Here is a 52,589-nt window from a genome sequence, read left to right as displayed (position 1 = left end):
AATTGCTTTTTTAAGACATATGCCTACAATCTGTTCAGGACTTAAATCTTCAAGCAAATATTTTTTTATAGTTGCTTTTATTTCAGTAGTAAGATAAACTTTTTTAGGTTTATTTATTTGACGCTTATCGTATTTTCGCTGCGCTAATTCAGAACTGTATTTACCACTGCGTAAATCGCAATTGCGTTTTAATTCACGTGTTATAACAGATTTGTCCTTATTTATAAGAATTGCTATTTCACTTTTATTGTAGTTTTGATCTAATAATACACCGATTGTGTATCTTTGTTCGCTGGTTAAGTGGCTCATTATTTACAACTTTGGTCAGGAGCAAATAAAGAACATTTATTCCATTCGAGAGAGAGGGCTTTTTAAAAGTCCTTTCTTTTGAAAAAATGTCTTTATCTCCCCCCTAAAAGTTGCATTAATTAGTTGAATCTAGTCATAATTACAAAAATACAGCATTCAATTCGTACATTTGCCTCATGTCAGATAATTTACTTTCAAACATAAATAACCCAACCGATTTACGTCTGCTTGATGAAACCCAACTTCCTCAAGTCGCTCAAGAGTTACGTAATTTTATTATCGATATTGTGGCTGTAAAAGAAGGACATCTTGGCGCAAGCCTAGGAGTTATCGAATTGACTATTGCATTGCATTACGTTTTTGACACACCAAACGATTTATTGATTTGGGATGTAGGCCATCAGGCTTACGGACATAAAATACTCACCGGCCGAAGAGAAAGTTTTCATACCAATAGGCGACTCGGCGGTATTTCCGGTTTCCCAAAAAGAAGTGAAAGTGTTTACGATGCCTTTGGCGTAGGCCACTCCTCTACTTCCATTTCGGCAGCTTTAGGAATGGCAATTGCTTCTAATTTGAAAGGTGATTTCAGCAAACAACATATTGCTGTAATTGGCGACGCTTCCATAGCTTCAGGAATGGCTTTTGAAGGCTTAAATCATGCCGGAGTTACTGATGCAAACCTACTGGTGATTCTAAATGATAACGCCATCGGAATTGACCCAAGTGTGGGCGCTTTAAAACAATACCTCACTGCGGTAAAAGAAGGAAAAAATCCGAGGCAAAATAATATGATTAAATCATTGAATTTTGATTATTCAGGTCCCATAGACGGTCATGATATTTTTGCCGTTATCAAAGAACTGAAACGCTTAAAAAAAGTAAAAGGACCAAAATTTCTCCACATTATTACCACCAAAGGAAAAGGGCTGCAACAAGCCGAAGAAGACCAGGTAAAATACCATGCTCCCGGAAAATTTGATGCTTTAACTGGAGAAATTCACATTAAATCAGAAGAAAATTTACCGCCGAAATATCAGGATGTTTTTGGCTTGACGGTTTTGGATTTAGCCAGAAAAAATGAGAAAATAATCGGAATTACACCTGCAATGCCGTCCGGAAGTTCATTAAAATTTATGATGGACGCATTTCCTAAACGTGCTTTCGATGTGGGAATTGCTGAACAACATGCGGTTACATTGGCCGCCGGAATGGCAACTCAAGGAATGACTGTTTATTGCAATATCTACTCGACTTTTTTACAAAGAGCATACGACCAGATAATCCACGATGTGGCTTTGCAAAATCTTCCGGTAATTTTTTGTCTAGACAGAGCCGGTTTAGTGGGAGAAGATGGAGCAACGCACCACGGTGTCTTCGATTTGGCTTATCTGCGTTGCATTCCTAATATGATTATTCATGCCCCAATAAATGAAATTGCATTACAAAATATTTTATATACCGCACAATTGGGATTAGATCGTCCCATCGCCATTCGATATCCACGTGGTCGCGGAGTAACTGCAGATTGGCAAACGCAACATCTTGGAAAGTATGAGAAAATAGAAATTGGAAAAAGTATTTGCATCAAAGAAGGTTCGAAAGTAGCCGTTTTATCTAATGGGACTATTGGCAATAATGTATCCTTGGCTATGGCCAAAATAAAGCATCCAGAAACCATCGCGCATTATGACTTTTCGTTTGTCAAACCATTAGACGAAAATGCATTACATGCCATTTTTAGTGAATTTACAACCATCATAACAGTAGAAGACGGTATTATAAAAGGCGGTCTTGGAAGTGCGATTCTCGAGTTTGCTTCTGAGAATAACTATACTTTAAAAGTAACGGTTCTGGGTATTCCGGATGAGTTTATTGAACACGGAACGGTCGCCGAATTGCAACAATACTGTAAAATTGACGTTAAAAGTCTTGAATTACTTTTTTCAAGTTGTTAAAATAATTATTTTGCAACCTCAAACACAACTACTCCAAAATGAAATTAATAACCTACACCTTTCTTATACTTACCTGCACTATTTCTATTAATTGTTTTTCCCAAGAAGTAACAAACACCACTCTTTCCGATGGACTCACACCTGTAACAACACTAACAACCGCAGGAAAATCATTGCATGTCCCACTAAAAATACAAACCAAAACACACTACCTTCCTTTAACTTATTGGAGTAAAAAAAACAGTTTAGGCTTTGACATTTCTGAAGTGGCTTTCGTCAACTGGAGTGCTGGGGGGACAAGTTCCATTTCAGGATTATTAAAAGGTAAATTTCATAGAGTTTATACCCGTAGCAATTATATTTGGGCAAATGAGCTTTTAATTCGATATGGTTTGAACAAACAAGAACGCACCGAAGTAAGAAAAACAGATGATGCAATACAATTAAACTCTACATTTGGCTACCGTCAAGACACTTTATCCAACTGGTACCATTCTGCAAAATTCAATTTTAACACGCAGTTTACTAATGGATACGCCTATCCAAATACTAAAAAAGCGATATCAAAACCTTTTGCACCTGCTTATATTTTTATCGGAATTGGTGCCGAAAATGTAAACAAAGAGAAGAAAAGAATTTTTTACATCTCCCCATTTACATTTAAAACAACTTTAGTTTTAGATCAAACATTAGCCAATCAAGGTGCCTTTGGAGTTCCTAAAGCTACCTACGATCTGGATGGAAATTTGCTTACTGAAGGAGAAAAATCGAAGATGGAATTAGGGATATTAGCCTCTGGTCATATTAAAAAAGAAATTTTTAAGAATATCCATTTAGAAAACCGCTTAAGCTTGTATTCAGATTATGTAAATCGTTTTGGAAATATTGATGTGGATTATGATTTTCAAGTCGAACTTATTGTTAATCAATATGTAAAAGCTAACATTGGAGCACATGTTATTTACGATGATGATATCAAATCAAAAAGAGAAATTTCAGGCGTACAAGTAACCGAAGGTCCAAAAACTCAAGTAAGGCAAGCTGTAGGTGTTGGAATTGAGTATATTTTTTAAAAATTAATTCTTTTTTCGCCCATTAATAGTTTCAAATAATTCCAGTGCATTCCCGTCGGTCAGCAAAGAGATAAAATGACAAATATGAAGTAATCGTCCGTATAAGTCTTCTTTTTCAAGATGATGTTTCTCAGGCAACATTTTCAGAATTAAAGAATCGTAATTAGACGCATTCCCGTTGTATTTATTATTAAAAGCCGTAATGAATTTATCTAATAAGGTTTGAATAATTTGATAGCCAACAATCTCTTTTTCGATGACTTCACGGCTTTGGTAAATATTATCCACACTAATCTTGATAATATCGTCCATTTGTGCTTTGTACTTACTTTTATCCATGATCGAAAAAGGAAATTTACCTTCCAGAATTAATAATTCATTTTCGATAAATACTTTTACGGCATCACTGATTAAACTACCAATAGCTAAGGCACGTAAATAACTGATCCGATCTTCTTTGGTGGTTAGCGTTTTATATTTGGAAGTGTCTATGCTGTCTTTTACCAATTTTATCAAATATTCTAAAGCAAAATCTTCGGAAACTAATCCTAAGTTTATTCCGTCTTCAAAATCAATAATCGTATAACAAATATCATCAGCTGCTTCCACTAAATAAGCCAAAGGATGTCGTTCGAAACCAATATTATCTCCCGATTTATTTGGAATCAATCCCATCTCATTAGCCACATCTTGAAAAAAAGCTTTGTCTGTTTGAAAGAAACCGTATTTTTTATCGGCAATATCTTTCGTTGGTTTTTTTGGCAAACTTTCTTTTGGGTATTTCGTAAATGCACCCAATGTTGCATATGAAAGTCGAATTCCTCCTTCTACTCCTGGTCTTGAACTGTTTAAAACTGAAAATCCATTAGCATTTCCTTCAAAATCAATTAAATCCTGCCATTCTTTAGCAGTAAGTTGATTTTTATATTTTTGTCCGTTTCCAATGGAGAAATATTCTCCAATCGCTTTTTCGCCAGAATGTCCAAAAGGTGGATTTCCAATATCGTGCGCCAAAGATGCGGCGGCAACAATAGCCCCAAAATCATTCATGTGATAGCCATGAACTTCTTTCAGATGCGGATATTTTTCTATGATTTTTTTTCCAACCAATCGTCCTAAAGAACGCCCCACAACCGAAACTTCTAAACTATGTGTCAATCTAGTGTGAACAAAATCAGTTTTTGATAACGGAATAACCTGCGTTTTATCCTGTAAACTTCTAAAGGCTGCCGAGAAAATAATACGATCGTAATCCACCTCAAAACCAAGTCGCGTTTCATCTTGTTCTATACGTAATCTTTTGCCTTTGTCTCCCTGACGTTTTAGTGATAAAAGTTGTTCCCAGTTCATTATGATTTATAGTTTCAGATTAACGGATTTTAATTTCAAATTTAAAAAAACCAAAAATACATTTTATTTTAAGATTTCACCCTGCAATTAAAGTTCTCTCCAACCAAAAACTCCAATAAATTACTTTCGCATTATCAAATAGCCAATGCCGTACTGTGTTTGATTTCTCCCATTACAAAAACGCTTTGTGTATTCCCAATATTCTCGATAGTGGATAATTTATTCATCACAAAATCCTGATAACTGGACATATCCTCGACCAGAATTTTCAACATAAAGTCATAATCGCCTGCAATGTTGTAACATTCTATAATTTCCGGAAGGGCAACAATATCTTTTACAAAATTACTACCTACGTTTCTGGCGTGTTCTTTGAGCCGAACATTACAAAAAACAGTCATCCCAAGATTCAATTTTTTCTTGTTCAACAAGGCCACATATTTCATAATATAGCCGTCCCGTTCCAGTTTTTTTATACGTTCATAAACAGGTGTTACCGTAAGAAATAATTTACTGGCTAACTCTTTAGTATTGATGTTCGAGTTTTCCTGTAAATGCTTTAAGATTTGCAAATCAATGTTATCTATATTTTCCATAGTATTTTTTACTGTTAAAAATCATTTTTAAAGTTTCATTCCGAACTAAAACCTATCATCTATCATTATAATACTTTTATTCACTGAAACAATTCGCTAATTTAAGTTTTAATATCCAATACAATAACTTTGTTCCGTAAAAAATACTTTTTTAAAAATGAAAACAAACAATCTAGGTTATCCAAGAATTGGTAGCAACAGAGAATTAAAAAAAGCCTGTGAATCGTATTGGGCAGGAAAAATCTCCTCAGAAGAACTTTTAACTGTAGGCGCAACTATCCGCAAAGAAAACTGGCAATTACAAGCAGAAGCCGGAATTGATTTAATCCCTTCTAATGACTTTTCGTTTTACGACCAAGTACTGGATTTATCACTTACTTTAGGAGTTATTCCAAAGCGTTATCAAGAATTAGCCAAAACAAACTCCAATATCGATCTGTATTTCGCCATGGCCAGAGGTTCGCAAAAAGACGGACAAGATGTCATTGCCATGGAAATGACAAAATGGTTTGATACTAACTACCATTATATTGTTCCAGAATTCACTCACGATCAAGAATTCAAATTATTCTCCGAAAAAATAATCGACGAGTTTAAAGAAGCCAATGCTTTAGGAATCGTTACAAAACCAGTTATAATAGGACCCGTTACTTATTTACTTCTTGGAAAAGAAAAAGAAGAAGGTTTCCATAGAATTGACCTGATCGAAAAATTACTTCCGGTATATTTTGAAATCCTTCAAAAACTGGAAAATGAAAATGTGGAATGGATCCAATTTGACGAACCATTTTTAGCTTTGAATCTAACTGATAAAGAAAGAAATGCAATAACTTATGTTTATAATGAAATCAACAAGCGTTTCCCTAAAATCAAATTAATTCTTGCGAACTATTTTGATTGTTTCGGAGAAAATCTTGAAACCGTTCTTGCTTTGCCTGTTGATACTTTGCATTTAGATTTAGTGCGTTGTCATTCCCAATTAGATGACATCTTAGAATCAGGAAAACTATCCAGTACGGTAAATCTTTCTCTTGGCGTTGTTGATGGCAGAAATATTTGGAAAAATGATTTCAAAAAATCGTTAGCCCTTATTCAGAAAGCCACGGACGCACTTGGCGAAAACAGAATCCTAATTGCGCCATCGTGCTCCCTGATTCATTCGCCTTGTGATTTAGATTTAGAAACCAATGATACTACGCTGACTCCCGAAATCAAACAATGGCTGGCTTTCGCCAAACAAAAAATAGAAGAAATAGTACTGCTACAAAATTTCGCTTCAGGTGAGATAACGCTCGTTGATTCTGTCCTATTTCAAGAAAACACAACCGCCAACGAAAACAGAAAAACATCAAAGTTAATCCATAATGATGCGGTGAAAAATCGGGTTACCAGCATTGCAACTGGTGATGATCAAAGAGAAAATCCATTTTCAGTCCGTAGAAAAAAGCAAATAGACGTATTGAATCTTCCGTTATTCCCAACTACCACTATTGGTTCATTTCCGCAAACTACCGAAGTCCGAAGCTGGAGAGCGAAGTTCAAAAAAGGCGAATTAAGCCAACAACAATATGATGATTTACTTCAAAAAGAAACCGAAGAAACGATTCGCTTTCAGGAAGAAACAGGCATTGATGTACTGGTTCACGGAGAATTTGAACGCAACGATATGGTGGAATATTTTGGAGAGCAACTCGACGGATTTACGTTTACCAAAAACGGCTGGGTACAAAGTTACGGTAGCCGCTGCGTGAAACCTCCCGTTATTTATGGTGATGTATCACGTCCCAATCCAATGACTGTGAAATGTTCGGCCTTTGCACAATCGCTTACGCCAAAATGGGTAAAAGGAATGCTAACCGGTCCCGTGACTATTTTGCAATGGTCTTTTGTCCGTAACGATCAGCCGCGCTCGGAAACTTGTAACCAAATTGCATTGGCGATTAGAGATGAAGTAGTCGATTTAGAAAAGGCAGGAATTAAGATTATTCAAATTGACGAACCCGCCATTCGAGAAGGATTGCCTTTACGCAAAGAAGAATGGGCAACCTATTTGGATTGGGCAGTAAAAGCGTTTAGAATTTCGGCCAGTGGTGTAAAAGATGATACCCAAATTCATACCCACATGTGTTACAGTGAATTCAACGACATTATTCAAAGTATTGCCGATATGGATGCCGATGTGATCACTATAGAATGTTCGCGTTCGCAAATGGAATTACTGAATGCTTTTTCCGATTTTAATTATCCAAACGAAATAGGACCTGGCGTATATGATATTCACTCGCCCCGTGTTCCTTCTAGTTCCGAAATGGTAAAATTATTAGAGAAAGCCTCGGCAGTGATTCCTGTAGATCAGCTTTGGGTAAATCCGGACTGTGGCTTAAAAACCCGCCACTGGGAAGAAACCAAAAAAGCACTAATCGAAATGGTAGCTGCAGCTCAAGAAATGAGAATTGCTGTCGCAAACATTGCAATCGTTTAACAACCTGACTTCAGGTAAGCACTAAAATAAAAACCTAGTAGATGGTCGATTTACTAGGTTTTTATTTAAAAAACAATCGGGTTCTATTTAAACAAATTATCCAAAAGAGAAAACATCAGTCGATTATTTTCTTTTATAAATGTAGTATTACTTACGATCTCATCATAGGTTTGAACATACGTGTCTTTTACTAATTCTGATTGCTCATGAAAAGCCATTTTTTTCATAGCCTCATCCGTTACTTCCAAATGGAATTGAAGTCCCAATACTTGATCATTATATAAAAAAGCCTGATTTGCACAGGCTTCTGATTCCATTAAACGAATGGCATTTTCAGGAATTGAAAACGTTTCTCCGTGCCAGTGAAAAACAGAAAATGATTTTGGATAACCATTCAGTATCGCAACATTTGAATCTAAAATTGAAACAGGAAACCAACCAATTTCTTTTTGTTCATTATCCGTAATATTTCCTCCCAACACATTTGAAATTAATTGCGCTCCCAGACAGATTCCGATTATTTTTTTTCGCTGCTCGATTGCGGATTTGATGAATACTTTTTCGTCTTTTAGCCAAGGGAATATGGCTTCGTCATGAATACTCATGGGACCGCCCAAGATAATCAGAGCGTCTATCGTATCAAGATCCGGAAATTTAGGATTGTGGTATAATGTCGTATACGAAAGGGAATGCCCGTGCTCTTGAATCCAATTCTCTATACAACCCAGACCTTCAAAAGGAACGTGCTGTAAGCAATGGATATTTAATTTTTTACTCATTCTGTCTTGTGCAGGTTTTCTACAAAATTAATGAATCATTACCTTCAGAAATAGAATTATACTCCAATTTCATCCGATGGAACAAACATTTTCATTTTCTCGACAAACTCGTGTTTTTTTACCACATAAGTTGCGGATAAAGTATCATGTAAACCCCTTTCTGTTTTACCAAGAAATGAAAAAGGGTCCAAAGGATTAAGACGGGATACTGCTCGTATCATAAAGTTTTTGGTATTGGGTTTGGAACCATCAACTCGTACTACAATAGTTTTGGTGAAATACTTAGCGAAGGTTCTGGAGAAGTACATTTCCGTAAATACATAGTAAAAAAATAGGATTACAAGCCCAAAAAACAAATTTTCAATCAAACTTAGTGATTTAACCCAGTTCGATGCCCCATAAATGTTTGTTGTATCTCCAATTATATTAATGGTAGCAACAATACTTATTGCTATAATATAAATAATCAATACATCGACAAGGAGATTAAGAAGACGCTGGCTTTTGGAAGCTAATAAATCATCTGTAACAGTAAATTTTTTATTTTCCATTTTAATGTTTTTGATTATGATAAAGAGGGATTTAAGGTTAATTACCATTCCAAATATAGTGAATTATTTACAAATGTTAATGTTAAATCTTGGTGTTTTAACCCCGATTAAAGTGGAAATCCTTTTTATTCGCCTTTCTTCGGCGAATAAAAAGATTGCAACGGAAAGCGGGAGATAGCTCCAAAAAAAAAGCAGTTATCATTACAATAACTGCCTTTTTGTTTTAAAACCATTTAGTTGATGTCAACAAAATGGTTTCAAAATGATTTTGCTTCGTTCCTCGCTGACCTACGACCCACACATTTCACAATCGTCCGGCCCTGCATTTTTAGATAATTCAAGCATAGCTCTATATTCATCCGAAGTCATTCCTACTGCTTCAGCGACTGCAGGAACAACGATTGATTGCTCCTTAATTTCGATTGGCTCCGCTTTTTTATCATTGTTTAATGTAAATTTAATCGCATCCACCGCAGCTTTTGTTCTTAAATAGTACATTCCCGTTTTCAATCCAGATTGCCAAGCGTAAAAATGCATTGATGTCAATTTTGAATAATTCGCATTTTGCATAAACAAGTTCAACGATTGTGATTGATCCACAAAATAACCACGCTGACGGGACATATCGATAATATCTTTCATAGACATTTCCCAAACTGTTTTGTACAATTCTTTCAAGTCTTGCGGAATATTTAGATCTTGAACCGAACCGTTATTTCGCATTAATTCTTGTTTCAATGTTTCATTCCACAAACCACGCTCCACTAAATCGTGCAACAAGTGTTTGTTTACCACAATAAATTCTCCCGAAAGTACTCTTCTGGTGTAAATATTAGAAGTATAGGGTTCGAATGCTTCGTTGTTCCCCAAAATTTGTGACGTTGAAGCTGTTGGCATTGGCGCGACTAACAACGAGTTTCTCACTCCGTGTTCCATTACCTCTTTTCGTAATGAAGCCCAGTCCCAACGACCAGATAATTCCTCATCTTTCATTCCCCACAAATTGTATTGGAATTCTCCTTGAGAAATTGGCGAACCTTCAAAAGTGGAATAAGGACCTTCTTCTTTCGCCATTTCCATCGATGCGGTTACCGCAGCAAAGTATAATGTTTCAAAAATTTCCTGATTCAGTTTTTTAGCCTCATCACTTGTAAACGGCAAACGCAACATAATAAAAGCATCGGCTAATCCTTGTACTCCAAGACCAATTGGTCGGTGGCGTTTATTCGAATTTTCTCCTTCAATTACTGGATAATAATTTCTGTCGATTACTTTATTCAAGTTTCTGGTTACCCGTTTTGTAACGGTATACATCAATTCATGGTCAAACTTCCCATTGCCAACAAACATCGGCAAGGAAAGAGAAGCCAGGTTACAAACTGCAATTTCATCTTTGGATGTAAATTCCATAATCTCGGTACACAAATTCGAAGAACGAATCGTACCCAGATTTTTCTGGTTTGATTTTCTATTAACTGCATCTTTATACAACATGTAAGGCGTTCCAGTCTCGATTTGCGATTCCAGAATTTTCTCCCACAGTTCATGTGCTTTGATGGTTTTCCTACCTTTTCCACGTTTCTCGTAATCAATGTACATGGCTTCAAATTCTTCGCCATAGACATCGTACAATCCCGGACATTCATTAGGACACATCAACGTCCAATAACTGTCTTCCTGTACTCTTTTCATGAACAAATCCGAAGTCCACATCGCAAAAAATAAATCTCTGGCACGCATTTCCTCTTTTCCGGTGTTCTTTTTCAAGTCCAAAAATTCAAAAATATCCGCATGCCAGGTTTCGATGTATATTGCAAAACTTCCCTTGCGTTTTCCACCGCCTTGATCTACATAACGAGCTGTATCATTAAAAACACGTAACATCGGAACAATTCCGTTTGAGGTTCCGTTAGTTCCACGAATGTAAGAACCCGTCGCTCTTACATTATGAATAGAAAGCCCAACACCACCTGCTGATTGCGAAATTTTAGCCGTTTGTTTCAACGTGTCATAAATCCCGTCAATACTATCGTCTTGCATCGCCAGAAGGAAACAAGAAGACATTTGAGGTTTTGGAGTTCCGGCATTGAATAATGTAGGCGTTGCATGCGTAAAGAATTTTTTCGACATTAAGTCGTATGTCTCAATCACTGAATCTAAATCATCTAAGTGAATCCCAACCGAAACACGCATCAACATATGTTGCGGACGCTCCACGATTTTACCGTTTATTTTTAGTAAATAAGAACGTTCCAAGGTTTTAAACCCAAAATAATCATAATTAAAATCTCTATTGTATATCACATGGGAATCTAAAAATTCCGCATTTTTCATAATCACCTGATGTACTTCTTCAGATAATAATGGTGCATCTTGTCCATTTCGCGGATTTACAAAATGAAACATATCGTTCATTGTTTCCGAAAATGATTTTTTAGTATTGGAATGCAAATTCGAAATTGCAATTCTCGCTGCCAATTGTGCATAATCAGGATGCGCAATAGTCATTGAAGCTGCAGTTTCGGCTGCTAAATTATCTAATTCTGACGTAGAAACTCCATCATAAAGCCCTTCAATTACTCGCATTGCTACTTTCACGGCATCAACCAAATCATTTAAACCATAACATAGTTTTTTAATTCTATCTGTGATTTTGTCGAACATTACCGGCTCTTTGTGCCCGTCTCTTTTTACTACGTACATACTTTTGTTTGTTTTTTAAAACAGAAAATCCCTTCGCTGTTTTTCGTTATTTGTAATTTAAGCTGAACTTGTTTCAGCATCTTTTTATGGAGCTATTTCCAGCTATCCATTGCAATCTTTTTATTTTTTAAAGAAAAAAATAAAAAGGATTTCCATTACTATCTGGGCTATTGCAAGAGTAGCACAAAAAATATTTAATGGATCGATAAGAATTCAAATTTTAAAAATCAGCGTCAAAAGATATTTTTTGAGCATCACCATCCGTGTTCATAACACCCGCTTTTTGGTATTCGGCTACTTTCTTTTCAAAGAAGTTTGTTTTTCCTTGAAGCGAAATCATATCCATAAAATCAAATGGGTTTGTAGTATTATATTCTCTGTCGCAACCTAATTCCACTAATAATCTGTCAGCAACAAATTCTAAATATTGTGTCATCAATACGGCATTCATTCCTATCAAACTTACGGGAAGCGACTCAGTGATAAATTCTCTCTCTATATTTAAAGCATCAACAATAATACTTCTGATTCTTTCTTTTGGCACTTTATTCACCAAGTGGTGATTGTGTAAATGCACTGCAAAATCACAGTGTACGCCTTCATCACGAGAAATCAATTCGTTAGAAAACGTCAATCCTGGCATTAATCCGCGTTTTTTCAACCAATAAATAGAACAAAATGCTCCCGAAAAGAAGATTCCTTCCACTGCTGCAAAAGCAATCAATCTCTCCGCAAATGAATCCGATTCAATCCATTTTAAAGCCCAATCCGCTTTTTTCTTAATTGCAGGAAAAACTTCTAAAGCATTGAACAAGTCATCTTTCTCTGCTTCATCTTTTACATACGTATCAATTAATAAGGAATAGGTTTCGCTATGAATGTTTTCCATCATAATTTGAAAACCGTAAAAGAATTTTGCTTCCGCATATTGTACTTCGTTCACAAAATTTTCAGCTAGATTCTCATTTACGATTCCATCTGAAGCAGCAAAAAATGCCAAAATATGCTTGACAAAATAACGCTCATCATCAGAAAGTTTGTTATTCCAGTCATTTAAATCTTGTGACAAATCAATTTCTTCAGCAGTCCAGAAACTGGCTTCCATACTTTTATAAAATTCCCAAATATCATGGTGTTTGATTGGAAAAATTACGAAACGATTTTTATTCTCTTGTAAAATTGGTTCAACTTGTGCCATTATAGTAGTTTGTTTTTTTTGAGATTTTAACGGAATAAATACCGTTTTGAGAGTTACAAAGATTGTAAAATATTGCTAGAATTAAAAGCCAAACTTATTCACAATCGGTTATAGTTTTTAACAAATAGAAAAATAAAGAGAATTTTTATTCAAACTATAAAAAACTGTAAATCAGTTAATTAAAATTTAAAAAACACTGTAAAGTACCGTAGAATATAGGATTTTAAAAATAGAAAACAAGGATTTTTTATTCTATTTTGAATTATTTTTAAGCTCTTCAGCAACTGTTTCGAGCTCTGAATACCAATCCTCTCCAAACCTTCTTACGAGAGCTTCTTTGACAAATTTATAAACCGGAACTTCTAACTCTTGACCTAAAGAACAGGCTGGATCACAAATATCCCATTTATCGTAATTAACGGCAGCAAATTCCGTAAAATCTTTTACACGAACGGGGTACAAGTGGCAGGACACCGGTTTTTTCCAATCGATTATTCCTTGATTGTACGCTTGCTCGATACCGCATAAAGCCGTTTTACCGTCAAAAATTACATACGCGCAATCTTTATTATCTATTAAAGGTGTTTCAAGATCGCCATCAGTTCCTTTTACCCAAGTTCCTTGCGCTTCAATCGCAGCAATTCCTTGCTTGCGTAAAAATGGTTTTACTTTTGGATAAATAGATTCGAGGATTTGAGTTTCCTCCAAACTTAAAGGTGCTCCAGCGTCGCCGTCTACGCAGCAGGCGCCTTTACAAGCAGTCAAATTGCAAACAAAATCTTTTTGGAGTAAGTCTTCAGAGACGATGGTTTTTCCTAGTTGAAACATTATTACGAGGTAGTATGATTATAAAATGCAAATATAATCAAACTAAGACAAAGGGGAATTTTAAAATGTAATTTTAAAACACTACTTGAAGAATTATAATTTGAGTTTTGATGAGACATAATTATATAATTATTCTCGTATTTGTCGATGGTCATACGTTTTAAACCTCCAAAACTGCCGTCTGATTGAAAAGACGGTACTGCTCAAGCAAGTATAATTTTACAAATAGAATTATTTAAATTACCCTTATATTCATTGACTTTGCTATCACATATTAAATTATTAGGACGAGATTCTAAATTAAAAATCAGCCAGCTGTGAGTACCTTTGGAACTTATTGAGGCAATATTTGAATAAGAAGTCTCTTTAGTATCAATTGTAAAATCTCTAATGATTCCATTATCTGAAGTAAATTGAGAAATATTTCCCGAGACATCTATCAACTTTAATCTTCCATCCAAAAAATCATTGACAAATAAATCCCTCTTTTTTTATCAAAAAACAAATCAGCAGCAGAAAAATCAACTTTTAAAAACGGAATGGCGTTTCCATACACACCAATTTTATCAATATTCAATAACGTATTTTTGGGTTTTAAATCGAATAAATTGCCTTTGGAATCAAACGACACCCCCTAATAATTTTCTTTTACAAAAGTTGAAATGGCACCGGAAATAGCTATTTTATATATTCCCCAATCTTTTGATAAAAAAGAATCGCTGAATTATCAAATACTAAATCATGAGGAAAAGAAAGAATTTCATTCATATTTGAAGAATATGAAATTATGAAGGGATTTAGAACATTTTACAAATAAAAATACAGTGATTAAATATCAATATTACTCCTGCAAACATATCACACATTTTAACCAAATCAGCTAAAAAAATATTTGATTTTGGAGTTAAAAACAATAAAATACAGAAATGCTTGATAATGACCATTTTTTAAAAATCCAATAAATAATAAATTTAATTATCGCGAATTCTTAAAAATTGATAAAAATTATTTCTAGAGAAAATCTCTAAAGTGTTACAGTGAAGAAAACTAAAAGCAGATATAAGATTAAAAATATAACTTTGCAAACAAAAAAAGATATGTTAGAATTCGACATTAGAGAAATTATCACAGTGGGTATGGTACTTTTTGCCGTAATTGATATTGTGGGATCCATCCCGATAATTGTTGATTTAAGAACGAAACATGGACACATTGAGTCTGAAAAAGCTTCGATTGTTGCCGGTGTAATTATGATTGTCTTCCTTTTTGCAGGGGAAGAACTTTTAAAATTAATTGGTATCGACGTAAATTCTTTCGCCGTTGCCGGTTCATTTGTCTTATTCTTTTTGGCGTTGGAAATGATTTTAGGAATTCGGATTTATCGGGACGAGGAAGCCAGTTCAGCCTCGATTGTTCCGCTTGCGTTTCCTCTAATAGCCGGCGCGGGAACGATGACTACCTTACTTTCATTACGGTCTCAGTTTTACACAATTAATATTGTCATCGCCATCATATTGAATATCATACTGGTATACATCGTTTTGAAATCCTCTTCTAAAATAGAAAAAATGCTTGGCGAGAATGGACTTGGAGTCATTCGAAAGACTTTTGGAGTTGTACTGCTTGCTATTGCTGTTAAATTATTCGCTGCGAATGTTAAAGGTTTGTTTGTCTAAATTAAATTTACATAAATTTACCCTCCAATTCAATGCTACTAAATAAATTAGATTTTTTGGGAGTTTTATTTTCAGTTTAAAAAACCAATCTCAACTATCTGTTTCTTTTAAAACAAAAACAATAACGTATTATGAAAATTTTCACTAACATTTTGGTATTTTTAGCAATAGCTCTAATCCTTTTTAATGTTACTTTGCTGGATTTTAGAAATCCCTTTCAAGGAGAAAGTGTCGTTGCTTTTATTGGAATCGCGGCTTCGTTTTGTGCTGTAATGATTCTATTAATCTTTAGAATTTCAAAAAGAATTGAAGAAAAAACCAACGAAAAGTAATCCTTTATTTTGATGGACTTATTTTAGGTGCTGGTGTTTCAGAAATGCCGTGTTCGCTTATTTTAGCTTCTGCTAAAAAGACATCTCTTCTAGCCGATCAAAAAATCGGCGTTTTTACCCATCAAAAAATATCTAGATTTCAAGAAGCGCTGTTGAATGCTGTCTACGGAGAATATCTCGTGCAACATTAGGCGCTGATTTATTGAAGGAAAGCACGACACATTTTTAAGAAACGTATTCGAAGATTACACAAATCCAAATGAAAAGTACTGAAAATCGAAGGCAGTTTTCACGAATTTACAGTGACCACAAACAAAACTACCTACAAAACCAGTATAATTGTGGTAGAAATTAGTTCAGCTAACATTTTCTCCATTGAAATTTTGATGCGGTATATAGAACGGCATTAAAAATCACTTTTCGAAAAACAAAGAATACAACTCAAAACCATTGACCATGAAGTTGTTGAAGGCATTTATGTGACAGAAACTTAAGCAGATTGGAGAATTCAACTGCTCATTGCTGCCGGAAGTGGAGCAGCTGTTGCAACGGACATTCTTACTTTATGGAGTGGCGCGACCCAAACTCATGCTTACAACAGTATCAGTTGAAAAAGTTGAATTAAACTTTTAATTATCCCTGAACGCTAAAATATTAATTATTTTAATAATAGAATCTTCATTCAATTCAACTTTCTTTAAAATAGATTTAATTTTTTCAAAATCTTTTTGTTTTAGACAAGTTTCAAATTCATTCGTGAGTCCTATAACGTACAAACGTTCATTGACTGTCATTCCAGAAAACTTAAATTGCATATTGTAGAAAATATTTATTATTTCTGATTTAAAACCTTTTTAACCATCGCATCTTCTTTCAAAACAATTTGATAATAATAGTTTTCCCCGTACAATTGTCGGGCAAATTCAGCGGCCAAATATCTTTTTACCAAAGCCTTGCTTTTTCCAAAATTCAAATCCAAACCGTTTCCGAAAATAAATTTTTGAAACGTATTGAAATAGAAATCCGTCGCACTCATTTTAGTTTTAAATTGGTCGAAAGACAAACCTTTAAAAGTGCTTCTATGTTTATCTAATTGTTCAAAAACAAAATTACCCACGATTCCGGATTGTAATAAATAAGCGGCACTTTCATTTCCGTGCTCCACTTCCAGCGGTACAAAAACGTCAGGCACAATTCCGCCGCCGCCGTAAACAATTTTACCTTTTTTAGTTCTGAATTTTATAGTGTCCGAAACTTTTATGCTGTCTTTTTCATACAATTCCCCATTTCCAAAACGGGCTTCAGATTCTTTAAAATACGCTTCATTTCCTTTTGAATATGGTTTTTGAATCGAACGACCGGTTGGCGTGTAATATCTGGCAATAGTCAATCGAACGGCTGAACCATCAGCAAAATTCATTTCTCGTTGTACCAATCCTTTTCCAAAAGAACGGCGTCCTACAATGGTTCCTCTATCATTATCCTGAACTGCACCGGCAAGAATTTCACTGGCCGAGGCCGTGTTTTCATTGATTAAAATAAAAACATTACTTTTTTCAAAATTGCCTTTTGCAGTCGCAAATGTTTTATCAATATTTCCGTTTTTGTTTTTGGTGAACACAATCAGTTGCTTATCCGTCAACAGTTCATCGGCAATCGCAATGGCCTCTTCCATGTAACCTCCACCGTTATCTCGAACGTCAATAATAAGTGAATTTGCACCTTGCTGTTTCAGTTTTGTTAAACCTAACATAAACTCACTGTAGGTCGTTTCCGAAAACCTATTTATTTTAATGTAGCCTGTTTTATTACTCAAAAGCAGCGCCACATCCACACTTTTCAGAGGAATAATATCGCGCTTAATTTTCACTTTTAGTCTTTTGTCTTCCGATTTTCTGTAAATGGTAAGTTCAATATTTGATCCAACCGTTCCTTTCAATTTAGAATACAAACTGTCACTTGGCAATTTTCGCCCAAACAATTTTGTTTTATCGGCATATAAAATTCGATCACCTGCTTTAATTCCAGCTTTTGCCGAAGGGCCGTTCTCCACTGGTTTTATAACGGCAACAGAATCTTTATACATGTAAAAATTTACGCCAATTCCCACGAAATTCCCCTTCATACTTTCCATCACTTCCTGCTGGTCGCTGGGCGGAATATAAACGGAATGTGGGTCTAATTTTGCCAAAATATTATCAACGGTAAGGTTTACAATAGAATCTGTGTTGACATCATCTACATATTCATTATCAATAAAATCGATGAGTTTATTCAGTTTATTTTTCGAATTATTTTTGACTAAATAATCCGCTGTATTAGGGAAATTCAATAGCCCGCCCAGAACAATACCCAAAGCGAGTGTTGCAAAAATAAGAATGGGCAAATATTTAGTATTAAAGTTCATTTATTCTTCTAAAATTGAAATATGTTCTACTTCAACTCCTGCTTTTATCAAAAATTGAATTCCAGAATCATCGCGGTAACCTTTATGGTAAACCACCCTTTTTATTCCCGACTGATGAATCAACTTGCTGCATTCCTTGCAAGGCGAAAGCGTAATATATAAAGTCGCGCCTTCACAAGATTGCGTGGAACGGGCTACTTTCAGAATCGCATTTGCTTCAGCGTGTAAAACATCCCAACGTGTCAAGCCTTCTTCATCTTCACAGCAGTTTTCAAAACCAGTAGGTGTTCCGTTGTATCCGTCGGAAATTATCATTCTATCCCGCACAATAATCGCACCAACTTGTTTGCGTTTACAGTAGGACAAAAGACTCCATTCTTTGGCAATTCTGAGATACGCTTTATCGTATTTATTCAATTTTTTTTCGCTCATTTTATCTTTTCCAGATTTCACTTTCAACAATCATAGGGATAACTACTCCTATTATAAAGGCCGACATTACCAATGTCCAATCGCGTTTCGAAAATCTAAAAACGGTTTGAACTATGTACGATAAAATCAAAACCACAAAAACCACTACGATCTGAGCCGCTTCTATTCCTAACGCAAACTCGGACAATGGCAATATTTTAGAGGTAGCATCACCGCCCAGAATCGATTTGAAATAATTTGAAAATCCCAAACCATGGATTATCCCAAAGAAAAGTGTGATAAAAAACACCACATTTATACTTTCTTTCTTGCTTGATTTTCCTGCCGTAAAAAGATTAAACAACGCCGTTATTAGTATCGTAATTGGAATCAGCAACTCGACCACATTTACTTTTATAGCAATTATTTCAAAAACCGAAAGCATCAAAGCCATTGTGTGACCAATGGTAAAAAGGGTAACCAAAAGCACAACTCGTTTCCAATCCTTAAAGGAGAAAGGAACTGCTAGCGCTATTAAAAATAAAACATGGTCATAAGCATGAATATCTAAAACGTGTTTTAATCCTATTTGAAAGTAAATCCAAAATTCTGACATCGGTAATTAATTAGGTTGATAAAGGGGTTGTAAACTTACGATTAATTTTGAAAATGATTGATTTGATTATTTAAATAAATGCACTTCAAAAGACATCGGATGCAAAGAAAAAATATAAAAAAAATAAAAATTATTAATTTAAAAATAGATTTATCTTTGTAAGATATAAAACCAATAATTATGTCATTTTCAGATTTATTTGATAGCGAATTCAAGCAGAGAAATAAAGGCCATTTTGCATCAATTGTCCGTGTAGCACTTACTGACGAGGAATTTTCGCCAGAAGAAAAAGCATTTTTAGACAAACTGGCAGTTCGATTAGAAATTTCTCCTGCAGAATATGAAGAGATTCTAGAGAATCCTCTAAAATATCCAATCAATCCTCCTTATTTGTACGAACAAAGAATAGAGCGCTTGTATGATTTAGCCCGAATCGTTCACGTTGACCATCATTTAGGCGATAAACAAGAGCTGATGCTGAGAAAAATTGGTGTTGGTTTAGGGTTTAACACTGAAAATGTGAATTACATCGTAGATAAAGCACTGATTTTAGTGGATAAAGAAGTTGATTTCGACACTTTTCTCTTCGAAATGAAAAACATGAACAAGTAATTACAAATCATACGAAAAAAGCTCCCAGAAATCTGGGAGCTTTTTTTATAAACCTGAATTTCAGTATTTGCTTAATTTAGCTTCGTGCATAAATTCTTCCGCTTTTTCTACCATGTTGTAGCTTCCGCAAAAGAACGGCACCCTTTCATGTAATTCTGTCGGTTCAATTTCCATGATTCTGCTAAATCCATTAGAAGCTTTTCCTCCGGCTTGTTCCGCAATAAAAGCTAATGGATTGCATTCATACAGCAATCGTAATTTTCCTTTTGGCGCTTTGGAACTCGTAGGATATAAATAAATCCCACCTTTAATCATATTTCTGTGAATATCGGAAACCAAACTACCAATATATCTTGAAGTATATGGTCGGTCTCCTTCCTCTAATTGGCAATATTTGATGTAATCTTTTACTCCTTGCGGAAAATGAACATAATTCCCTTCGTTGATGGAATAAATATGACCATCTGTTGGGAATTTCATTTTTGGATGCGATAAATAAAAGGTTCCAATGGCCGGATTCAACGTAAATCCATTGACTCCGTGTCCTGTTGTATAAACTAACATCGTTGACGTCCCGTAAATTACATATCCTGCAGCAACCTGATTAATTCCCGGCTGTAAAAAATCTTCAAGGGTAACTGGAGTTCCTATTGGAGTAATTCTTCTGTAAACCGAAAATATAGTTCCAACCGAAACATTTACATCAATATTTGATGAACCGTCAAGCGGATCCATTAGCACTACATACTTATTATTATGGCTGTTATCACTTCCTTCTACGGTGATGAAATCATCATTTTCTTCAGAGGCAATACCACAAACTATTTCGCGATTGATCAACGTTTGTATAAAAACTTCATTGGCATAAACATCAAGTTTTTGCTGATCTTCACCTTGTATGTTCTGTTCCCCGGCTGCCCCTACAATGTCAACTAATCCAGCTTTGTTCACTTTATAATTGACGACTTTGGCAGCCAATCGGATGGAATTAATGATTCGGGATAATTCGCCTGACGAATATTGAAAAGCGTTTTGATTTTCAATAATAAATTCTCCTAGTGTTTTGTTGCGTTCTTCCATTACGAAATCGATGTAGTTAATTTGAAGTCACAAATATCGTTTTTTTTGTGAAAATGATTTGAATAAAATTTAGTTAGTTTGCCAGTATTGTATATTTGCTGAATAAACCACAAAATTATTATGTAAAAATTCAATTTTTTTGCATTTTTGAACCATTAAAATAAAAATTTATGAATATTCGAAAAGGAACTCAGCAAGACATGCAAGCCGTTTTAGGCCTTATTCAAGAATTAGCTGCATTTGAAAAAGAGCCAGATGCTGTTCTTGTAACTGTTGACGATTTAATTCGGGATGGTTTTGGTCCTGTTCCTTTATTTCATGTTTTTGTTGCCGAAGTGGATGATGATAAAAGTGATAGCGAACCGGCGAAGCAAATAGTTGGTATCGCATTATGGTATTACCGCTTTTCAACTTGGAAAGGAAAAACAATTCATTTAGAGGATTTAGTGGTAAAAGACAAAATGCGTGGAACCGGACTTGGATACGCGTTGTATTCTGAAGTTATAAAACAAGCGAAAAAAGATCAGGTCCGAAGAGTGGAATGGAATGTGTTAGACTGGAATACACCGGCAATCGAATTCTATGAAAAATCAGGTGCAAAAGTGCTTCGAGATTGGTTTGTGGTACAAATGGACGAAATAGGAATCAATCATTTCGTGGAAGATAAATTAAAATAAAGCATAAAGAACAATTTTTGTTTAAAACTATGAGAATATTCAAATTTGGAGGAGCTTCTGTAAAAGATGCCGCAGGAATTAAAAACGTATATGAAGTTTTACAAAAAGTGGGATACGAAGATGTATTGTTGGTCGTTTCTGCAATGGGAAAAACGACGAATGCATTGGAAATTGTCATAAAAAACTATTTCGACAAATCGGCTGAATTAAATTCATCTGTCCAAGAAGTAAAAAAATACCACAATCAAATTTTGATGGATTTATTTGAGGAAGACAAAAATGACGTTTTTGCCGCTGTAAATACACAATTTACTGATTTAGAATATTTCTTAACGCACAATAAATCTCCCAATTATAATTTTGTTTACGACCAAATTGTAAGTTACGGAGAATTAATTTCGACTACTATCCTGAGTCATTTCATGAATTTCATGGGCATAAAGACGCAATGGTTGGACGTTCGTAATTTCATAAAAACAGACGCAAATTATAGAGATGCCGAAGTGGATTGGGAATTGACACAAAAAAATATTACCAAAAACGTTAAACGAAAAATACTGAACATCACACAAGGTTTCTTGGGTTCAGATGAGAATAATTTCACTACAACTTTGGGTCGTGAAGGGTCCGATTATACTGCTGCGATTTTTGCATATTGCTTAAATGCCGAAAGCGTCACTATCTGGAAAGATGTTCCGGGGGTAATGAATGCCGACCCAAGATATTTTGAAAATGCCAGCTTATTAAATCAAATTTCCTATCGCGAAGCCATTGAATTAGCTTTTTACGGCGCAACGGTTATTCACCCAAAAACGTTGCAGCCTTTACAGAAAAAAGAAATTCCTTTATATGTAAAATCCTTTATAAACCCATTATTAAAAGGAACAAGTGTTGCTAAAGGAGTCGATTTAGAACCGTATCTGCCTTGTTTTATTGTCAAAAGAAACCAACTTTTGATTTCGCTTTCCTCAATAGATTTCTCTTTCATTATGGAAGAAAATATTAGTGAGATTTTTGCATTGTTTCACCAATTCAAAATTAAAGTAAACTTAATTCAGAATTCTGCAATTAGTTTCTCAGTATGTGTGGAAGATAAATTTGACACTTTTAAAGCATTAAATGCAATTTTATCTAAAAAATTCAAAGTTGAATTTAATGAAAATGTCACTTTATATACCATTAGACATTTCGATGACAAAGCAACTCAAACTGTTGAAGAAAACAAAATTGTTTTGTTGAAACAAGTCAGTCGTGAAACCATGCAAGTCGTGACAAAAGAAGTTTAAAAACTGTTTAATACTATTGAAAAATGGGAATCGAAATTAAATTTTGATTCCCATTTTTTGTTGCTCAAAGTATATTAACAAAAGCTTAAAGCGAGAATATCGTTATTTATATATCGACTCATTTTCTGATTGACACATGTTCTAATTATCGAATTATAAATACTACTTTTGATACTTTCGAGTTATAGTATTTATGTTGAAAAAATTACTTTTTTGGATTGTGATAAGCTGTTTTTCCGGGCTCCATGCGCAGGAAATAAATTCGTTGTACAAAACCAAAAAAATCCTTCCCTCACGCGATACGATTTACTTAGAAAAAGGAAGCATTAATTCCAGTTTTTTCAAATTGCTTGACGCCAATGGCAAGCGAATCGACAGCACATTATTTAAAATAAATTTCGAAAAAGGTACGCTCTTTTTAAAGGAAAACAGCAATTTTAGCTCCGATTCGCTTACAGTACAGTATCTTAAATTTCCGGCAATATTAACTCAAGAATACCATATTTACGACTCCAGCCGAGTTGTCAGTAATGAAGCAGGAACTGGAAATTTATACAAAATTGAAGAAAAAAAAACAAACAAAAATGTGCCTTTTGACGGATTGAACACTTCCGGAAGCATTACGCGTGGCTTGACGATTGGGAACAATCAAAATGCGGTTTTGAACTCTAATTTAGATTTACAAATCACAGGTAAAATTTCCGAAAAAGTAAGTTTAAGAGCCTCCATTCAAGACAGTAATATTCCGTTGCAGGACGGCGGCTATTCTCAAAAACTGGATCAGTTTGACAATGTTTTCATGGAATTGTTCAGCGAGGACTGGAATATTAGAGCGGGTGATATCTTTCTGGAAAACAAGAAAACCCAATTCCTGAATTTCAACAAAAAAGTACAGGGACTGGCAACCAATTTCAACTTTGGAACCGAAGAAAACAAAACAAATGTATTTGCATCAGCGGCTTTAGTTCGAGGACAATATGCCAAAAGTGATATTGTGGGACAAGAAGGCAATCAAGGTCCTTACAAATTAAAAGGGCAAAATGGCGAATTGTATGTTGTCGTGGTTTCAGGTTCAGAGCGGGTTTATGTCAATGGAATTTTACTGAAACGAGGCGAAAACAATGATTATACGGTAGATTACAATGCCGGTGAAATTGTATTTACACCACTTTTTACCATCACTTCCGAAATGCGAATTGCTATAGAATACCAATATTCCGATCGAAATTACACGCGTTTTGTAACTTACGCCGGAGCCACGCATGACAACAAGAAATGGAGTTTTGGAGGCTATTTATATTCGGAAAACGACTTGAAAAACCAACCGTTACAACAAAATTTGTCACAGGAGCAAGCCCAAATATTGGTGAATTCCGGAGACAATCAAAGTTTGATGACTGCGCCTTCCGCCTATTCTGACACTTACTCCGAAAACAAAGTACTGTATCGAAAAACGCTCGTTAATGCCGTAGAAATTTTCGAATATTCAAATGACGCACAACAAGAATTATTCAACGTCAGATTCACTATGGTAGGAACCAATAACGGGAATTATATTTTGACTAATGCAGCAACAATCACCCGAGTTTACAAATACAATGCTCCTGTAAACGGGATTCCGCAAGGAAATTACGAACCCATAATTCAACTTATTGCGCCAACGAAGGTACAAGTCGCCACCTTTTTAGGAAAATTTAAACCCACTGAAAAAACTGCTGTAGATTTTGAAATTGGCATCAGCAACAATGATAAAAATTTATTTTCGACCATTGATGATGCGAACAACAAAGGTTTGGCTGGAAAAATAAATGCAAAACAACGACTTTTTTCAAAAAAATGGCAAATGGATGCTTTCACTAATTATCAATTTGTGCAAAACAATTTCAGGTCTGTGGAACGGCTTTATAATATCGAATTTGACAGGGACTGGAATTTAGGAAATGCAGGCATTGGAAATCAAAGTTTATTAGTTTCCGGGTTGCAATTGGATTTAAATCCAAAACCAAAATCCACCAATAAAGGATTAGTACTGTATCAATTTGAAAAACTAGATTTCTCCGAAAATTTTTCGGGCAGCAGGCATGTTTTAAATGGTTTGTTTCGAATTAAAAATTGGACTTTTCAAAACCAAGGCAGTTTTTTAAAAAGCGATGGAACTATTTTATCCTCGAAATTTTTAAGAAACCAGTCTCAAATGCGTTTTCATTTCGATAAAAATTGGGTTGGTTCCAGCTTGCGATTAGAGGATAATCAAGAAAAAGACAAAGTCACAAATCAGTTTTCGGCTTTAAGCCAAAAATTTACAGAGTACGGTTTTTTCACTGGAAGAGGTGACAGCACCAAGGTTTTTGTGGAATTGGGTTATCTCAGAAGAACCAATGATAGCTTACAGAACAACTTGATTCAGCGCGTAAATTCCTCCCAGACTTTTATGCTGAAATCAAAATTAATACAAACCAATAAAAGTGATTTGTCCCTTTATGCCAATTACAGAATCTTGGAATTTGTGGACGCTACACGAAAAAAAGAACCAACATTGAATTCCAGAATCGTGTACACGGACCGTTTTTTCAATCAATTAATCCAAAGCACAACGGTTTACGAGACGAATTCAGGAACCATTCCGCAACAGGAATTTACCTATCTGGAAGTACCGGCCGGACAGGGCGTTTACACTTGGAATGATTACAACGACAATGGAATTCAGGAATTACAGGAGTTTGAAGTCGCTCCGTTTATCGATCAGGCGAAATTTATCCGGGTGTTTTTACCCAATCGGATTTATATAAAAACACATCAAAATAAGTTCTCCCAATCCATGACCTTAAACCCAAATCAATGGCAAAATGAGAAAGGAATAAAAAAATTACTTTCTTATTTCTACAATCAAACCGCTTTTTTAATCGACCGAAAAACGAGAAGTGACGGAGCTAATTTTGAATTAAATCCGTTTAGCGGTTCCAATGAAAATGTGCTGGGACTAAATTCCAGTTTAAGAAACAGTTTGTTTTACAATCGAGGGAAACAAAACCATTCTACAACGTATTCTTATTTAGAAAATAAAACGAAAAACTTATTGTCCATAGGTTCGCAGGAAGCTAGCAACAGTTCCCATCAATTGCAGTACAACCATTTATACCAGAAAAGGTGGCTGTTTGGTTTTTTTGCCAAAACGATAGAAACCGCCATTCAATCGGAGAATTTCCCAGAGAAAAACTTCGACATCAACGGTTATCAATTGGCTCCAAAAATCAGTTATTTGTTTTCCAAGAGTACCAGTTGGGATATCTTTTATGAATTACAAAAGAAAGAAAATCAAAGTGGCGTTGCGGAAACGCTGTTGCAAAATCGCTTTGGGACCGCCTTTTCTTATGCAGGAACTAAAAAATTCACAATGAACGGAGAAGTTTCTTTTTACCAAAATAAATTTGATGGAAATGAATTCTCTTCAGTAGGATTTCAAATGCTGGAAGGATTACAAACGGGTCAAAACTTGACGTGGAGATTGCTTTTGCAAAAAAATATCACACAATTTTTAGATGTAAACGTTAATTACCAAGGTCGAAAAAGCGAAACAAGCCAAGCCATTCATACTGGAAACGTGCAATTAAGAGCTTATTTTTAATGAAATAATTTAATGGTTTGGTAATCCCTTAGAAATATGCGCAGCGGGTTGATTGCCTAACTTTCAAAGTAAAAACAACGAACTTATTTATCGCACATGGATTTGAAATCGGAACAAAAAACTATTTTAGTTGCACCTTTAAATTGGGGTTTAGGTCACGCAACACGATGCATTCCAATCATTAAAGCGTTATTAGAAAACAACTATATCCCAATAATTGCATCCGATGGGATAGCATTGGCATTGTTAGAAAAGGAATTCCCCAACATACAAACACTGGAACTTCCCTCATACCAAATAGAATATGCAAAAAAAGGACAAAATTTCAAATGGAAATTATTAAAAAATAGTTTGAGAACCCTAAAAGCTGTTCGCCAAGAAAAAAAAATAACTGAAAACTGGATTGAAAAATACGCCATTGACGGCATTATTTCGGATAACAGGATGGGTGTTTTCGATAGGAAAGTTCCCTCGGTGTATATCACACACCAATTGAATGTATTGACAGGGAATACAACTTGGATTACAAGCAAATTCCATCAATATGTTATGAATAAATACACCGAATGCTGGGTTCCGGATCATCCCGGCAATCTAAATCTGACGGGGAAACTGGGTCATATTGACAACGTGAATCCCAAAATCAAACATATTGGACCGGTAAGCAGACTGCAAAAGAAACTGTTGCCCAAAAAGTACGACTTGCTTGTGATTCTTTCGGGACCGGAACCTCAACGGGGATTATTAGAAACCCATTTAAAAAAAGAAATCGTTCGGTTTGAAGGAAATGTGATTTTTATCGAAGGAAATGTTGAATCTGAGCAGAAAATTGTTGTAAAAGGAAATGTAACCTATTATAATTTCATGAATTCAACAGCGCTGGAACAAGCTTTTAATGAAAGTGAAATGGTGCTTTGTCGTTCCGGTTACACCACAATAATGGATCTTGCAATCTTAAGAAAGAAGGCTTTTTTTATCCCCACACCCGGGCAATACGAACAGGAATATTTGGCTAAAAAATTAAAGAAAGAAGGCCTAGCTCCTTATTCGAATCAAAATGATTTCAGGATGGATAACATTCAGGAAATTCAAAATTATAAAGGGTTGCCACGATTAGATTCTAAAATAGATTGGACAAATTTATTTCAGGTTTTTGAGAAATAGCAAATTTTTTTAGGCATAAAAAAAACCAATTCTGATGAATTGGTTTTTAAAATAGTAAATCTTTATTAACTATATTTTCTTAATTGTTTCTTACTTTTTCAAGAGTAAAAGAAAATTCAGACCCGACTCCAAAAGTACTGTCTACATAAATTTTCTCCTCATGGGCTTCGATTATGTGCTTTACAATAGATAATCCCAAGCCAGAACCTCCCTCTGTTCTAGCACCACTTTTATCTACTCTGTAAAAACGTTCAAAAAGTCTGGAAATATTTTTTTTCTCTATTCCTTCGCCGTTGTCGGTTACTCGAACGATTACTTTTTCATCTGTTAAGTCTTCAATACTGACTTCGGTTGATCCCTTTAATTTTCCGTATTTAATAGAATTCACAATCAAATTCATGACCACTTGCTGGATTTTTTCCTGATCGCCCAGAACCATAATAGGTTTGTTGTATTTCATATCAAACATCAACAAAATATCTTTTTTGGAAGCTTTCATTTCAAGCAAATCAAACACATTTTGAACGAGTTTAACGATATCAAATTTAGCTACTTCCAAGTTCAATTCGCCAATTTCGAGTTTGGAAATCATATCTAAATCCTGAACAATGTAAATGAGTCTTTCCACACCTTTTTCGGCTCGTTCTAAGTATTTTTTTCGAATTGTTTTGTCGTTCATGGCGCCGTCAAGCAAAGTTGACAGATAGCCTTGAACCATAAAAAGCGGAGTTTTGAGTTCGTGAGAAACATTGCCCAAAAACTCTCTTCTGTATTCTTCACGGACTTTTAATGTTTCTATTTCCAGTTTTTTATCCGTGGCAAACTTTTTGACTTCACGGGTAAGTGTGGCCATATCAGTAGTTATAGGCTGATTCCTAAACGTACTTGATTCCAGGAGAGAAACATCGTCGTATATTTTTTTTACCTTTTTATAAATGAAACGTTCCACCCGATATTGAATTACGACAAAGGAAAATGTAGCAATTGACAAGGCAAAAAGAAGGGAAAACTGATAAGAAATAGTAAAAAACAAATAGGTGAGATAACTAACTAATCCTGTAGAAAAAAGAGTAATATATAAAGCCGACTTGACGGCAAAACGATATGTTTTTTTAAAATTTATTGTCATTTATACTTCAAACTTATATCCCACTCCTTTGATTGTTTTGAAGAAATCTTCGCCTATTTTTTCACGTAATTTTCTGATGTGAACGTCAATTGTTCTTCCGCCCACCACTACTTCATTACCCCAAACTTTATCCAAAATTTCGTCTCGTTTGAATACTTTTCCAGGTTTTGAAGCCAAAAGATAAAACAACTCAAATTCTTTTCTGGGTAATGCAATTTCAATATTATCTTTTACAATTTTGTATTCTTCCCTGTTGATTTCGATTCCGCCTACGTTCAGTGTTTCGCTATTTTGCTCTTTTTCCTTTAATCGGCGCAACAAAGCTTTTACTTTACTGACTAATAATTTAGGTTTGATAGGTTTGGTAATGTAATCATCTGCACCAGCATCAAAACCAGCAACTTGCGAGTAATCTTCGCTTCTGGCTGTCAGGAAAGTGATGAGAACATTGCTAAGTTCCGGAATTTTTCGAATGTTTTCACAAGCCTCCATTCCATCCATTTCCGGCATCATAACATCCATTATAATAAGGTCTGGAATTTCCTTTTTTGCCATGGCTACAGCCTCTTTGCCGTTTGCCGCTGTAAAGATTTGATATCCTTCCTGAGAGAGGTTGTACCCTACAATTTCTAAGATATCCGGTTCGTCGTCTACTAATAGAATCTTGGTGTGTTTTTTCTTCATAAAGCGCCAAAAATTGTTTTTGAATTGTAAATGTAATAATAAATGGGGTATTGAAAAGCTGTTAACCGTAATTTAATATTGGGTTCATTTTAGAGCACAAAACAAAACATAACCATAACAAGCCAGTAACTTACATTTTACATTTCGGGCGTTACTTTGCAAAAAAATTAAACAAATGAAACTCAAGTTACTATTTTTCACGTTATTACTTACAGGCATTTCTTTTTCACAAAATAAAGGAACAGTTACTGGAATGTTAACAGACAAAGATGCTAATAATCAATCCTTACCATTTGCTAACGTTGTTATTAAAGGTACAACAAAAGGAACCAACACAGATATTGATGGGAAATATTCCATTGCTGCAGCACCGGGAAACTATATTATTCAATTTAGTTTTGTAGGTTATGAATCCGTAGAAGTTCCCGTAACTATTGTTGCAAATGAAATTGTAACTATAAATCAAGCATTAGGTTCCGGAAGCTACAAACTAGAAGATGTGGTAATTAAAGCAACTGCACCAAATCGAGAAAAGGAAACTGCCTTATTGTTAGACCAAAAAAATGCTGTGGAGATAAAGCAAACAATTGGTGCACAAGAACTCTCTAGAAAAGGGATCAGCGATGTAGCAACAGCAGTAACTAAAACCACTGGAATAACTAAACAAGAAGGTTCCGGTAATATATTTGTAAGAGGCTTAGGGGATCGTTACAACTCAACAACCATGAACGGCTTACCAATTCCATCAAATGATCCAGAAAAGAAAAATATTAATTTAGAAATTTTCTCTACAGATATTTTAGAATACGTTTCCATAGACAAGGTATACAATAGTAAATTATACGGTGATTTCGCAGGAGGAAATGTAGATATAGTTTCTAAAGATTACAAAGGAAAAGGATTTGTAAAAGTTGATATTGGTTCAAAAGTAAACACTAACTCTATCAATGACAATAACTTTTCATTACAAAAAGGAGCCAGCAGCTCCGGATTTAGCAATGCGCTCATACCTGCAAATCCTTTGACTCAATACAATTTCGGAACCTTGCAACTAGACAATAAGGCTCCATTTGGAAGTTCAGTCGGAATTTCTGGAGGAAAATCATTTAATGTTGGCTCAGAAAGCAAACTTAATGTTTTTGCAAATGTATCTTTTGGTAACGATTACACTTCTAGAAGTAATGGTTCAGCAAAAGGAAACGTAAACGGGAGCGGTGTAGTAAATAAGAATTTTGAAGATTACACTTTAATTAGTTACAATACCAATTTTACCAGCATGGCTAATATTGGATATAAAATTAACAATAATAATAAAATTAACTTCAATTCAGTTTTCATCAATACCTCTTCGTTGAGCAAAGAGGAGTACACTGGATATATCGTTGATATTGCAAACAATGGGAACGGTTTAATCCGTCGTAATAAATATGAAAAAAACAGTTTATTCATCAATCAACTATTAGGTGAAAACAAAATAGGAGAGCGTTCAAAATTAAATTGGGGAGCTTCTTATAATATAATCAAAGGTGACATGCCGGACAGAACTCAAAACATTTTTAGAAAAGAACCAAACGGATTTGTTTTATCTAGTATTTCTGCTCCGGACAATCACAGATATTTCCAGAAATTAACAGAAAATGAAGCTGCCGTAAACCTTTCTTTTGATTATAAATTCAACAAAACAGAAGATGACAACTACAAAGGTAAATTTACTTTTGGCTACAACGGTCGATTTAAAACTAGGAACTTCGAAGCATCACAATTTAATTTCAAAGCAAATCAAAACTTTAGTAGCACAATTGTAGATCCAAACAATTTAGATTTATTTTACAACCAAGCAAATTTTAGCAATGGCTATTTTGACATCACTACATTTAGAGGTGGTTTTCAAGTTCCAAATGCCCTAGATCCGCAAACATACAATGGCAATCAATATATTAATGGTGGTTTCTTGAACACCGAATATAAATTTAAAAAACTAACTACTGTTGTAGGTTTGAGAGGAGAATATATCTTCCAAAAAGTAGACTGGAACACACAATTAGATCCTGATGGTGGATTTAATGAATTAGAAAAAATTGCTTTTTTACCAAGCGTAACGATGAAATATGAACTAAATGAAAAACAAAATTTACGTTTTGGATTTAGTAAAACCTACACACTACCACAATTTAAAGAAAGAGCACTATTTGTATACGAAGATGTCACTGAGGTTAAGGTGGGAAATCCAAACTTGTATGCATCTGACGATTATAATTTTGACTTAAAATGGGAAATGTTTCCAAAAAGTGAAGAATTAATATCAGTAACTGCTTTCGGTAAATACATTCTTAACCCTATGAATGAGGTAACTATTGCATCGTCAACAAATGATATTTCATTTATAAATACCGGAGATTTTGGTTATGTTGCCGGTGGAGAGGTAGAATACCGAAAATTGCTTTTTAATTTTGATGAAAATAACACTAAAAAATTATCAGCAGGAATTAATGCGTCTTACTTATACAGCAATCAAGAATTGAACACTGAAAAAGTAATTAAAGAAACGGATTACAATGTAGTTTTTACTAATACAAAAAGTAAGTTTACGGGCGCATCAGATTTATTATTAAATGCGGACATATCTTTATTAAACGAATGGAATGACAAACAAGGTAGTTTAAACACAACTTTAGCATATACGTACTTCTCTGATAGAGTTTATGCAATTGGAACTAATGACAAAGGAGATTTAGTGGACAAATCATTCGGTTCATTAGACTTCATTGCCAAATCAAAATTAAACAAAAGATTAGGAATAGATTTTATAGTAAAAAACCTTTTAGATCCGACCATAGATAGAGTACAAGAAAACAGATCTGGAGACGTGAATGTTTTATCTTATAAAAAAGGTCTTCTTTTTAGTGTAAATTTAAATTACCAATTCTAAGATTTAAGAGCAGCTAACACTGCTCTTTTTTTATAATAAACTATCTTAACGAAAGAAACATTAAATTAACAATAAAGTCAAGTTAATTTAAACAAACAATTACAGTCGCTTAACCTTTATAAAGCAAACTTTCAAGATCTTTGAAAAATCTAAACAAACACAAATTTTATTACAATCATGAAAAAATCAATTTTACAATTATTAGGTATTTTAACTTTATCAGCAACTCTTGCGACAGGTTGTTCAACTGATAATAACAGTACAGATTCTGCTTCATCAACATTTGTCATTAATCCTAACGACTTTAAAGGAACAATTAGTGATGGAGAAGTTGTATTAGTTTCAGGAACAACTTACAAATTATCAGGAAAAATTCAAGTAAATAGCGGCGCTACATTAACTATTCCTGCAGGAACAAAAATTGAGGGTACAGGTGGAACAGCATCTTATATCGCAGTGGCTCAAGGTGGGAAATTAAATGTAAACGGTACTGCTAGTAATCCTGTGGTGATGACAAGCGGTTTAGCAGCTAAAAAAGCTGGAGACTGGGGAGGTTTGGTTATATGCGGTAAAGCACCTATCAACCGTGTAAGTGGTGGAACTAGTACTGCTCAATCAGAAGTTGCAGATTTAACTTATGGTGGTACTGTAGCAAATGACAATTCTGGGTCTATCAGATATTTGAGAATAGAGTACGCTGGAGCTGCTTTTAACAGTGAGAAAGAATTTAACGGAGCATCTTTATTTGGAGTAGGTTCAGGAACCACTTTCGAGTATGTTGAAGCTTACCAAGGTGCTGATGATGGTTTCGAATTTTTTGGAGGAACAGTAAATACGTCTAACTTAATTTCTTTCGGAAACGAGGATGACCAATTTGACTGGACTGAAGGTTGGAATGGAACGAACACAAACTGGTACGGAAAAATATCATTTGGAAAAGGAAATAGAGGAATTGAAGCAGATAATTTTGAATTAGGTTTTGCTAATACTCCAATTTCTAATCCAACAATTACTAACATTACTTTAGTTGGTCCAGGAAGTACAGCTGCTAGTGCAACTTACACTGAAAATCAAGGTATAAAATTGAGAAGAGGTACAAAAGCAATTTTCTCTAACGTAGTTTTAAGCTCATGGGCTACAGGAGTTGATGTAGAAAATGATGAGACTTTAAGTGCAATTGGTACAGGTCTTAAAATTACTGGAATAAACTTTTTAGCAGATGTAACAACTAAAACTAAAGGAAAAAAGACAGCTGTAGCACCTGCTACAAGTGGAGTTAGTGCAGATGCATCATTAATTATAGTTTCTGAATTAAGCACATCAAATGGAGCTGGAAACGGTGTAAATACTCCTTCTTGGTCTACAGGATGGTCTATCGGACTATAATTTTCATATAATTCAATATCAAACATCCTGAGCAATCAGGATGTTTTTTTTTGGTATGCTTTTTGAATTTATATTTGTACATTTACTTCTCAAACTTATCTGATGGCAAAAAACTACTTTTATATTATTATTGTATTGGTTCTTTTATTTTCTCTGAACGGCAGTGCTCAAGAAATTAAACAACAACCAAGAATGCAAGAAACCGCCACTATAGAAGGTTTAAGCTTGTACCCGAATCCTGTGAGTAATGGCAAAGTTTACATTTCTACAAAAAACGAACTTGATAAAGAAATAATTATTTTTGATGTCTTAGGAAAAAAAGTACTTCAAACCGTGATCAGCTCTAGAGAATTAAATGTTTCGAATCTTTCTTCAGGAGTTTACATTATAAAAATCAATGAAAGAGAAGCATCAGCAACCAGAAAATTAATTATCCGATAATTTCAAAAATACAGCACTAAAGCTCCAATTGCAATTGGGGCTTTTTTTGTGTCTTGTTCAAAAGGAATTAATCCTAAGACTCAAGTTTATCCAATTCCGTTATTGGTTTGCCTTTGAATTTTTGATTACTTTTGCAAAAAAAATTCTTGATCACATCACCAGATATATTTACCATTTCAAGTCAAAAACAGTTTGAAAAAATTGCCTTGAAAATGTTTCGTTTCCAATATGAAAACAATAAAGTGTATCAGGAGTTTTGTGATTTTTTAAAAACAGATCCTCAAAAAGTAAAATCTCTTCAACAGATTCCATTTTTACCGATTCAGTTCTTCAAAAGTCACGAAGTGGTTTCTAATACCAATCCCATTCAAGAAACCTTCACCAGCAGCGGAACCACCGGAATAATTACCAGCAAACATCTAGTTACCGATGTCAGCTTGTATAACGAAAGTTATCGTAAAGGATTTTCTGAATTTTATGGCAATATTGAAGATTATGTTGTTTTGGCCTTGCTTCCATCCTATCTGGAACGAGAAGGCTCATCCTTAATTTACATGGTAAAGGATATAATTGCAGAATCAAATCATCCCGAAAGTGGTTTTTACCTGCACAATCATCACGAACTAATTGCTAAACTTATCGCTTTAGACGAGGTCGGCCAAAACGTCATTCTGATTGGGGTGACTTTTGCGTTGTTAGACTTAATCGAGAAACAACAGTTCCAACTGCAGCATACCATTATCATGGAAACGGGCGGTATGAAAGGCAAAAGAAAAGAAATGATTCGGGAAGAACTGCACGAACAATTGTGTAAAGGTTTTGGCGTTTCGGCCATACATTCAGAATATGGAATGACCGAATTACTTTCGCAAGCGTATTCTTTAGGAAACGGAGTGTTTGAATGCCCCTCTTGGATGCAAATCCTCGTTCGTGATACAGAAGATGCTTTGACCTACATCCAAGACGGAAAAACAGGCGGAATCAACGTGATAGATTTGGCTAACATCAATTCCTGTTCGTTTATTGCCACGCAGGATTTGGGCAAAAAAAACCCCAACAACTCTTTCGAGGTACTGGGACGTTTTGATAATTCTGATATTCGTGGTTGTAATTTGATGGTTTTGTAAGAAGGTTTATGGTTAATTTGCTTAGTCGGTTAACTGAAGTTACAATTAAACAATTTACCAGTTAAACGATTAAACCACTCGCACCACAAAATAATTTTTCTTTCCGCTTTGCAATAATACGAACTGATTGTTGATTAAATCATTGCTCAAAAGCACGAATTCTTCAGCTACTTTTTCTTTATTTACTGAAATAGAATTGGCTGTCAAAGCTCGCCTTGCTTCACCATTCGATTTTAGAAATCCTGTTTTTTCGTTTAGAACGTCAACAATATTAATTCCAGTTTCAATTTCATTTCTGCTGATTTCCGCTTGAGGAACTCCATCAAAAACATCTAAGAAAGTGGCTTCGTCCAATTGTTTCAAATCATCCGAAGTAGAATTTCCGAACAAAATATTCGATGCTTTTATTGCATTTTCTAAATCTTCTGCTGAATGTACCATAACCGTAATTTCTTCGGCCAAACGTTTTTGTAACAAACGCAAATGTGGTGCTTCTTTGTGTTTTTCGGTTAAAATTTCGATGTCTTCTTTCGATAAAAAAGTAAAAATCTTGATGTATTTTTCCGCATCGATATCAGATGTATTCAACCAATATTGGTAAAATTTATATGGCGAAGTTCTTGCGGCATCCAACCAAATATTTCCGCCTTCGGATTTTCCAAATTTGGTTCCATCCGCTTTTGTAATCAACGGACAAGTCAACGCATACGCTTTTCCACTGGCGATTCTACGGACTAATTCAGTTCCCGTGGTGATATTTCCCCACTGATCACTTCCTCCCATTTGAAGCGTACAATTCTTTTGTCTGTACAAATGCAAAAAGTCATATCCTTGAACCAATTGATAGGTGAACTCTGTAAAAGACATTCCTTCGGCAGCTTCGGATGACAAACGCTTCTTCACAGAATCTTTTGCCATCATATAATTTACGGTAATATGTTTACCTACATCACGAATAAAATCCAGAAAAGAAAAATTCTTCATCCAGTCGTAATTATTCACTAACTCAGCCGCATTAGCCGCATCGGAGGTAAAATCCAAAAAACGAGCCAATTGCCCTTTTATAGCTTCTTGATTGTGACGCAATGTTGGTTCGTCCAATAAATTTCTTTCATTCGATTTTCCTGATGGATCACCAATCATTCCTGTTGCGCCACCCACTAAAGCTAATGGCTTGTGTCCAGAAAGCTGAAAATGTTTCAACAACATCACGCCAACTAAATGTCCTATATGCAATGAATCGGCAGTTGGATCAATTCCCACATACGCCACACGCATTTGTTCCATCAAATGTTCTTCTGTGCCGGGCATAACATCGTGGAGCATTCCTCTCCAAGTTACTTCTTCAATAAAATTCTTCATCTTTTTTAATCAATTTGCACAAAGATAATAATATCAATGGCAAAAATCAATTTCAATTACAATAACAATTTTTGTAAAAAAATTAATTTTAAAGTGCTAAATTGAAGTTGTGATTGAAAATGTCATCCGATTGAAATTGCTATTGCTATTGCCATTGAAATTGATTTCATTACATTTGTAAATATGATTTTAGTCACAGGAGGAACTGGTTTAGTAGGCGCGCATCTATTGCTTCATTTAATTGATAATGGAGAAAAGGTACGCGCTATATATAGAAGTGTCGCTTCAATGCAGAAAACCAAATCATTGTTCGCTACCTATAAAAAGGAATTCCTATTTGAGCAAATCGAATGGATTCCCGCAGATATTACTAAAGTTCCTTCCTTAGAAATTGCCTTTCAAAATATTGACACCGTGTACCATTGCGCCGCTTTGATTTCTTTTGACCCCAAAGATGAAAATCTATTGCGAAAAACAAACATTGAAGGCACGGCTAATATTGTGAATTTTTGTATCGCTTATCAAATAAAAAAACTGTGTTTTGTAAGTTCCATTGCCACTTTAGGTGACTTACTGCCTCATGAAAAATTCATCACAGAAGAAACGGAATGGAATCCGGAAAAGTACCATAATGATTATGCTATTTCTAAATATGGCGCCGAAATGGAAATCTGGCGCGGACAACAAGAAGGTTTAGATGTTATAATTGTTAATCCTGGTGTCATTCTCGGGCCCGGTTTTAGAGAACAAGGAAGTGGGCAACTTTTTACGAAAGTAAAAAACGGGTTGAAATTTTATACAATGGGCTCAACGGGATTTGTTGCCGTAACTGATGTTATTCGAATGGCGCATCAATTAATGCAAAGCGAAATTAAAAATGAACGCTTTACTTTGATTGCAGAAAATAGTATTTTCCGTGACATTCTCAATTCTATGGCCGATTCATTTGGTGTGCAACGACCTAAAATTCATGCTAAACCCTTTTTTATGGAAATACTCTGGAGGCTGGATTGGTTTGTTTCAAATGTGTTTCAGCAAAAGAGAAAATTATCCCAAGCCACTGTAAGAGCGTCCTATTCGGTAAATAATTATTCTAATGAGAAGATTAAAGACCGATTGGAAACTGATTTCATTACTATTCATCAATACATAAAAGAGATTTCTAAACTGTAAAACTGCAGTTATATTATTTCAATTTCGTTGTATCACCGACTATAGGAGCTGGTTTTTTATTTTTTTGAAGAAGTAGTTTCTTTTTCTTTTTTTCTAAATTCACTAATGAATCGACGCTTTTTTTATTGGCATCCAGTCGTTTTGAAATCTGTTCAAACATCAATTTATAATCATCATAATCCGATGCGTAATACACATTGCTTTTGGCAAACTGAAGGCTGTCAATTTTATATTTTTTATAAATATAGTCTCTTGAATTTATTTTAAAAGTATCCAAAGAAGCTGGATTTTGATATTTTATCGCCTCCAAAACAGCTAAATCATACATCACATCAAGCATCACGTCTTTCTCGATAAGACGTTCTGGTTTTTGCACTACTACGTCTTTACAACTTACTAAAAGAGTCAATATTGCTAAAAATGATACGATTTTTCTCATCTGATAAATTTTATCTTTCGAACAATAAGCGTTTTCCTGCACGAATATCTTTCACTTTAAAAGCGTTGTAGACTAATTGTCCGTTCACAAAAGTATGGGTAATTCTGGATTTAAAAGTAAATCCTTCAAATGGAGACCAACCACATTTAGCCAAAATGTTTTCTTTTTTTACGCTCCAAGGCAAACCTGAATTTACAATTACCAAATCGGCGTAATAGCCTTCTTTAATAAAACCTCGTTTCTCTATTTTGAATATTTTTGCCGGATTGTGGCACATTTTCTCCACAATTTTTTCTACACTTATTTTTCCTTGGTGGTGCGCTTCAAACATAGCCACGACAGCATGTTGCACTAATGGTCCGCCGGAAGGCGCATTCAGGTACGATTGCTTTTTTTCTTCTAAAGTATGTGGCGCGTGATCTGTAGCAATCACATCAATTCGGTCGTCTAGTAATGCTTCCCAAAGCACTTTTCTGTCATTAGCGGTTTTCACAGCAGGATTCCATTTTATAAGGTTGCCCTTCGTAGCATAATCATCATTGGTAAACCACAAATGGTGCACGCATACTTCGGCAGTAATTTTCTTTTCTTCCAATGGAATTTTATTTGTAAACAAATCCATTTCTTTCGCAGTGGAAAGATGAAAAATATGCAAACGGGCGCCTGTTTTCTTAGCCAACGCAACTGCTTTGGAAGAAGAAATATAACATGCTTCCTCGCTTCGGATGAGGTGATGCGCCGTAACGGGAACATCCTCTCCAAACTCTTCTTTGTATTTGGCTAAATTATTTTTGATCGTCGCTTCATCTTCACAATGCACCGCAATAAGCATGGGCGTACTCGAAAATATTTTCTCTAAAGTTGCTTCATTGTCCACCAACATATTTCCGGTTGACGAACCTAAAAATATTTTGATTCCGGCAACATTCTTTGGATTGGTCTTTAAAACTTCTTCCAAATTATCATTGGTAGCGCCCATCATAAACGAATAATTCGCATAGGACTTCTGGGCAGCCAACTCGTATTTTTGCTCTAATATTTCTTGGGTGACTGCATTGGGAATAGTGTTGGGTTGCTCGATGTAGGAAGTAATACCGCCTGCAACTGCCGCTCTGGATTCGGATTCAATATCGCCTTTGTGCGTCAGTCCAGGCTCTCTAAAATGCACCTGGTCATCAATTGCACCCGGAATCAAATAATTTCCTTCGGCATCAATAATCTTACAGTCCGAAAATTTGGCACTGATACTTTCTGAAATTTCAACAATTAAGTCATTCTCAATTAATACATCGCCTTCAAAAATCACTCCTTCATTTACTATTCTGGCATTCTTAATTAAAACCCTGTTCATCGTATCTTTTTCTTATAATGTGTTATATAATCTTTTTAATCTGAGCGCAATAACTCCAAAAACGGCTTCGACAATTATCGAATTACTCATTTTGGACTGCCCTTTTGTTCTGTCGGTAAAAATAATTGGAACCTCCGTAATTTTAAACTTTTTACAGTAGGTTCTGTACTTCATTTCAATTTGAAAGGCGTATCCAACAAATTTTATCTTGTCTAAATTGATCTCTTCTAAAACTTTTCTATTGTAACAGACAAAACCGGCTGTGGCATCATGAATTTTCATTCCCGTTATCATTCGCACATAAACCGATGCGAAATACGACATCAAGACGCGGCTTAAGGGCCAGTTTACCACATTTACTCCCGTCACATAACGGGAACCAATCGCTAAATCGGCATCACCAAAATGACAAGCGCTGTATAATTTTTCTAAATCATTGGGGTTATGGGAAAAATCAGCATCCATTTCAAAAATGTAATCATATTTTTGTCGCAGTGCCCATCTAAATCCATGAACATAAGCGGTTCCCAAACCTGCCTTCTTTTCTCTTTGTTCCAAAAACAATGTATCCTCAAATTCTGATTGAAGTAAAACGACCTTATCAGCAGTATGATCCGGCGAATTATCATCAATAATTAGAACATGAAAAGGTTTGTGTTGCGAGAGCACCGATCGAATAATGCTTTCTATATTTTCAATTTCGTTATAAGTAGGGATTATAACAATGCAATCATTCATATTTTGACTAATTTCCCTGCAAAAGTACCCTTTTTTTGCCATTTCAGCCTTAATAAAATTATAATAAAAAGAATGATAGAAAAATTAGTAATTTTGCAGCGTTATGATCGAAACTATACTTCACCCCCGAATAACTGAGAATAAAGACTGGGCAACCGTACTTTTTGTTCTTTCTTTTGCAATTATTGCGATTACTAAATCTGTTTTCGAAAATCGATTTGGTGATTTTGCAAACCTAATTTTTTCCAACAAATACACCAAAGTTTATAGGGACAGCAGCCATATGAGAAGTGGATTTACTGTCGCCTTATTTTTTGTCCAAGTCATTTCTCTTGCATTTTTCATTCAAATTTCGCTGAGTTATTTTGGTCATGCCTTAAAAACAGATTGGTTGCTCTACATTCAGATATTTACGTTTTTGGTTTTCTTTATTTTATCGAAATATTTGATTGAAAAAATAATTGCCACATCCTTCAATATCGAAGAATTTATGGAACAGTTTAACTTGCAAAAAGTGACTTACAGAACGTATATTGGATTATTCATACTGCCTTTGAATATAATTTTGTTTTATTACGACTCAATTTCAAGAAATATTCCGTTAGGAATCATAGCTATAATACTGATAATAAACATACTAACTTATTTTGTTTCAATAAAAAATTATCAAAATTTAATATTCGGTAAGTTGTTTTATTTTATTTTATATCTTTGCGCTCTCGAAATAGCTCCGTATTATTTTATGTATTATTGGTTTACAAAAGAGAGTGCTTAGAAAACGTTATATATGAAAGTGAAAACAATTTTGGTGTCACAACCCGAGCCCAAGGTGGAAAATTCGCCTTACTTTGAACTTCAGCAAAAGTATAAAGTAAAAATTGATTTCAGACCTTTTATTCATGTAGAAGGAGTTAATGCCAAAGAGATTAGACTTCAAAAAATCGATCTCAATCATTACACCGCTATTATTTTAACCAGTAAAAATGCTGTTGACCATTTTTTCAGAGTAGCTGATGAAATGCGTTATAAAGTTCCGGAAGGATTAAAATATTTTTGTCAGTCAGAAGCCATCGCTTTTTACCTGCAAAAATATGTAGTGTACAGAAAACGTAAAATTTACGTAGGACCAAAAGATTTTGCCGATTTATCTCCATTAATAAAAAAATACAAAGACGAAAAATTCTTGTTGCCTGCTTCAGACCAATTAAATGCCGATGCGCCTATTACGTTAAACGCATTAAAAGTAGATTGGACTCCAGCTGTTTTTTACAAAACGGTGATGAGCGATTTGTCTGATTTAGCTGATGTATATTATGATATATTGGCTTTCTTCAGCCCAACCGGAATAAAATCATTGTTCAAAAACTTCCCAGATTTCGAACAAAACAACACTCGAATTGCCGTTTTTGGAAGCACAACTCAAAAAGAAGCTTTAGATCATGGTTTGAGAGTCGATATTCTTGCACCAACACCAGCAACGCCTTCTATGACAATGGCTTTGGAAAAATACATTATTGAAGCCAATAAAGGAAAGTAAAAAAATACTTTTTAGATACAATTACAAAAGCCATTCGCAATCTGAATGGCTTTTTTTATGGCGCCAAGTGTAAAATCGCGTTGTGGTTCTTTTTCATGTATTAACGATAAGTAGAAATTAGTCCTGCTGTCAGTTTAAGCGCAGTCCATAATAATTTTAGCATTTCGACTGCACTTTATGTGACAAAAAACTTGCAATTAAAACGTTTTAAAAATCAAATTTAATCGTTTTTACCTTAAATTTGATTTCCAATCGAAACTAAATTTTGTATTTTAGTTTAAAATAACAACTCATGAAAATTAATTCCTTAATTGTAGAAATTGACGGCATCGACAAAGAAATTTTACGCGACCTGATGGAAGATGCCCGAAAACCAATTCTTCAAATCGCCAATAAAATAGGAATTTCAGGAGCGGCAATTCATCAACGTTTGCGGAAACTGGAGCAGTCTGGCGTTATTTCGGGATCAAAATTCACCGTAAACAATAAAATTCTGGGTTACAATACGATGGCTTTTGTTGGAATTTATTTGGACAAAGCAGCCCGAAATCCAGAAGCGGTGCGCGAATTAAAGAAAATCCCTGAAGTATTAGAATGCCATTACACCACAGGAAACTGGTCCATTCTGATAAAAATTATTTGTCGAGACAACGAACATTTAATGCATTTACTCAACACCAAAATCCAAGCGATAGAAGGTGTTTCCAGAACAGAAACCTTTATTTCCCTAAATCAGCAAATCGACAGGCAGATTCAATTATAGTTCCGTTTAATCGAACACCTGTTGCGTTGCTTATTGGACAAAAAAAACGTCTTGTTTTTGAACAAGACGTTTTTTTATTTTTAAACGAAAAATCTAATTTCTTCTTCCGCCCATATAAATCGAAACATAATACAACAAGGTTGCAATAGATCCTAAAGCAGCCACAACATACGTTCTTGCAGCCCATTTCAAGGAATCTTTAGCGCCAGCGTGTTCTTGTGGTGTCAACATTCTTTTGTTTTCTAACCAAGCCAATGCTCGATTGCTTGCGTCATATTCTACCGGTAAAGTAACTATGGAGAACAACGTCGTCGCTGCAAAAATGACAATTCCTACCAGTAGTAATTGTGGAAAAGTTTTCATCATCAAGATTCCTCCAAGCAAAATCCATTGCATGTAAGTGGAAGCCACATTTACTACCGGCACTAACTTAGAACGCATCGTCAACCATTGATATCCGACAGCATGTTGCACGGCGTGACCACATTCGTGAGCCGCCACAGCCGCCGCGGCCGCATTTCGTTGGTTGTAAACCGCTTCACTCAAATTCACTGTTTTATCTGCTGGATTGTAATGGTCCGTCAAACGACCCGGTGTCGAGATAACTCTTACATCGCGAATCCCGTTATCGGCAAGCATTTTTTCGGCGATTTCAGCGCCTGACATTCCGTTTTGTAATTGTAATTTAGAATAATGTTCAAATTTGCTTTTTAGTCTTGAACTAACTAACCAGCTGAAAAGCATAATAGCTCCGGCAAGAATCAAATAACCCATTCCCATATTTTTGTTTTTTATTTAAATGTTTAAAATAAAACATCAAATTTTGAACCATTTTTTTACAATGTCAAAATGGCACAAGAAAACAGCAATAACATTATTCATTAACACTCAACTGCTTATTTACAGCTTCAAATTTAGCGATCAAACCGTTGACTCTAGCCTGCTCTTTTTTGATTTCTTTTGGTCTTAAATAAAACCAAGTAAACCCAATCCATCCCAACATTACTACATAAGTAAAAATTCCCCAAAATATTGTCATACGGGATGTGTATTCATACATGTACAAACATAACCCGGATCCAAGCAGTATAAAATACAAACTTAACATGGTAGATTGCAAAAAATGCTGTTTTGTTTTAATCGAAATTAATTTTTGCAGGTATTCACTATTACTTTGAGTACGATCAACTGTTTTATAAAATCCAACTAATTTATTGTAGACGAACAAATACATCAGCATTGCGGAAATAGTCAAAATAATTCCGATTTTGGTTGAAATAAACTCAGGCTGATAAAAATACCAGATAAAAATAATAAATGCACTTGTCGCGATTAGTAAAACATTTGTTATAACTAATTTTCTAAGGCTTACTCTCTTGAAATATTTCAGTTTAGAAAGCAATTCCTCAATATTTGGCGGGCTTACGGCCTGTTGTTTCCATAAATCTTTAAAGTCAATATTATTGTCCATTTTCTTTAAACTTTTGAGTTAATTTTTCTTTTATTCTATGAATTTTTACTCTTGTATTGGCTTCTGAGAGTCCCACGATATTGGCAATTTCAGCTTGTTTTACATCTTCCAGTTCGAGTGAAATAATAATGCGATCGATTTCTGGCAATTCGGCAACGCATTTATACAAAAATAGAATTTGAGGTTCAAGCGAATAGTCCCTTTCTTCGGCAATATGAATCGGCAGTTCTGACTTGGGAAATCGTTTTTCTTTGTCAATCTGCCTCAAGCAATTGTTGGATGCAATTCGGAAAATCCACGTTCCGACACCCGATTCATTTCTAAATGTGTCAAGTTTTTGCCAAACAATAATAAACGTTTCCTGCGCCATATCCTGTGCAATGTCATAATCATTTACGTAACCCATGCACAATCGAAAAACCTTTTGCCAATAGGATTTGTATAGTTGTTCAAACTCCATTATTATGCTTTTATAAAGTTGTTTAGTTGTGCTAAATACCATTCTTTATCATCATACATAATAAAGTGTAAACCTTTGTTCGAATATTGAAAACTAGCCGTTTTTAAGTTTTTGTATTGTGCTTCTATAGGCCCTTTGTAATTTGAAAAACCAAATTCCAATAATATCAAAGCAGGACATTTTATTGCCGTAATTTTATCTCTCAAATCCGTATTGGAAAAATCACAATACATTTTGCCGAAAATTTTTCGGTCTGATTTCATGCTCCAACTAATTACTTCCTCTTGTTTTGAGGCATCTGCCAAAAGCATAGCCATATTTCTTTTTTGCATTTGATAAAATTCATCTTCAGACATAGTCGCTATTTGATTAACCATTAAAGAACAGTCGTTATTTTCTAGCGAGTTAAAAGATGGATTTCTTAAAGCGGCCAAACAAGGAAGCGCATCAACGACTACAATTTTGCTTATTAATTCAGGATAATCTGAAGCAATAGCCAACGCAAGCCCTCCGCCCATACTGTGACCAACTATAATTGGTTTTTCTATTTTGTTTGCTCTAATGTAGTTCACGATTTCTGTTTCCCAATTTATAAACGAAGCATCTGGTTGTGGTTTAATCCCAGCAAAACCCGCCATTGTAAATGTGTAACACGTAAACTCTTTTTCGAAATTAGATTTTGTTTCATTCCAGACATCTCCAGAACTGGCAAATCCGGGCAGGAAGATTATAGATTGTTTTCCCTTTCCTGTTTTGCTTATTTCAAACGGATACGATTTTATTTGTCCGAATACATTTAAATATAATGCTGAAAACAATAGAACTATAACCAAGAAGGAATACTTTTTCATTTTTAATAGATTTAAGTTGTTAAATGACCCAATTTTTCTTTTAGATACAGAATCTATTAAAATGTTACAAAAAGTTAAAAATAACACTTAATATATTATTTATTAGTTGTTTGAAAAACAAAAAAAAATCCCAATTCTAAATTTTAGAATTGGAATTGATTTATATCATAACACTATTTTTTACCCCACCAAATTAATAATTTTCCCCGGAACAATAATCACCTTGTTTGGCAATCTTCCTTCTAATTGCTTGATGGTTCTTTCGTCTTTCATTACGATTTCCTCGATTTGTTCTTTGGTTAAATCCAAAGGCAAGACCATAGTAAAACGCATTTTTCCGTTGAAAGAAACTGGATATTCCTTTTCGCTCTCAACTAAATATTTAGCTTCAAAAACAGGAAAGGCAACCGTTGCAATAGATTCTGTATTTCCTAACAGCGACCATAATTCTTCGGCGATGTGCGGCGCATACGGTGAAATGACGATTGCTAATGGTTCCAGAACAGCACGTGAATGACAGTTCTGAGTGGATAATTCGTTCACACAAATCATAAACTGAGAAACCGATGTATTAAAAGAGAAACCTTCAATATCTTCCGCTACTTTCTTGATGGTTTTGTGCAATGATTTTAAGTTGTCTTTAGTTGGTTCGTCATTGGTAACAATCAAACCATTATCATCAAAATACAAACGACACAGTTTTTTCAAGAAACCAAAAACTCCCGAAATTCCTGCGGTATTCCAAGGTTTAGCTTGTTCCAATGGTCCTAAAAACATTTCATACAAACGCAACGTATCGGCTCCGTATTCATTACAAATATCATCTGGCGTTACCACATTGTATTTTGATTTCGACATTTTTTCGATTTCGCGACCGACAATATATTTTCCGCTATCGTCAATCAATACCCCATTTTTACCAATAAAAATAGCATCTTTATAATCTTCTCTCCAATTTTTAAAAGATTGAATATTTAACTCCTCTGACAAATTTACAAATGAAACATCTGTATGAACAGGATTTATTTGAATATTAAATAGAGAAATGTCCTCAATTTTTAAATTCTCAATTTCTGCCTTAAACTTTTTGGTAACCTCATCATTAATCAAATATTTTTTAATTTGATTAATACTTTTTTCAATAATAATTTTTTCAATGATTTCCCTATCATTTATGGCATCATTGTCTTTGACAGAAAAAAAAGCTGGTCCTTTTGCTGAAGACAATACAAATCTAATATCTAAACCTTTAATGTGTACGAATGGCAAAACTCTATAAACAAAAGCACTCATCCCCAAAATCATACCCTGATTAATCAGTTTTTTGAATGGTTCTTCGGTCGGCGCAAAACCTTTATCTTTTAGGAATTTGTTCCAAAAACGGGAATACAATAAATGTCCGGTGGCATGTTCGCTTCCGCCAATGTATAAATCGACGTTTTCCCAATACGCCAATGCGTCTTTGCTAACAAACTCCTTTTCATTTTGCGCATCCATATATCGCATCCAATACCAGGAACTTCCTGCCCAACCTGGCATCGTGTTTAGTTCCAGTGGAAAAATGGTTACATCATCAACTAACTGGGTACTAACCACTGAACACTGAACACTATCCCAAGCCCAAACCAAAGCGTTTCCCAAAGGCGGTTGTCCGTCTTCAGTTGGTAAATATTTCTCTACTTCCGGCAAGATGATTGGCAAATGTTTTGCGGCAATCATTTGCGGCAAGCCATTCACATAATATACCGGAAACGGCTCTCCCCAATACCGCTGACGAGAGAAAACGGCATCACGCAAACGGTAATTGATTTTTCCTTTTCCTTGGTTTAGTTTTTCTAATTCTTCTATCGCTTTTTTAGTCGCTTCTTTGTACGTCAGTCCGTTTAGGAAATTAGAATTGGCGATAATCACATTGTCTTTCGAACCGTATGCAACCTCAGAAATATCCACATTTGCAAAAATGTTTTTGATTTCTGTCATACCATTTTGACCCTTGAAAAAATTCGCAAAAGCATAATCTCTTTCATCGCCACAAGGAACGGCCATAACCGCGCCTGTTCCATAACCTGCCAAAACATAATCCCCAATCCAAACCGGAATAGATTCTTTGGTAAAAGGATGTTCAGCATAAGCTCCGGTGAATACTCCCGAAATGGTTTTTACATCAGCCATGCGTTCTCTTTCGGAACGTTTTGATGTTTTTTCTATATAAGCATCCACTTCCGCTTTTTGTTCTGGAGTGGTTATTTGTGAAACCAATTCATGTTCTGGAGCCAAGGTCATAAACGTTACTCCAAAAATGGTATCAGGTCTTGTAGTAAACACATCGATATATTGCTGCTCACTTTCAACGTTTGACTTTTGACTTTCGACTTTAAAAGAAACAGTTGCACCAACTGATTTTCCAATCCAGTTTCTTTGACTTTCTTTGATGCTTTCGCTCCAGTCAATAGTATTTAAACCTTGTAACAAACGTTCTGCATAAGCAGAAATTCGCATGCTCCATTGGGTCATTTTCTTTCGCACCACAGTAAAACCGCCACGCTCTGAAACACCATTTACGATTTCGTCATTTGCCAAAACAGTTCCTAATCCCGGACACCAATTCACTTCAGTCTCGGCTAAATAAGTCAACCTATATTGCAACAAAATTCTCTCCTGCTGTTCTTTTGCGAAAGCGTTCCATTCATTTGCTGAAAAAGCTTCAATATTTTCATCGCAAACCGCATTGACATTTGCATTTCCTTCTGTTGAAAAAACAGAAACCAAAGCAGAAATATCTTCGGCTTTGTCGCTGTTTTTGTTGTACCAAGAATTGAATAATTGGATGAAAATCCATTGCGTATGCTTGTAATAATCGGGATTTGAGGTGCGCACTTCTCTGCTCCAATCGAAAGAAAATCCAATTTTGTCCAATTGCTTTCTATATCCCGCAATTTTATTTCCTTCCTTGTCCGTTCCTCCGTCAATATTGACCGAAGTCGTATCTTCGGGACGCTGACCCGTTTGAATCGCATACTGTTCCGCAGGCAATCCAAAACTGTCGTAACCCATTGGGTGCAACACATTAAAACCTTGGTGTCTTTTGTATCTTGAATACACGTCAGAAGCGATATATCCCAACGGATGTCCTACGTGCAATCCCGCTCCAGATGGATAAGGAAACATATCGAGTACGTAATATTTAGGTTTTTCTGCGTTATTTTCGGCTTTGAACGTTTCGTTTTCTAACCAATATTTCTGCCATTTGGCTTCTATTTCGTTCGGATTGTATTTCATTCCCTTTTTTTATTGTTTTTTTAATGGAGTCATGCTGTCGCGCACTCAAGTCATTCCTCTTTTTTATTGTTTTTTAATGGAGTCATGCTGTCGCGCACTCAAGTCATTCCCTTTTTTTATTGTTTTTTTAATGGAGTCATGCTGTCGCGCAGTCAAGTCATTCCCTTTTTTTATTATTTTTTTAATGGAGTCATGCTGTCGCGCACTCAAGTCATTCCTCTTTTTTATTGTTTTTTTAATGGAGTCATGCTATCGCGCACTCAAGTCGTTCCTTTTATTTACTGTTTTTTAGTGGAGTCATGCTTTCGCACACTCAAGTCATCTTTATAAAAGTTGCAAAGGAACAAAGCCTCACAAGGCTTTCTCACGATGACTATTTTTAGGTAGCAAATTTACATTTTATGCACGAAAATCGAAACTTTGAGCGTTATTAACTTCGAATAAAGAAATTCTTTATTATTTTTACCCAATAATTTCAATAAACTATGAGTTCTTCCTTTGATAATTTTCAAAAACGCCGGTTAATTTCCTCTTATTTTTCAGTAGTGCTAAGTGTATTCTTGGTTTTATTTCTATTGGGAATATTGGGACTTTTTATAATAAATTCTAAAAAATTAGCCAACGATTTCAAAGAAAATATCGCTATGACGGTTTTTTTCAAGAATGAAGCCAATGACAGTATTGTAAAAGCTTTTGGAACCCAAATAAAAGCAAGTCCATTCGTAAAATCATACACTTATGTCACCAAAGAAGCGGCCGCTAAAGAACATACCGATATTATTGGTGAGGATTTCATGGAATTTCTTGGGGAAAATCCATTACAAAACTCCTACGACATTCATTTAAAAGGAGATTATGTAATTAAGGACAGTATCACAAAAATTGAAGCTGGCTTGCGCAAAAACGCAATGATTTCGGATATTGTGTATGACAAACAATTAGTGAATTTAGTGAACGACAATATTAAAAAAGTCAGTATGTGGATTTTAGTAATAAGCGTATTCTTAGCTTTTATTGCCGTATTATTAATCAATAGTTCATTGCGTTTGTCCATTCATTCCAACCGATTTATCATTAAAACCATGCAAATGGTAGGCGCAACAAAAGCTTTTATCAGAAAACCATTTGTGATGCGAAGCATAAAACTGGGAATGATTGGAGCAGTTTTGGCCGTTCTGGCGTTAATAGGAGTTTTGATTTATGTTGAAACCAGTTTTCCAAATCTTGGGATTTTGGAAGACAAAGCTATGATTGGCTTGGTATTATTGGCCGTTTTAGGAATTGGCATTTTAATAACATGGTTAAGCACGTATTTTGCAACACAACGTTTCTTGAACTTGAGAACTGACGATCTTTATTAGTATTCAGTGTTCAGTCGCAGTGTTCAGTAAAAAAAATTGAAAAAATAACAGTTAGTAGTGATACAGAACTAAATTCAGCATAAATGGAAAACAATGAACAGCAACCAGAATTTCTTTTTGACAAAATAAATTACAAAATCTTATTAATTGGTATTGGAGTAATTGCCTTGGGATTTATTCTAATGTCAGGCGGCGGAAGCGAGGATCCTAATGTCTTTAGCGAAGATATCTTCAATTTTAGAAGAATTCGATTGGCGCCAACAACTGTTTTAATCGGTTTCGGAATTACCATTTATGCTATTCTCAAGAATCCCAAAAAAGCATAAATGAATACATTACAAGCATTTTTAATTGCTGTTATCGAAGGATTAACTGAATATCTTCCGGTTTCCTCGACCGCTCACATGATTTTTATGAGTTCTTATTTTGGAATTCAAGAAGATGATTTCGTAAAGCTTTTTCAGGTTTCTATCCAATTTGGAGCCATTCTGGCGGTTGTCGCTTTGTATTGGAAGAAATTTTTCGATTTCTCTTCAAAAAGTGTTGCAATCAGTTTTTATCTCAAACTTATTTATGCCGTAATTCCAGCGTTGGTGTTAGGGAAATTATTCGATGATAAAATTGAAGCCATTCTGGGAGACCCTATTCCCATTGCGATTGTATTAATTTTGGGTGGCGTAATTTTACTTTTTATCGATAGTCGTTTTCAAAGTCCAACTGTTATCAAAGAAGAAGATATTACGGTAAAGAAAGCCGTAATCATTGGTTTTTGGCAATGTTTAGCAATGATGCCGGGGACAAGTCGATCTGCTGCTTCAATCATTGGAGGAATGCAACAAGGATTAACGCGTCATGCCGCAGCGGAATTTTCTTTTTTCTTGGCAGTTCCTACCATGATGGCCGTTACTTGTTATTCTGTATTTTTGAAAACCTATGAGTCTTCGCAAATGAAAGGCTATGAATTGATTTTAAAATCAAACGAAAACATACAATTGTTCTTGATAGGAAACGTAGTTGCTTTTATCGTTGCTATTCTAGCGATTAAATTTTTCATAGAAATTATCAAAAAATACGGTTTTAAACCTTGGGGTTGGTACCGAATAATCGTAGGAATCTTTTTATTGTTCTACTTTTCATACTTTAAATAAATTCCTTTGAAAACAGCCGAAGATTTCCAAGACGGACAAATTTTACTGATTGATAAACCCTTGAATTGGACTTCATTTCAGGCGGTGAATAAATTGAAATGGGCTTTAATAACCAAACTGAATCTGCCAAAAAAATTCAAGATTGGTCACGCCGGAACTTTAGATCCGTTGGCAACGGGATTGTTGTTAGTTTGTACTGGAAAATTTACTAAAAGAATTACCGAACTTCAGGGTCAAGCCAAAGAATATACCGGAACTTTTTATATAGGAGCCACAACGCCTTCGTATGATTTAGAAACGGAAATCGACCAAACTTTCCCAACGGAACATATTGACGAAAATTTAATTCATGAAACCGTCAAACAATTTCTGGGCGAAATCGATCAAAAACCCCCTATTTATTCTGCTATAAAAAAAGATGGTGTTCGCTTATACGAACATGCCAGAGCAGGAGAAACCATTGAAATCGCCACTAGAAAGACAACTATTCACGAATTTGAAATCACCAGAATTGCACTTCCAGAAGTCGATTTTAGGGTCGTCTGCAGCAAAGGTACCTACATTCGTTCCCTAGCTTTTGATTTTGGAAAGGTGATGAATTCCGGTTCGCATTTAACCGCTTTGCGTAGAACAAAAATTGGAGATTACGACGTAAATAAAGCGATGGATTTGACTTTATTCGAACAAAATCTAATCTCTGAATTGCATTCAACAAGCAAAAACACATGACAAATACATAATTATATTTGCGATGTGTTTTTTCTAAAATTAAAAGTAATTTTAATTCATGATTTTTTGTCTACTTTTTTATGAGATGTTTTAATAATGACTTACGTCCTTACCTCCAAATAACAAATAGGACAAATAATCATAAATTCGATTGAATAGCTTCTTCATAATGATGTTTTTTTAAATTGTTAAACAATGTTTAAACACCAATAAAAAGTAAAGTAATGTACAATAGAGTTGGTTCAAGCGGTTAATTTACGCTTTTTATTTGATAATAAATAAATAAAATGATAAAAAATATAGCTAACTATTTAAAATATAGAGATTTATGAATAAAAGTAATTGTTCACTTAAAGATTCAACATCAAGTTGATCAATTCATTTTGAGTGGAAATTCCTTTATCATGCAAATACCAAAGTTGTAAATTGGTTTTAAGAGTTTCGTCAATAACTCCGAATTCTTTTCTGTAATCTGTTACTAAATCAGCTGCGGCTTTTGGTCGAGGCCCCCAATTTCC

At 34.9% G+C, this 52,589-nt stretch carries 48 protein-coding genes (1 of these 48 cut by a window edge); 22 read left to right on the top strand and 26 right to left on the bottom strand.

The genetic code is table 11. The features are described 5' to 3' along the window. Positions 1 to 309, bottom strand: a 309-nt coding sequence (locus tag ACP7AV_RS03590; RefSeq protein ID WP_426090786.1) for a helix-turn-helix domain-containing protein, incomplete at its 3' end; no start/stop codon positions are given. Between the two features lie 176 nt (positions 310 to 485). On the opposite strand from ACP7AV_RS03590, the gene ACP7AV_RS03585 reads away from it, so the two are divergent. Both ACP7AV_RS03585 and ACP7AV_RS03580 read left to right on the top strand, forming a co-directional pair. After that, the gene (locus ACP7AV_RS03585; RefSeq protein ID WP_426090785.1) at positions 486 to 2,267 is read left to right on the top strand and encodes a 1-deoxy-D-xylulose-5-phosphate synthase; all 1,782 of its coding nucleotides are present in this window, start codon (positions 486 to 488) and stop codon (positions 2,265 to 2,267) included. A gap of 38 nt (positions 2,268 to 2,305) precedes the next feature. Next, positions 2,306 to 3,340: a DUF3078 domain-containing protein gene (locus tag ACP7AV_RS03580; RefSeq protein ID WP_426090784.1), complete on the top strand. Its 1,035-nt coding sequence runs from the start codon at positions 2,306 to 2,308 to the stop codon at positions 3,338 to 3,340. A gap of 3 nt (positions 3,341 to 3,343) precedes the next feature. On the opposite strand, the gene dgt is transcribed toward ACP7AV_RS03580, so the two are convergent. Continuing rightward, entirely contained in the window at positions 3,344 to 4,690 is a 1,347-nt protein-coding gene (gene dgt, locus ACP7AV_RS03575) for a dGTP triphosphohydrolase (RefSeq protein WP_426090783.1), read from the bottom strand. Between the two features lie 134 nt (positions 4,691 to 4,824). Continuing rightward, on the bottom strand, positions 4,825 to 5,286 hold the full coding sequence (locus tag ACP7AV_RS03570; RefSeq protein ID WP_426062877.1) for an Lrp/AsnC family transcriptional regulator: 462 nt from the start codon (positions 5,284 to 5,286) through the stop codon (positions 4,825 to 4,827). A gap of 157 nt (positions 5,287 to 5,443) precedes the next feature. Between ACP7AV_RS03570 and metE the strand changes: the two genes are divergently transcribed. Next, positions 5,444 to 7,768, top strand: coding sequence for a 5-methyltetrahydropteroyltriglutamate--homocysteine S-methyltransferase (gene metE / locus ACP7AV_RS03565; protein WP_426090782.1), 2,325 nt, complete (start codon positions 5,444 to 5,446; stop codon positions 7,766 to 7,768). 83 nt (positions 7,769 to 7,851) lie between these two features. Here the strand turns inward: metE and ACP7AV_RS03560 are convergent, their stop codons facing one another. The 6 genes from ACP7AV_RS03560 to ACP7AV_RS03535 all read right to left on the bottom strand — a co-directional run bounded on the left by ACP7AV_RS03560 (position 7,852) and on the right by ACP7AV_RS03535 (position 14,458). Next, positions 7,852 to 8,547 carry a type 1 glutamine amidotransferase gene (locus ACP7AV_RS03560; RefSeq protein ID WP_426090781.1) on the bottom strand — a complete coding sequence of 232 codons (696 nt, stop codon included), beginning with the start codon at positions 8,545 to 8,547 and terminating at the stop codon, positions 7,852 to 7,854. Positions 8,548 to 8,603: 56 nt separating this feature from the next. Next, positions 8,604 to 9,098 carry an RDD family protein gene (locus tag ACP7AV_RS03555; protein WP_426090780.1) on the bottom strand — a complete coding sequence of 165 codons (495 nt, stop codon included), beginning with the start codon at positions 9,096 to 9,098 and terminating at the stop codon, positions 8,604 to 8,606. A 288-nt stretch (positions 9,099 to 9,386) separates the two neighbouring features. Continuing rightward, positions 9,387 to 11,801, bottom strand: coding sequence for a ribonucleoside-diphosphate reductase subunit alpha (locus ACP7AV_RS03550; protein ID WP_426090779.1), 2,415 nt, complete (start codon positions 11,799 to 11,801; stop codon positions 9,387 to 9,389). Positions 11,802 to 12,021: 220 nt separating this feature from the next. After that, positions 12,022 to 12,999 carry a ribonucleotide-diphosphate reductase subunit beta gene (locus ACP7AV_RS03545; RefSeq protein WP_131477490.1) on the bottom strand — a complete coding sequence of 326 codons (978 nt, stop codon included), beginning with the start codon at positions 12,997 to 12,999 and terminating at the stop codon, positions 12,022 to 12,024. Positions 13,000 to 13,251: 252 nt separating this feature from the next. Then, positions 13,252 to 13,827, bottom strand: a complete 576-nt coding sequence (locus tag ACP7AV_RS03540; protein WP_426090778.1) for a DUF3109 family protein — start codon at positions 13,825 to 13,827, stop codon at positions 13,252 to 13,254. 445 nt (positions 13,828 to 14,272) lie between these two features. Beyond that, the gene (locus ACP7AV_RS03535; RefSeq protein WP_426090777.1) at positions 14,273 to 14,458 is read right to left on the bottom strand and encodes a hypothetical protein; all 186 of its coding nucleotides are present in this window, start codon (positions 14,456 to 14,458) and stop codon (positions 14,273 to 14,275) included. Positions 14,459 to 14,924: 466 nt separating this feature from the next. On the opposite strand from ACP7AV_RS03535, the gene ACP7AV_RS03530 reads away from it, so the two are divergent. Together ACP7AV_RS03530 and ACP7AV_RS03525 are read left to right on the top strand one after the other, a co-directional pair. Beyond that, positions 14,925 to 15,503, top strand: coding sequence for a MarC family protein (locus ACP7AV_RS03530; protein ID WP_091203045.1), 579 nt, complete (start codon positions 14,925 to 14,927; stop codon positions 15,501 to 15,503). A gap of 131 nt (positions 15,504 to 15,634) precedes the next feature. After that, positions 15,635 to 15,835, top strand: a complete 201-nt coding sequence (locus ACP7AV_RS03525) for a hypothetical protein (protein WP_113634088.1) — start codon at positions 15,635 to 15,637, stop codon at positions 15,833 to 15,835. Between the two features lie 629 nt (positions 15,836 to 16,464). Here the strand turns inward: ACP7AV_RS03525 and ACP7AV_RS03520 are convergent. Genes ACP7AV_RS03520 through ACP7AV_RS03505 form a run of 4 tightly spaced genes read right to left on the bottom strand, consistent with a single transcriptional unit; the run spans position 16,465 to position 19,269 of the window. Further along, a complete protein-coding gene (locus ACP7AV_RS03520; protein WP_426090776.1) occupies positions 16,465 to 16,629 on the bottom strand; it encodes a hypothetical protein in 165 nt (54 codons plus the stop codon). A 38-nt stretch (positions 16,630 to 16,667) separates the two neighbouring features. Further along, positions 16,668 to 18,242 (bottom strand): S41 family peptidase, encoded by a 1,575-nt coding sequence (locus ACP7AV_RS03515; RefSeq protein ID WP_426090775.1) that lies wholly within the window; start codon positions 18,240 to 18,242, stop codon positions 16,668 to 16,670. Further along, on the bottom strand, positions 18,243 to 18,674 hold the full coding sequence (locus ACP7AV_RS03510) for a deoxycytidylate deaminase (protein WP_426062867.1): 432 nt from the start codon (positions 18,672 to 18,674) through the stop codon (positions 18,243 to 18,245). A gap of 1 nt (position 18,675) precedes the next feature. Continuing rightward, complete coding sequence (locus tag ACP7AV_RS03505) at positions 18,676 to 19,269, bottom strand: HupE/UreJ family protein (RefSeq protein WP_426062866.1); 594 nt, start codon at positions 19,267 to 19,269, stop codon at positions 18,676 to 18,678. Positions 19,270 to 19,449: 180 nt separating this feature from the next. Between ACP7AV_RS03505 and ACP7AV_RS03500 the strand changes: the two genes are divergently transcribed. Beyond that, the gene (locus tag ACP7AV_RS03500; RefSeq protein ID WP_426062865.1) at positions 19,450 to 19,881 is read left to right on the top strand and encodes a TerB family tellurite resistance protein; all 432 of its coding nucleotides are present in this window, start codon (positions 19,450 to 19,452) and stop codon (positions 19,879 to 19,881) included. 60 nt (positions 19,882 to 19,941) lie between these two features. Here ACP7AV_RS03500 and fbp read toward each other — a convergent pair whose 3' ends face one another. Next, positions 19,942 to 20,961 (bottom strand): class 1 fructose-bisphosphatase, encoded by a 1,020-nt coding sequence (fbp, locus tag ACP7AV_RS03495; protein WP_426062864.1) that lies wholly within the window; start codon positions 20,959 to 20,961, stop codon positions 19,942 to 19,944. A 170-nt stretch (positions 20,962 to 21,131) separates the two neighbouring features. Here fbp and ACP7AV_RS03490 point away from each other — a divergent pair, with 170 nt between their 5' ends. The 4 genes from ACP7AV_RS03490 (at position 21,132) to ACP7AV_RS03475 (ending at position 27,713) form a co-directional block, all read left to right on the top strand. Beyond that, entirely contained in the window at positions 21,132 to 21,638 is a 507-nt protein-coding gene (locus ACP7AV_RS03490; protein WP_426090774.1) for a GNAT family N-acetyltransferase, read from the top strand. Positions 21,639 to 21,667: 29 nt separating this feature from the next. Further along, complete coding sequence (locus ACP7AV_RS03485) at positions 21,668 to 22,924, top strand: aspartate kinase (protein ID WP_426090773.1); 1,257 nt, start codon at positions 21,668 to 21,670, stop codon at positions 22,922 to 22,924. 193 nt (positions 22,925 to 23,117) lie between these two features. After that, the gene (locus tag ACP7AV_RS03480) at positions 23,118 to 26,549 is read left to right on the top strand and encodes a hypothetical protein (protein WP_426090772.1); all 3,432 of its coding nucleotides are present in this window, start codon (positions 23,118 to 23,120) and stop codon (positions 26,547 to 26,549) included. A gap of 96 nt (positions 26,550 to 26,645) precedes the next feature. Continuing rightward, on the top strand, positions 26,646 to 27,713 hold the full coding sequence (locus tag ACP7AV_RS03475) for a glycosyltransferase (RefSeq protein WP_426090771.1): 1,068 nt from the start codon (positions 26,646 to 26,648) through the stop codon (positions 27,711 to 27,713). 79 nt (positions 27,714 to 27,792) lie between these two features. Here the strand turns inward: ACP7AV_RS03475 and ACP7AV_RS03470 are convergent, their stop codons facing one another. Both ACP7AV_RS03470 and ACP7AV_RS03465 read right to left on the bottom strand, forming a co-directional pair. Next, entirely contained in the window at positions 27,793 to 28,842 is a 1,050-nt protein-coding gene (locus ACP7AV_RS03470) for a sensor histidine kinase (RefSeq protein ID WP_426090770.1), read from the bottom strand. Then, positions 28,843 to 29,526 (bottom strand): response regulator transcription factor, encoded by a 684-nt coding sequence (locus ACP7AV_RS03465; protein ID WP_426090769.1) that lies wholly within the window; start codon positions 29,524 to 29,526, stop codon positions 28,843 to 28,845. It abuts the gene before it with no gap. A gap of 175 nt (positions 29,527 to 29,701) precedes the next feature. Here ACP7AV_RS03465 and ACP7AV_RS03460 point away from each other — a divergent pair, with 175 nt between their 5' ends. From ACP7AV_RS03460 to ACP7AV_RS03445, 4 genes are all read left to right on the top strand, one after another. Then, positions 29,702 to 32,455 carry a TonB-dependent receptor domain-containing protein gene (locus ACP7AV_RS03460; RefSeq protein ID WP_426090768.1) on the top strand — a complete coding sequence of 918 codons (2,754 nt, stop codon included), beginning with the start codon at positions 29,702 to 29,704 and terminating at the stop codon, positions 32,453 to 32,455. A gap of 177 nt (positions 32,456 to 32,632) precedes the next feature. Beyond that, positions 32,633 to 33,841 carry a hypothetical protein gene (locus ACP7AV_RS03455; protein WP_426090767.1) on the top strand — a complete coding sequence of 403 codons (1,209 nt, stop codon included), beginning with the start codon at positions 32,633 to 32,635 and terminating at the stop codon, positions 33,839 to 33,841. Positions 33,842 to 33,943: 102 nt separating this feature from the next. After that, positions 33,944 to 34,282 (top strand): T9SS type A sorting domain-containing protein, encoded by a 339-nt coding sequence (locus tag ACP7AV_RS03450; protein WP_426090766.1) that lies wholly within the window; start codon positions 33,944 to 33,946, stop codon positions 34,280 to 34,282. Positions 34,283 to 34,428: 146 nt separating this feature from the next. Beyond that, the gene (locus ACP7AV_RS03445; RefSeq protein WP_426090765.1) at positions 34,429 to 35,409 is read left to right on the top strand and encodes an acyl transferase; all 981 of its coding nucleotides are present in this window, start codon (positions 34,429 to 34,431) and stop codon (positions 35,407 to 35,409) included. A gap of 69 nt (positions 35,410 to 35,478) precedes the next feature. On the opposite strand, the gene tyrS is transcribed toward ACP7AV_RS03445, so the two are convergent. After that, positions 35,479 to 36,771 carry a tyrosine--tRNA ligase gene (tyrS, locus tag ACP7AV_RS03440; protein WP_426090764.1) on the bottom strand — a complete coding sequence of 431 codons (1,293 nt, stop codon included), beginning with the start codon at positions 36,769 to 36,771 and terminating at the stop codon, positions 35,479 to 35,481. 183 nt (positions 36,772 to 36,954) lie between these two features. Between tyrS and ACP7AV_RS03435 the strand changes: the two genes are divergently transcribed. After that, entirely contained in the window at positions 36,955 to 37,944 is a 990-nt protein-coding gene (locus ACP7AV_RS03435) for an NAD-dependent epimerase/dehydratase family protein (protein WP_426090763.1), read from the top strand. Between the two features lie 13 nt (positions 37,945 to 37,957). Here ACP7AV_RS03435 and ACP7AV_RS03430 read toward each other — a convergent pair whose 3' ends face one another. Genes ACP7AV_RS03430 through ACP7AV_RS03420 form a run of 3 tightly spaced genes read right to left on the bottom strand, consistent with a single transcriptional unit; the run spans position 37,958 to position 40,472 of the window. After that, positions 37,958 to 38,383, bottom strand: coding sequence for a DUF4296 domain-containing protein (locus ACP7AV_RS03430; RefSeq protein WP_426090762.1), 426 nt, complete (start codon positions 38,381 to 38,383; stop codon positions 37,958 to 37,960). A 10-nt stretch (positions 38,384 to 38,393) separates the two neighbouring features. Then, complete coding sequence (locus tag ACP7AV_RS03425; protein ID WP_426062850.1) at positions 38,394 to 39,734, bottom strand: dihydroorotase; 1,341 nt, start codon at positions 39,732 to 39,734, stop codon at positions 38,394 to 38,396. A gap of 12 nt (positions 39,735 to 39,746) precedes the next feature. Beyond that, positions 39,747 to 40,472, bottom strand: coding sequence for a polyprenol monophosphomannose synthase (locus tag ACP7AV_RS03420; RefSeq protein WP_426090761.1), 726 nt, complete (start codon positions 40,470 to 40,472; stop codon positions 39,747 to 39,749). A 103-nt stretch (positions 40,473 to 40,575) separates the two neighbouring features. Between ACP7AV_RS03420 and ACP7AV_RS03415 the strand changes: the two genes are divergently transcribed. The 3 genes from ACP7AV_RS03415 (at position 40,576) to ACP7AV_RS03405 (ending at position 42,772) form a co-directional block, all read left to right on the top strand. Then, positions 40,576 to 41,247 (top strand): DUF4271 domain-containing protein, encoded by a 672-nt coding sequence (locus tag ACP7AV_RS03415; protein WP_426090760.1) that lies wholly within the window; start codon positions 40,576 to 40,578, stop codon positions 41,245 to 41,247. Between the two features lie 12 nt (positions 41,248 to 41,259). Continuing rightward, the gene (locus tag ACP7AV_RS03410) at positions 41,260 to 42,009 is read left to right on the top strand and encodes a uroporphyrinogen-III synthase (protein WP_426062847.1); all 750 of its coding nucleotides are present in this window, start codon (positions 41,260 to 41,262) and stop codon (positions 42,007 to 42,009) included. A 292-nt stretch (positions 42,010 to 42,301) separates the two neighbouring features. Then, a complete protein-coding gene (locus ACP7AV_RS03405; RefSeq protein WP_426062846.1) occupies positions 42,302 to 42,772 on the top strand; it encodes an Lrp/AsnC ligand binding domain-containing protein in 471 nt (156 codons plus the stop codon). A 93-nt stretch (positions 42,773 to 42,865) separates the two neighbouring features. Here ACP7AV_RS03405 and ACP7AV_RS03400 read toward each other — a convergent pair whose 3' ends face one another. The 5 genes from ACP7AV_RS03400 to ACP7AV_RS03380 all read right to left on the bottom strand — a co-directional run bounded on the left by ACP7AV_RS03400 (position 42,866) and on the right by ACP7AV_RS03380 (position 48,833). Beyond that, positions 42,866 to 43,552 (bottom strand): zinc metallopeptidase, encoded by a 687-nt coding sequence (locus tag ACP7AV_RS03400; RefSeq protein WP_426090759.1) that lies wholly within the window; start codon positions 43,550 to 43,552, stop codon positions 42,866 to 42,868. A gap of 94 nt (positions 43,553 to 43,646) precedes the next feature. Then, complete coding sequence (locus tag ACP7AV_RS03395) at positions 43,647 to 44,243, bottom strand: hypothetical protein (protein ID WP_426090758.1); 597 nt, start codon at positions 44,241 to 44,243, stop codon at positions 43,647 to 43,649. Beyond that, positions 44,233 to 44,703: an RNA polymerase sigma factor gene (locus ACP7AV_RS03390; RefSeq protein WP_426090757.1), complete on the bottom strand. Its 471-nt coding sequence runs from the start codon at positions 44,701 to 44,703 to the stop codon at positions 44,233 to 44,235. Before ACP7AV_RS03390 ends, ACP7AV_RS03395 begins: the two co-directional genes overlap by 11 nt. A gap of 2 nt (positions 44,704 to 44,705) precedes the next feature. Beyond that, positions 44,706 to 45,554, bottom strand: a complete 849-nt coding sequence (locus ACP7AV_RS03385) for an alpha/beta fold hydrolase (RefSeq protein ID WP_426090756.1) — start codon at positions 45,552 to 45,554, stop codon at positions 44,706 to 44,708. 180 nt (positions 45,555 to 45,734) lie between these two features. Continuing rightward, the gene (locus tag ACP7AV_RS03380) at positions 45,735 to 48,833 is read right to left on the bottom strand and encodes a leucine--tRNA ligase (RefSeq protein WP_426090755.1); all 3,099 of its coding nucleotides are present in this window, start codon (positions 48,831 to 48,833) and stop codon (positions 45,735 to 45,737) included. Between the two features lie 485 nt (positions 48,834 to 49,318). Here ACP7AV_RS03380 and ACP7AV_RS03375 point away from each other — a divergent pair, with 485 nt between their 5' ends. The 4 genes from ACP7AV_RS03375 (at position 49,319) to truB (ending at position 52,071) form a co-directional block, all read left to right on the top strand. After that, positions 49,319 to 50,194 (top strand): cell division protein FtsX, encoded by an 876-nt coding sequence (locus tag ACP7AV_RS03375; protein WP_426090754.1) that lies wholly within the window; start codon positions 49,319 to 49,321, stop codon positions 50,192 to 50,194. An 83-nt stretch (positions 50,195 to 50,277) separates the two neighbouring features. After that, positions 50,278 to 50,520: a DUF3098 domain-containing protein gene (locus ACP7AV_RS03370; RefSeq protein ID WP_426062839.1), complete on the top strand. Its 243-nt coding sequence runs from the start codon at positions 50,278 to 50,280 to the stop codon at positions 50,518 to 50,520. Continuing rightward, a complete protein-coding gene (locus ACP7AV_RS03365) occupies positions 50,521 to 51,342 on the top strand; it encodes an undecaprenyl-diphosphate phosphatase (protein WP_426090753.1) in 822 nt (273 codons plus the stop codon). A gap of 6 nt (positions 51,343 to 51,348) precedes the next feature. Beyond that, positions 51,349 to 52,071 (top strand): tRNA pseudouridine(55) synthase TruB, encoded by a 723-nt coding sequence (truB, locus tag ACP7AV_RS03360; RefSeq protein WP_426090752.1) that lies wholly within the window; start codon positions 51,349 to 51,351, stop codon positions 52,069 to 52,071. A 350-nt stretch (positions 52,072 to 52,421) separates the two neighbouring features. Here the strand turns inward: truB and ACP7AV_RS03355 are convergent, their stop codons facing one another. Further along, positions 52,422 to 52,589: the end of a thioredoxin family protein gene (locus ACP7AV_RS03355; RefSeq protein WP_426090751.1), read on the bottom strand. It continues 432 nt past the right edge of the window; only the last 168 of its 600 coding nucleotides appear in the window; the start codon falls outside the window, past its right edge — the gene reads right to left on this strand; the stop codon is at positions 52,422 to 52,424.

It is taken from the genome of Flavobacterium sp. DSR3-2 (assembly GCF_049896525.1).
Lineage (GTDB): Bacteria > Bacteroidota > Bacteroidia > Flavobacteriales > Flavobacteriaceae > Flavobacterium.
This window is presented reverse-complemented; position numbering and strand designations above follow the sequence as displayed.

Coding starts and splice junctions, on each gene's coding strand:
- ACP7AV_RS03365 (WP_426090753.1), top strand. CDS start 50,521: ATGAATACATTACAAGCATTTTTAATTGCTGTTATCGAAGGATTAACT.
- ACP7AV_RS03545 (WP_131477490.1), bottom strand. CDS start 12,999: ATGGCACAAGTTGAACCAATTTTACAAGAGAATAAAAATCGTTTCGTA.
- ACP7AV_RS03515 (WP_426090775.1), bottom strand. CDS start 18,242: ATGAACTTTAATACTAAATATTTGCCCATTCTTATTTTTGCAACACTC.
- fbp (WP_426062864.1), bottom strand. CDS start 20,961: ATGGAAGAACGCAACAAAACACTAGGAGAATTTATTATTGAAAATCAA.
- ACP7AV_RS03405 (WP_426062846.1), top strand. CDS start 42,302: ATGAAAATTAATTCCTTAATTGTAGAAATTGACGGCATCGACAAAGAA.
- ACP7AV_RS03455 (WP_426090767.1), top strand. CDS start 32,633: ATGAAAAAATCAATTTTACAATTATTAGGTATTTTAACTTTATCAGCA.
- ACP7AV_RS03570 (WP_426062877.1), bottom strand. CDS start 5,286: ATGGAAAATATAGATAACATTGATTTGCAAATCTTAAAGCATTTACAG.
- ACP7AV_RS03580 (WP_426090784.1), top strand. CDS start 2,306: ATGAAATTAATAACCTACACCTTTCTTATACTTACCTGCACTATTTCT.
- ACP7AV_RS03370 (WP_426062839.1), top strand. CDS start 50,278: ATGGAAAACAATGAACAGCAACCAGAATTTCTTTTTGACAAAATAAAT.
- ACP7AV_RS03520 (WP_426090776.1), bottom strand. CDS start 16,629: ATGACAGTCAATGAACGTTTGTACGTTATAGGACTCACGAATGAATTT.
- ACP7AV_RS03505 (WP_426062866.1), bottom strand. CDS start 19,269: ATGTCAGAATTTTGGATTTACTTTCAAATAGGATTAAAACACGTTTTA.
- ACP7AV_RS03540 (WP_426090778.1), bottom strand. CDS start 13,827: ATGTTTCAACTAGGAAAAACCATCGTCTCTGAAGACTTACTCCAAAAA.
- ACP7AV_RS03585 (WP_426090785.1), top strand. CDS start 486: ATGTCAGATAATTTACTTTCAAACATAAATAACCCAACCGATTTACGT.
- ACP7AV_RS03395 (WP_426090758.1), bottom strand. CDS start 44,243: ATGGACAATAATATTGACTTTAAAGATTTATGGAAACAACAGGCCGTA.
- ACP7AV_RS03425 (WP_426062850.1), bottom strand. CDS start 39,734: ATGAACAGGGTTTTAATTAAGAATGCCAGAATAGTAAATGAAGGAGTG.
- ACP7AV_RS03510 (WP_426062867.1), bottom strand. CDS start 18,674: ATGAGCGAAAAAAAATTGAATAAATACGATAAAGCGTATCTCAGAATT.
- ACP7AV_RS03410 (WP_426062847.1), top strand. CDS start 41,260: ATGAAAGTGAAAACAATTTTGGTGTCACAACCCGAGCCCAAGGTGGAA.
- ACP7AV_RS03485 (WP_426090773.1), top strand. CDS start 21,668: ATGAGAATATTCAAATTTGGAGGAGCTTCTGTAAAAGATGCCGCAGGA.
- ACP7AV_RS03525 (WP_113634088.1), top strand. CDS start 15,635: ATGAAAATTTTCACTAACATTTTGGTATTTTTAGCAATAGCTCTAATC.
- ACP7AV_RS03560 (WP_426090781.1), bottom strand. CDS start 8,547: ATGAGTAAAAAATTAAATATCCATTGCTTACAGCACGTTCCTTTTGAA.
- ACP7AV_RS03480 (WP_426090772.1), top strand. CDS start 23,118: ATGTTGAAAAAATTACTTTTTTGGATTGTGATAAGCTGTTTTTCCGGG.
- dgt (WP_426090783.1), bottom strand. CDS start 4,690: ATGAACTGGGAACAACTTTTATCACTAAAACGTCAGGGAGACAAAGGC.
- ACP7AV_RS03555 (WP_426090780.1), bottom strand. CDS start 9,098: ATGGAAAATAAAAAATTTACTGTTACAGATGATTTATTAGCTTCCAAA.
- ACP7AV_RS03400 (WP_426090759.1), bottom strand. CDS start 43,552: ATGGGAATGGGTTATTTGATTCTTGCCGGAGCTATTATGCTTTTCAGC.
- ACP7AV_RS03460 (WP_426090768.1), top strand. CDS start 29,702: ATGAAACTCAAGTTACTATTTTTCACGTTATTACTTACAGGCATTTCT.
- ACP7AV_RS03500 (WP_426062865.1), top strand. CDS start 19,450: ATGTCATTTTCAGATTTATTTGATAGCGAATTCAAGCAGAGAAATAAA.
- ACP7AV_RS03435 (WP_426090763.1), top strand. CDS start 36,955: ATGATTTTAGTCACAGGAGGAACTGGTTTAGTAGGCGCGCATCTATTG.
- ACP7AV_RS03385 (WP_426090756.1), bottom strand. CDS start 45,554: ATGAAAAAGTATTCCTTCTTGGTTATAGTTCTATTGTTTTCAGCATTA.
- ACP7AV_RS03390 (WP_426090757.1), bottom strand. CDS start 44,703: ATGGAGTTTGAACAACTATACAAATCCTATTGGCAAAAGGTTTTTCGA.
- ACP7AV_RS03375 (WP_426090754.1), top strand. CDS start 49,319: ATGAGTTCTTCCTTTGATAATTTTCAAAAACGCCGGTTAATTTCCTCT.
- ACP7AV_RS03430 (WP_426090762.1), bottom strand. CDS start 38,383: ATGAGAAAAATCGTATCATTTTTAGCAATATTGACTCTTTTAGTAAGT.
- ACP7AV_RS03470 (WP_426090770.1), bottom strand. CDS start 28,842: ATGACAATAAATTTTAAAAAAACATATCGTTTTGCCGTCAAGTCGGCT.
- ACP7AV_RS03490 (WP_426090774.1), top strand. CDS start 21,132: ATGAATATTCGAAAAGGAACTCAGCAAGACATGCAAGCCGTTTTAGGC.
- ACP7AV_RS03380 (WP_426090755.1), bottom strand. CDS start 48,833: ATGAAATACAATCCGAACGAAATAGAAGCCAAATGGCAGAAATATTGG.
- ACP7AV_RS03465 (WP_426090769.1), bottom strand. CDS start 29,526: ATGAAGAAAAAACACACCAAGATTCTATTAGTAGACGACGAACCGGAT.
- tyrS (WP_426090764.1), bottom strand. CDS start 36,771: ATGAAGAATTTTATTGAAGAAGTAACTTGGAGAGGAATGCTCCACGAT.
- ACP7AV_RS03450 (WP_426090766.1), top strand. CDS start 33,944: ATGGCAAAAAACTACTTTTATATTATTATTGTATTGGTTCTTTTATTT.
- ACP7AV_RS03550 (WP_426090779.1), bottom strand. CDS start 11,801: ATGTACGTAGTAAAAAGAGACGGGCACAAAGAGCCGGTAATGTTCGAC.
- ACP7AV_RS03530 (WP_091203045.1), top strand. CDS start 14,925: ATGTTAGAATTCGACATTAGAGAAATTATCACAGTGGGTATGGTACTT.
- ACP7AV_RS03475 (WP_426090771.1), top strand. CDS start 26,646: ATGGATTTGAAATCGGAACAAAAAACTATTTTAGTTGCACCTTTAAAT.
- ACP7AV_RS03415 (WP_426090760.1), top strand. CDS start 40,576: ATGATCGAAACTATACTTCACCCCCGAATAACTGAGAATAAAGACTGG.
- metE (WP_426090782.1), top strand. CDS start 5,444: ATGAAAACAAACAATCTAGGTTATCCAAGAATTGGTAGCAACAGAGAA.
- ACP7AV_RS03420 (WP_426090761.1), bottom strand. CDS start 40,472: ATGAATGATTGCATTGTTATAATCCCTACTTATAACGAAATTGAAAAT.